Source organism: Paractinoplanes pyxinae (assembly GCF_026626335.1).
GTDB classification, from domain to species: Bacteria; Actinomycetota; Actinomycetes; order Mycobacteriales; family Micromonosporaceae; genus Actinoplanes; species Actinoplanes pyxinae.
Genome location: NZ_JAPNTZ010000016.1, coordinates 114,252 through 170,501, shown reverse-complemented (window position 1 = coordinate 170,501; position 56,250 = coordinate 114,252). Strand labels below are relative to the sequence as shown.

54 protein-coding genes (1 of these 54 cut by a window edge) are annotated in these 56,250 nt (G+C 69.7%); 28 read left to right on the top strand and 26 right to left on the bottom strand.

The window, feature by feature from the left end; all coding sequences use genetic code 11:
• Positions 1-238 precede the first annotated feature (238 nt).
• Positions 239-631 (bottom strand): NB-ARC domain-containing protein, encoded by a 393-nt coding sequence (locus tag OWR29_RS37390; RefSeq protein WP_267568239.1) that lies wholly within the window; start codon positions 629-631, stop codon positions 239-241.
• A gap of 381 nt (positions 632-1,012) precedes the next feature.
• Positions 1,013-1,828: an alpha/beta fold hydrolase gene (locus OWR29_RS37385; protein ID WP_267568238.1), complete on the bottom strand. Its 816-nt coding sequence runs from the start codon at positions 1,826-1,828 to the stop codon at positions 1,013-1,015.
• A gap of 236 nt (positions 1,829-2,064) precedes the next feature.
• Here OWR29_RS37385 and OWR29_RS37380 point away from each other — a divergent pair, with 236 nt between their 5' ends.
• The 5 genes from OWR29_RS37380 to OWR29_RS37360 all read left to right on the top strand — a co-directional run bounded on the left by OWR29_RS37380 (position 2,065) and on the right by OWR29_RS37360 (position 6,252).
• A complete protein-coding gene (locus OWR29_RS37380; protein WP_267568237.1) occupies positions 2,065-2,646 on the top strand; it encodes a hypothetical protein in 582 nt (193 codons plus the stop codon).
• A 253-nt stretch (positions 2,647-2,899) separates the two neighbouring features.
• Entirely contained in the window at positions 2,900-3,952 is a 1,053-nt protein-coding gene (locus OWR29_RS37375; RefSeq protein WP_267568236.1) for a hypothetical protein, read from the top strand.
• Positions 3,949-4,503: a GNAT family N-acetyltransferase gene (locus tag OWR29_RS37370; protein WP_267568235.1), complete on the top strand. Its 555-nt coding sequence runs from the start codon at positions 3,949-3,951 to the stop codon at positions 4,501-4,503. Before OWR29_RS37375 ends, OWR29_RS37370 begins: the two co-directional genes overlap by 4 nt.
• 108 nt (positions 4,504-4,611) lie before the next feature.
• Positions 4,612-5,442, top strand: a complete 831-nt coding sequence (locus OWR29_RS37365; RefSeq protein ID WP_267568234.1) for a hypothetical protein — start codon at positions 4,612-4,614, stop codon at positions 5,440-5,442.
• Between the two features lie 120 nt (positions 5,443-5,562).
• Complete coding sequence (locus OWR29_RS37360) at positions 5,563-6,252, top strand: tetratricopeptide repeat protein (RefSeq protein ID WP_267568233.1); 690 nt, start codon at positions 5,563-5,565, stop codon at positions 6,250-6,252.
• Between the two features lie 23 nt (positions 6,253-6,275).
• On the opposite strand, the gene OWR29_RS37355 is transcribed toward OWR29_RS37360, so the two are convergent.
• The 3 genes from OWR29_RS37355 to OWR29_RS37345 form a co-directional block, all read right to left on the bottom strand.
• Positions 6,276-7,406, bottom strand: a complete 1,131-nt coding sequence (locus tag OWR29_RS37355; protein WP_267568232.1) for a DNA glycosylase AlkZ-like family protein — start codon at positions 7,404-7,406, stop codon at positions 6,276-6,278.
• Positions 7,403-8,152, bottom strand: coding sequence for a class I SAM-dependent methyltransferase (locus tag OWR29_RS37350; RefSeq protein ID WP_267568231.1), 750 nt, complete (start codon positions 8,150-8,152; stop codon positions 7,403-7,405). The genes OWR29_RS37355 and OWR29_RS37350 overlap by 4 nt, the downstream gene beginning before the upstream one ends.
• A 103-nt stretch (positions 8,153-8,255) precedes the next feature.
• Entirely contained in the window at positions 8,256-9,065 is an 810-nt protein-coding gene (locus OWR29_RS37345; RefSeq protein ID WP_267568230.1) for an SDR family oxidoreductase, read from the bottom strand.
• 191 nt (positions 9,066-9,256) lie between these two features.
• Here OWR29_RS37345 and tnpB point away from each other — a divergent pair, with 191 nt between their 5' ends.
• Genes tnpB through OWR29_RS37330 form a run of 3 tightly spaced genes read left to right on the top strand, consistent with a single transcriptional unit; the run spans position 9,257 to position 12,011 of the window.
• The gene (tnpB, locus tag OWR29_RS37340; RefSeq protein WP_267568313.1) at positions 9,257-10,612 is read left to right on the top strand and encodes an IS607 family element RNA-guided endonuclease TnpB; all 1,356 of its coding nucleotides are present in this window, start codon (positions 9,257-9,259) and stop codon (positions 10,610-10,612) included.
• Positions 10,609-11,436: a helix-turn-helix domain-containing protein gene (locus OWR29_RS37335; RefSeq protein ID WP_267568229.1), complete on the top strand. Its 828-nt coding sequence runs from the start codon at positions 10,609-10,611 to the stop codon at positions 11,434-11,436. The genes tnpB and OWR29_RS37335 overlap by 4 nt, the downstream gene beginning before the upstream one ends.
• Positions 11,437-11,495: 59 nt before the next feature.
• Entirely contained in the window at positions 11,496-12,011 is a 516-nt protein-coding gene (locus tag OWR29_RS37330) for a hypothetical protein (protein WP_267568228.1), read from the top strand.
• A 57-nt stretch (positions 12,012-12,068) separates the two neighbouring features.
• Here OWR29_RS37330 and OWR29_RS37325 read toward each other — a convergent pair whose 3' ends face one another.
• From OWR29_RS37325 to OWR29_RS37315, 3 genes are all read right to left on the bottom strand, one after another.
• Entirely contained in the window at positions 12,069-12,296 is a 228-nt protein-coding gene (locus tag OWR29_RS37325; protein ID WP_267568227.1) for an NAD(P)-dependent oxidoreductase, read from the bottom strand.
• A complete protein-coding gene (locus OWR29_RS37320) occupies positions 12,293-12,859 on the bottom strand; it encodes a pyridoxamine 5'-phosphate oxidase family protein (RefSeq protein ID WP_267568226.1) in 567 nt (188 codons plus the stop codon). The genes OWR29_RS37325 and OWR29_RS37320 overlap by 4 nt, the downstream gene beginning before the upstream one ends.
• An 82-nt stretch (positions 12,860-12,941) precedes the next feature.
• Complete coding sequence (locus tag OWR29_RS37315; protein WP_267568225.1) at positions 12,942-14,114, bottom strand: winged helix DNA-binding domain-containing protein; 1,173 nt, start codon at positions 14,112-14,114, stop codon at positions 12,942-12,944.
• A 145-nt stretch (positions 14,115-14,259) separates the two neighbouring features.
• Between OWR29_RS37315 and OWR29_RS37310 the strand changes: the two genes are divergently transcribed.
• On the top strand, positions 14,260-14,808 hold the full coding sequence (locus OWR29_RS37310; RefSeq protein WP_267568224.1) for a TetR/AcrR family transcriptional regulator: 549 nt from the start codon (positions 14,260-14,262) through the stop codon (positions 14,806-14,808).
• Between the two features lie 27 nt (positions 14,809-14,835).
• Positions 14,836-15,255 (top strand): VOC family protein, encoded by a 420-nt coding sequence (locus OWR29_RS37305; RefSeq protein ID WP_267568223.1) that lies wholly within the window; start codon positions 14,836-14,838, stop codon positions 15,253-15,255.
• A gap of 86 nt (positions 15,256-15,341) precedes the next feature.
• Here the strand turns inward: OWR29_RS37305 and OWR29_RS37300 are convergent, their stop codons facing one another.
• Positions 15,342-16,496, bottom strand: coding sequence for an ROK family protein (locus OWR29_RS37300; protein ID WP_267568222.1), 1,155 nt, complete (start codon positions 16,494-16,496; stop codon positions 15,342-15,344).
• Positions 16,497-16,619: 123 nt separating this feature from the next.
• On the opposite strand from OWR29_RS37300, the gene OWR29_RS37295 reads away from it, so the two are divergent.
• From OWR29_RS37295 to OWR29_RS37270, 6 genes are all read left to right on the top strand, one after another.
• Positions 16,620-17,870 carry an ABC transporter substrate-binding protein gene (locus OWR29_RS37295; RefSeq protein ID WP_267568221.1) on the top strand — a complete coding sequence of 417 codons (1,251 nt, stop codon included), beginning with the start codon at positions 16,620-16,622 and terminating at the stop codon, positions 17,868-17,870.
• The gene (locus OWR29_RS37290) at positions 17,867-18,805 is read left to right on the top strand and encodes a carbohydrate ABC transporter permease (RefSeq protein ID WP_267568220.1); all 939 of its coding nucleotides are present in this window, start codon (positions 17,867-17,869) and stop codon (positions 18,803-18,805) included. Before OWR29_RS37295 ends, OWR29_RS37290 begins: the two co-directional genes overlap by 4 nt.
• The gene (locus tag OWR29_RS37285; RefSeq protein WP_267568219.1) at positions 18,805-19,698 is read left to right on the top strand and encodes a carbohydrate ABC transporter permease; all 894 of its coding nucleotides are present in this window, start codon (positions 18,805-18,807) and stop codon (positions 19,696-19,698) included. Before OWR29_RS37290 ends, OWR29_RS37285 begins: the two co-directional genes overlap by 1 nt.
• Positions 19,698-21,782: an alpha-galactosidase gene (locus OWR29_RS37280; RefSeq protein ID WP_267568218.1), complete on the top strand. Its 2,085-nt coding sequence runs from the start codon at positions 19,698-19,700 to the stop codon at positions 21,780-21,782. The genes OWR29_RS37285 and OWR29_RS37280 overlap by 1 nt, the downstream gene beginning before the upstream one ends.
• 138 nt (positions 21,783-21,920) lie before the next feature.
• Positions 21,921-22,592: a DJ-1/PfpI family protein gene (locus OWR29_RS37275; protein WP_267568217.1), complete on the top strand. Its 672-nt coding sequence runs from the start codon at positions 21,921-21,923 to the stop codon at positions 22,590-22,592.
• On the top strand, positions 22,589-22,927 hold the full coding sequence (locus OWR29_RS37270; protein WP_267568216.1) for a hypothetical protein: 339 nt from the start codon (positions 22,589-22,591) through the stop codon (positions 22,925-22,927). The genes OWR29_RS37275 and OWR29_RS37270 overlap by 4 nt, the downstream gene beginning before the upstream one ends.
• Before the next feature lie 446 nt (positions 22,928-23,373).
• Here OWR29_RS37270 and OWR29_RS37265 read toward each other — a convergent pair whose 3' ends face one another.
• The 5 genes from OWR29_RS37265 to OWR29_RS37245 form a co-directional block, all read right to left on the bottom strand.
• Positions 23,374-24,318, bottom strand: a complete 945-nt coding sequence (locus tag OWR29_RS37265; RefSeq protein WP_267568215.1) for a GGDEF domain-containing protein — start codon at positions 24,316-24,318, stop codon at positions 23,374-23,376.
• A 136-nt stretch (positions 24,319-24,454) separates the two neighbouring features.
• Positions 24,455-26,014 carry an FAD-dependent monooxygenase gene (locus OWR29_RS37260; RefSeq protein ID WP_267568214.1) on the bottom strand — a complete coding sequence of 520 codons (1,560 nt, stop codon included), beginning with the start codon at positions 26,012-26,014 and terminating at the stop codon, positions 24,455-24,457.
• Positions 26,014-26,889 (bottom strand): alpha/beta hydrolase, encoded by an 876-nt coding sequence (locus tag OWR29_RS37255; protein WP_267568213.1) that lies wholly within the window; start codon positions 26,887-26,889, stop codon positions 26,014-26,016. The genes OWR29_RS37260 and OWR29_RS37255 overlap by 1 nt, the downstream gene beginning before the upstream one ends.
• Positions 26,890-26,912: 23 nt before the next feature.
• The gene (locus OWR29_RS37250; protein ID WP_267568212.1) at positions 26,913-27,752 is read right to left on the bottom strand and encodes a fumarylacetoacetate hydrolase family protein; all 840 of its coding nucleotides are present in this window, start codon (positions 27,750-27,752) and stop codon (positions 26,913-26,915) included.
• 99 nt (positions 27,753-27,851) lie between these two features.
• Positions 27,852-28,529 carry a GntR family transcriptional regulator gene (locus OWR29_RS37245; RefSeq protein ID WP_267568211.1) on the bottom strand — a complete coding sequence of 226 codons (678 nt, stop codon included), beginning with the start codon at positions 28,527-28,529 and terminating at the stop codon, positions 27,852-27,854.
• Positions 28,530-28,642: 113 nt separating this feature from the next.
• On the opposite strand from OWR29_RS37245, the gene OWR29_RS37240 reads away from it, so the two are divergent.
• From OWR29_RS37240 to OWR29_RS37225, 4 genes are all read left to right on the top strand, one after another.
• A complete protein-coding gene (locus OWR29_RS37240; RefSeq protein WP_267568312.1) occupies positions 28,643-30,931 on the top strand; it encodes a thiamine pyrophosphate-binding protein in 2,289 nt (762 codons plus the stop codon).
• 88 nt (positions 30,932-31,019) lie between these two features.
• Positions 31,020-31,505, top strand: coding sequence for a nuclear transport factor 2 family protein (locus OWR29_RS37235; RefSeq protein ID WP_267568210.1), 486 nt, complete (start codon positions 31,020-31,022; stop codon positions 31,503-31,505).
• Positions 31,502-31,942: an HIT family protein gene (locus OWR29_RS37230; protein ID WP_267568209.1), complete on the top strand. Its 441-nt coding sequence runs from the start codon at positions 31,502-31,504 to the stop codon at positions 31,940-31,942. Before OWR29_RS37235 ends, OWR29_RS37230 begins: the two co-directional genes overlap by 4 nt.
• Entirely contained in the window at positions 31,939-33,051 is a 1,113-nt protein-coding gene (locus OWR29_RS37225; protein WP_267568208.1) for an amidohydrolase family protein, read from the top strand. The genes OWR29_RS37230 and OWR29_RS37225 overlap by 4 nt, the downstream gene beginning before the upstream one ends.
• 68 nt (positions 33,052-33,119) lie before the next feature.
• On the opposite strand, the gene OWR29_RS37220 is transcribed toward OWR29_RS37225, so the two are convergent.
• Entirely contained in the window at positions 33,120-33,632 is a 513-nt protein-coding gene (locus OWR29_RS37220; RefSeq protein ID WP_267568207.1) for a TetR/AcrR family transcriptional regulator, read from the bottom strand.
• A 22-nt stretch (positions 33,633-33,654) separates the two neighbouring features.
• Here OWR29_RS37220 and OWR29_RS37215 point away from each other — a divergent pair, with 22 nt between their 5' ends.
• The gene (locus tag OWR29_RS37215; RefSeq protein ID WP_267568206.1) at positions 33,655-34,509 is read left to right on the top strand and encodes an ABC transporter permease; all 855 of its coding nucleotides are present in this window, start codon (positions 33,655-33,657) and stop codon (positions 34,507-34,509) included.
• Between the two features lie 190 nt (positions 34,510-34,699).
• Here the strand turns inward: OWR29_RS37215 and OWR29_RS37210 are convergent, their stop codons facing one another.
• The 3 genes from OWR29_RS37210 to OWR29_RS37200 form a co-directional block, all read right to left on the bottom strand.
• On the bottom strand, positions 34,700-35,416 hold the full coding sequence (locus tag OWR29_RS37210; protein WP_267568205.1) for a CPBP family intramembrane glutamic endopeptidase: 717 nt from the start codon (positions 35,414-35,416) through the stop codon (positions 34,700-34,702).
• Positions 35,413-36,333: an NAD(P)H-binding protein gene (locus tag OWR29_RS37205; RefSeq protein WP_267568204.1), complete on the bottom strand. Its 921-nt coding sequence runs from the start codon at positions 36,331-36,333 to the stop codon at positions 35,413-35,415. Before OWR29_RS37205 ends, OWR29_RS37210 begins: the two co-directional genes overlap by 4 nt.
• A 70-nt stretch (positions 36,334-36,403) precedes the next feature.
• Positions 36,404-36,880 carry a hypothetical protein gene (locus tag OWR29_RS37200; protein ID WP_267568203.1) on the bottom strand — a complete coding sequence of 159 codons (477 nt, stop codon included), beginning with the start codon at positions 36,878-36,880 and terminating at the stop codon, positions 36,404-36,406.
• Between the two features lie 175 nt (positions 36,881-37,055).
• Here OWR29_RS37200 and OWR29_RS37195 point away from each other — a divergent pair, with 175 nt between their 5' ends.
• Positions 37,056-38,501, top strand: coding sequence for a GGDEF domain-containing protein (locus tag OWR29_RS37195; protein WP_267568202.1), 1,446 nt, complete (start codon positions 37,056-37,058; stop codon positions 38,499-38,501).
• A 39-nt stretch (positions 38,502-38,540) separates the two neighbouring features.
• On the opposite strand, the gene OWR29_RS37190 is transcribed toward OWR29_RS37195, so the two are convergent.
• The 4 genes from OWR29_RS37190 to OWR29_RS37175 all read right to left on the bottom strand — a co-directional run bounded on the left by OWR29_RS37190 (position 38,541) and on the right by OWR29_RS37175 (position 45,792).
• Complete coding sequence (locus OWR29_RS37190) at positions 38,541-40,127, bottom strand: methyl-accepting chemotaxis protein (RefSeq protein ID WP_267568201.1); 1,587 nt, start codon at positions 40,125-40,127, stop codon at positions 38,541-38,543.
• Between the two features lie 237 nt (positions 40,128-40,364).
• Positions 40,365-41,504: an endo-1,4-beta-xylanase gene (locus OWR29_RS37185; RefSeq protein WP_267568200.1), complete on the bottom strand. Its 1,140-nt coding sequence runs from the start codon at positions 41,502-41,504 to the stop codon at positions 40,365-40,367.
• 297 nt (positions 41,505-41,801) lie between these two features.
• On the bottom strand, positions 41,802-45,233 hold the full coding sequence (locus tag OWR29_RS37180) for an AMP-binding protein (RefSeq protein WP_267568199.1): 3,432 nt from the start codon (positions 45,231-45,233) through the stop codon (positions 41,802-41,804).
• Positions 45,234-45,399: 166 nt separating this feature from the next.
• Entirely contained in the window at positions 45,400-45,792 is a 393-nt protein-coding gene (locus OWR29_RS37175; RefSeq protein ID WP_267568198.1) for an ester cyclase, read from the bottom strand.
• Between the two features lie 308 nt (positions 45,793-46,100).
• On the opposite strand from OWR29_RS37175, the gene OWR29_RS37170 reads away from it, so the two are divergent.
• The 4 genes from OWR29_RS37170 to OWR29_RS37155 all read left to right on the top strand — a co-directional run bounded on the left by OWR29_RS37170 (position 46,101) and on the right by OWR29_RS37155 (position 50,259).
• Positions 46,101-48,002, top strand: a complete 1,902-nt coding sequence (locus OWR29_RS37170; RefSeq protein ID WP_267568197.1) for a putative bifunctional diguanylate cyclase/phosphodiesterase — start codon at positions 46,101-46,103, stop codon at positions 48,000-48,002.
• The gene (locus OWR29_RS37165; protein WP_267568196.1) at positions 47,999-48,877 is read left to right on the top strand and encodes an ABC transporter substrate-binding protein; all 879 of its coding nucleotides are present in this window, start codon (positions 47,999-48,001) and stop codon (positions 48,875-48,877) included. Before OWR29_RS37170 ends, OWR29_RS37165 begins: the two co-directional genes overlap by 4 nt.
• A gap of 175 nt (positions 48,878-49,052) precedes the next feature.
• A complete protein-coding gene (locus OWR29_RS37160) occupies positions 49,053-49,706 on the top strand; it encodes a nuclear transport factor 2 family protein (protein WP_267568195.1) in 654 nt (217 codons plus the stop codon).
• A gap of 172 nt (positions 49,707-49,878) precedes the next feature.
• The gene (locus OWR29_RS37155; protein ID WP_267568194.1) at positions 49,879-50,259 is read left to right on the top strand and encodes an MFS transporter; all 381 of its coding nucleotides are present in this window, start codon (positions 49,879-49,881) and stop codon (positions 50,257-50,259) included.
• 69 nt (positions 50,260-50,328) lie between these two features.
• Here the strand turns inward: OWR29_RS37155 and OWR29_RS37150 are convergent, their stop codons facing one another.
• Genes OWR29_RS37150 through OWR29_RS37140 form a run of 3 tightly spaced genes read right to left on the bottom strand, consistent with a single transcriptional unit; the run spans position 50,329 to position 52,064 of the window.
• Positions 50,329-50,637 carry a GNAT family N-acetyltransferase gene (locus OWR29_RS37150; RefSeq protein WP_267568193.1) on the bottom strand — a complete coding sequence of 103 codons (309 nt, stop codon included), beginning with the start codon at positions 50,635-50,637 and terminating at the stop codon, positions 50,329-50,331.
• 39 nt (positions 50,638-50,676) lie between these two features.
• A complete protein-coding gene (locus OWR29_RS37145) occupies positions 50,677-51,864 on the bottom strand; it encodes a low temperature requirement protein A (RefSeq protein ID WP_267568192.1) in 1,188 nt (395 codons plus the stop codon).
• 32 nt (positions 51,865-51,896) lie between these two features.
• Positions 51,897-52,064, bottom strand: a complete 168-nt coding sequence (locus tag OWR29_RS37140; RefSeq protein ID WP_267568191.1) for a hypothetical protein — start codon at positions 52,062-52,064, stop codon at positions 51,897-51,899.
• A gap of 176 nt (positions 52,065-52,240) precedes the next feature.
• Between OWR29_RS37140 and OWR29_RS37135 the strand changes: the two genes are divergently transcribed.
• Positions 52,241-53,053 carry an SAM-dependent methyltransferase gene (locus OWR29_RS37135; protein ID WP_267568190.1) on the top strand — a complete coding sequence of 271 codons (813 nt, stop codon included), beginning with the start codon at positions 52,241-52,243 and terminating at the stop codon, positions 53,051-53,053.
• On the opposite strand, the gene OWR29_RS37130 is transcribed toward OWR29_RS37135, so the two are convergent.
• Positions 53,028-53,396: an STAS domain-containing protein gene (locus OWR29_RS37130; RefSeq protein WP_267568189.1), complete on the bottom strand. Its 369-nt coding sequence runs from the start codon at positions 53,394-53,396 to the stop codon at positions 53,028-53,030. The genes OWR29_RS37135 and OWR29_RS37130 overlap by 26 nt on opposite strands.
• A 248-nt stretch (positions 53,397-53,644) precedes the next feature.
• Here OWR29_RS37130 and OWR29_RS37125 point away from each other — a divergent pair, with 248 nt between their 5' ends.
• Positions 53,645-56,250, top strand: partial view of an alpha/beta hydrolase gene (locus tag OWR29_RS37125; RefSeq protein WP_267568188.1) — the 5' portion only. Its footprint extends 79 nt past the window's final position; only the first 2,606 of its 2,685 coding nucleotides appear in the window; it begins with the start codon at positions 53,645-53,647; the stop codon falls past the right edge of the window.

The window sequence follows — 56,250 nt, the reverse complement described above, 5'->3', positions numbered from 1 at the left end:
GATTAATTCGTCGACGATCGTCGACGCCTGGATCTGGGGCAGGCCGAGTATCGTTTCCACAGCCTCCGCCGCGATGGGCGCCGGTTCCAAGGCGCTGAGCTTTTGTAACCATACAAGGCAGCCGGTGTCAGCGTGCACAGCGATCGCTCAAGGCTAGCCCGTACACTGGTGGTTCCCGCCGTAAGCTGATCGAGCCGATGTCCTCGTCCGCGAGTCTGTCGGCGAAGGCGGTGACGGTCTAGTCCGGTTGGGCGGCGAGCCTGGCACCGGCCAGGCGTACGCCCAGTGGAAGCCGGTCACAGGCGGCGATGATGCGTAGCGCCGCATTCGGTTCGGCGCGGACTCGCTGCCTACCGACGACGACACTCAACAGTTCGACGGCTGCTTGTACCGGCAGTGCTCCTACTTCGGTACGGACGACGTCGGCTAACCCGGTCAGGCGGGAGCGGGAGGTCGCCAGCACCGAGCAGGTGGGTGAGCCAGCCAACAACACCTCGAGCTGCGCTTCGTCGGCGGCGTCGTAGAGGACGAGCAGTAGGCGCCGCCCGGTCGTGAGCGTCCGGAACCGATCGGCCCGATCCTCAGCCTCGGCAGGCATGGTGGCCGGGTCGGTACCGAGCGAGGTGAGCAACCGGCCGAGCACCTCCGTCGCAGTGATCGGCGCCCCGTCGCGACGCCGCAGTCGAGTAAACATTTGGCCGTCGAGAACTCTGCCGCGACCTCGTGCGCCGCGCGGGTCGCTAGCGTCGTTTTGCCGCTTCCCGTGGGTCCGGTGATGATGTTTACCGGCACCGCCGGAATAGTGAGTGTCGTCGTCAGAGCTGATGCGATGGCTGCTAGTTCAGCCCTACGACCGGTGAAGTCCGCCGGGAGAGCGGGAAGCTGGCCGGGTCGCTCCAGCGCGCCCGCCCGTCGTACTGCGAGCGAAGGACCCCCACAACAGCAACGGAACATAGCAGGCACTCACCGCCCAGTGCGCGATGCCCATCACTCTGTCGTGCGGAGTAGTGCCCTAGGTTCGGCTTGCCAGGTGACTAATCTCGCCCACGACTTGCGGCCACAGTTCCGGGGGCAGGTCGTGGCCCATGCCGGGATACGAGATCAGGCGCGCGCCGGGGATGGCCGCCGCGGTGGCGCGGCCGGCCTTGGGATGCATCATGATGTCGTCCTCGCCGTGGATGACGAGCGCCGGTGTGCGCAGAGTGGCCAAAGCCGGGCGGAGGTCTCGTGAGGCGGCGACCGCGGCGCGTTGCCGGCGGCCGCTTTCCGGGTCGCTGGGTCGGCGTTCGTACGATTGCCGGCCGATGTCTGCGATGAGGTCCTCGTCGAGCGGGAAGCCGGGCGAGCCCATCAGCTGGTAGATCGCCACCTCACGACGCGCGGCTTGGTCGGCGTCGGTGACTGGTGCCGACAGGTTGTCCTTCATCGCCCGCAGGACTCTGCGAGGTGGTCGGGCGCCGATGCGGATCGACGGGGTGGACGAGATTGAGGTGAGGCTGCGGATGCGGGCCGGGTGGGTGATCGCCATGGTTTGGGCGATCATGCCGCCCATGGAGGATCCGGCGATATGGGCGGACGGCCGGCCGAGGTGATCGAGGATCGCGATGGCGTCGGCCGCCATGTCGGTCAGTTGGTAGGGCGCGGTTGACGGGCGAAGTGCCGCCTTGAGCGGTCCGGGCGCTCGGACGCCGTCCACGTGTGTCGACAGGCCGGCGTCGCGGTGGTCGAAGCGGGTGACCTGGAAACCGGCTTCCACGAACGCGTGACACAACCTCTCGGGGAACATCAGCATCTGCGTCTCGGTGGCGCCGACGAGCAGCAGCGGCATGCCTTCCGGCGGGCCGAAGGTCTCGTACGCGATGCTGATGTCGCCGTTTTTCGCTGTGGGCACAATCTGCTCCTCGTCCGGGGCCGGGTCGGCCCATCCGCACGACCCCTATGACAGGGCACCTCACGACGACTGACGGTATCCCGGGCTGCGGGCGGCCACCTCCCTCGCTAGAGGCGGCTATCTCCCTCGCCAGAGGGAGGTGACCCGAACAGTCCGTTCCTAAGGTCATCGGCATGACCGACAAACATTCATCGGACGGCATCGCTGCCCCACCGCCGTCTCGAGCAGGGCAGTTGCAGGCTACGTGGCGGACCGCGCACACCCCGGTGGCCGGGGTTCCTCGCTGGGCGCGCATCGCCGCGTACGCGGTGCCTTTCGTCGTTCTGCCGTCGAGTCTCTGGCGGCTCCCGGCCACCTTCCTCCACGGCAGTGGACCCGGTGTGAAGGTGTACGTCGTCTGCCTGTCCATCGTGGCTGAGCTGGTGGCTTTCACCGCCGTCGGCCTGGTCGCCCCGTGGGGAGAACGATTCCCGCGCTGGGTTCCCTGGCTCCGTGGCCGGAGCGTGCCCCCGCTGGTCGTCATCATTCCCGCGACAGCTGCCGCCACGGTATTGACAGTACTGTGGACGACCGCCTTCGTCGCCATCTTCCGGGGAGTCACGGTAGGAGGCACACCGGCTCGCTCGGACTTCCCTACCCAGCAAGGCGTCGGGTCGGCCACAGTTTTCTACATCTGCTACCTCCCTCTGCTGCTGTGGGGACCGCTCCTCGCCGTCGTCACCTACGCCTACCAACGACGACGCCGACAGCGTTGAAGCGCCACGTCCGGTATCACTGTGACGCATATCAGATACGAGTCCAGTCCTGAGTGACCCCTCGGCGGAGGGAGTGATCTCCCTCTACGGAGGGAGCTAAGTACGCCGCGAGCAGTCGAACATAGAGCTCGACCATGGTGATGCGTGACGGTGGCTGACCGGACGGAACGCGCCGACTGATCAAGCCCGTCTCAGTGTTCTGCCGAGCAGAATTCGCATACCTGGGTGGCATCGATCTTCCGGGGGAGAAGGCATGGCGAAACGCGTTTCAAACAATGGTGATTTGTCCTGGCTGCGGCGACGGTCCGGATGGCTCAGCGGGGGCACAGGCCTGGGCACGGAGACTGCCACCAGGCGATCGACGGTCTGGGCTGCGAGGGCGGCCACCGCCTTCACCTTCGTGTTTGGCATTGGCACCGGTATCGGCGCGTTCGCCGGCCACGACGAGTTCGCCGGATTTCCGCACGCAGCGCGGCCCGCTGCCGTGGTGTTGCTGCTGGCGAGCGCCGTGGTGCTCACCCGCCGCCGGCGGGCGATCTTGGCTGTCGCTGTGGTGCTTCTCGCGGGCAGCTGCTGGCTGCTGCTCAACCTGGTCGAACTTACGCTCACTGGCACGGTCACCGACCGGCACGGCGATCCGGCCTGGACCGCGTTCCTGGAGCGCCTCGGGCTGACGGCCGCCGGCGCGCTCTTGGCCGCGGCCACCGTGCGACGGCGTACCGGCGGCGTCCGGCCGCCTGCGCACGCTGCCCCGGCACGGATCCGCTGGATCGCCTACGCCGGCTGTCTGGCGTGGCTGCCGTACGGGAGCGTGCACCTGCTCTCCGCACTTGGGGTGCCCGGCCTTGAGCCCGATGGCTTCCGCCCGAGTCCCACCATGGCTGTAGCGCTGTGCGCCGGTCTCGGTCTGGCCGTGTTTCTGCTGCTCGGGCTGGTCCGGCCGTGGGGCATGGTGTTCCCCCGCTGGACGGTACTGCTGGCCGGCCGGCGGGTGCCCCGCTTCCTGCCGATCGTCCCAGTCTGGCTGATCGCCCCCACGTTCGTGCTGTATGGGCTGGGCGCCGGGGTCTACGTCATTTTCCTGGTGGGCGGTGTGCTGCAGTGGCACGGCCGCACCGGTCTCGATGCGCTTGGCTATATCGGCGTGGCCCAGCCGATATCCTTCGCTGGCTACGGGCTGGCGCTTACCGCCTGCGCGGTCTCGTACCAGCTCAGAACTCGACCGATACCGGTGACACTCCCGCCGACGCCAGGAGTGGACTCATCGCAGCCGCCCGCCGATTCCAGATCGGTGAACCGCCGATGACCTACGTGATACGCCGGATGACCCCCGGCGAGTGGCGGAAGCTGCGTGCGATCAGGCTCGAGGCTGTGCGTGACACTCCCACGGCCTTCAGTTGCTCGTATACAGACTTGGCCAGCCGCACCGAGATCTTCTGGCAGGAGCAGGCGGCCGTGGAGGCAACCTCAGATCAGGGTGCGACCTTCGTCGCATGTGGTGAGAACGACGACTGGGTGGGATCAGCGAGCGTCGAACCCTTGGCGGAGGTACCCGATCATGCGCACATCCACGCCGTCTATCTCCGCGCGGAACACCGAGGGCCGACCGGCCTCGGTGCCCATCTCGTCGAGGCGGCGATACGTTTTGCGGAACAGCACATCGATGTCTCGCGGCTGACGCTCGGAGTCCACGAAAGCAACGTCCGAGCGTTGAATTTCTACCACCGAATCGGATTCCAGATGACGAACAAGGTGATTCCGTATCGACCCAACTCGATTGCACTGTGTCGCATAATGGAATACACCAACTTCAGGCGGCGCAAATCAAGTTCAAATCCGGCGCATCAAGACGCATAATCGTTATTTCTCGAAGCTCTGGCCGTCGCGCCCGAGCAGATTCCGTCCACCCTCGACGCCCAGGCCGCGCTCTATCGCAACAGGCTCGCCGGTCGGCGGATCCTGATCGTGCTGGACAACGCGCGCGATGCCGAACAGGTCAGGCCGTTGCTTCCCGGTAGTGCTACCGCTGCGGTGGTGATCACCAGCCGGAACCAGCTGATTCCGCTGCTGGCCGTCGACGAGGCCCATCCGCTGGTCCTCGATCTGTTCACCCAGGACGAGGCGCGAGCCCTGCTGACCCGCCGGCTGGGCGCCGACCGGACCGGAGCCGAACCCGGCGCGACCGAGCGGATCATCACCGCCTGCGCGCGGTTGACGCTCGCGCTGGGTATCGCTGCCGCCCGCGCTGGCCACAGCGGTTCCCCGCTCGACGGCATCGCCGCCGAGCTGGGCGATGCCACCAGCCGTCTGGAGGCGCTGAACGGCGGCGATGCCGTCAGCGCGGTCCGTGCGGTCTTCTCGTGGTCCTACACCGCGCTGAGTCCGCCCGCCGCGCGCCTTTTCCAGCTCCTGGGCCAGCATGCCGTGCCGGACATCTCCACCGCTGCCGCCGCCAGCCTGGCCGGTCGGCCGATCCGCCAGGTGCGGCAGTCGCTGGAGGAACTGGTCCGCATCAACCTGGTCGTTCAGCACGGGCCCGGCCGGTACATGAGCCACGATTTTCTGCGGGCGTACGCCGCCGACTTCACGGACACCACGAACGGTGACCCGGCAGTGCACACCGATGTGACCCGGTTGATGGATTACTACACCCACAGCGCGCACACCGTCGCCCGGCTTCTGCGCCCGCACCAGGACGCCATCCCGCTTCGGCTCGACCCGGCCTCGGCGGGCACGAACGCCGAACAACCGGCGGACATCGAAGCGGCGATGGCGTGGCTGACGGCTGACGGCTGAGTATCCCGTGATGCTCGCCATCGTGCACCGGTTCGGCGGCCCCGGGTTCGACCGCCGCGCCTGGCAGTTGGCCTGGTGCCTGGACACCTTCCTGACGCGCCAGGGCACTGGCACGATCTCATGGTCACGTGGCGGACGGCCCGCGACATCGCCGCCCGGCTCGGGCATCTGGTGGCGCAGGCTCACGCGTACCGTAATCACGCTCATGCCCAGGCACTGCTCGGCCGGTACGCCGAAGCCCACGCCGACTACGACCGCGCCCTCGAGCTGTACGCCGAGGGGGGAGATCTGGCCGGCCGGGCCCGCACCCACCTTCAGCTCGGCGTGGTGTGGGAGCGGCAGGGACGGCACGACCTCGCCGTCGGGCACGACCAGCAGGCTCTGGCGCTCTACCGGGCCGCCGGCCATCTCCGCGGTGAGGCCGACGCGCTCAACGCCGTCGGCTGGGACTTCGCCCAGCTGGGCGACTACGGTCAGGCCCTCGTGCACTGCGAACAGGCCCTCGACGTGCACCTGCGGACGGGGAACCGGCACGGCGCCGCCCACACCTGGGACAGCGTGGGCTTCGCCTACCTCCATCTGGGTGAACAGGCCCAGGCCGCCGAGTGCTTCCGGCACGCCGCCGACCTGTTCCGCGAGCTTCGTGACCGCTACAACGAAGCGGATGCCACCACCCACCTCGGGGATGCCTGGCACGCCGCCGGTGACCCGGTCGCGGCGAGAACGGCGTGGACGCTGGCCCGGACGATCCTGGACGACCTCGAACACCCGGACGCGGCGCACCTGCGCGAGCGGCTGAGGACCGTCTGATCTGTCCCTCGCCGGATCGCGGTTCATCCCCGCGCGAGCGCTGTCGACGAGCCTGAGGTCGTACGGCCTTGAAGTGAAGCAACGCGGCTGGCCTCGCGCTCGACGGCCGCCGGGGGAGGGCGGTGGCCGCCGAGCCAGCGGACCGCGATCTCGTCGCCCTGGCGGTACCAGGTTCCGCGGACGACGCCGGCGACGATCACCGGGTTGGCCTTGCGGGTCATCAGATCCCGCGCGTCGGGCGGGGTCACGTGGGTGTCCTTGGTGCCGGGTCCCATCACCCACTGATCGTGTCCGGGCAGAAGCCGTACGGCGTCCGAGGGCGACGAGGCCTGCAGCGCGGCGACATCCTCGCGGGCGGCGTAGGCCACGGTTCCTTCGACGTCCACCGCGACCAGGCGGTCACCGAGCCGGTCGACCCAGGAACCGAGCCGCCGGCCGCCCGCGCTCAGGCCGCTGCCGATCCAGTACCTGAGGTTCTCGATCGGCGCCGGTCCATAGGTCCGGAAGTATGCCAGGACGGCCCGCGGTCCGGCCTCGTCGAGAGCAGGGATGCCCTGCCAGCGAGGGTTGTCGTCCAGTCTTCGAACGGTGAGGCTGCCGTCGCGGGACGGACCCAGGCTGAGGTCGCCCTGCCAGGAGAGCGGCTTGATCAGTGTGCCCGCGCCGGCGTCGAAGATCGGCTTCAGGTGGCGGTACTCGCGCCGCTCGCTCAGAACTGCACCCAGCTCGGCGACGGTCAACGGTCCGTCGGACAGGGCCGCGCGGACGGCAGCGCGGAAGTCCGGCCAGTTCTCGGGCTCCAGCCGGTAGTGCTCGACCCAGCTCGGTAGCTCCCACTGCCGGCCGGCGGCACGCAGGGCCAGATAGGCGGCACCCTCCTGCGGGTCGATGTAGTGCATGGACCCGCGGAACACGAACGCCTTGATGACCTCGCCGGCGGCCAGGGCCTCGGCGAGGCCGCCCGGGCTCGGCGACGAACGGCGGACCTGGACCGCCAGATCGGCGAGCGTCTCGTCCATCGAGAGCACCGCGCCGAGCCGCCGGACGACCGCGGCGACCGACTCACTGCCCACCGGCTGCAGCAGATGCCGGTCCAGCCGCCACGCCAGCGCCTGCGCCCACGTCACGGACGCTTCGGTCCTGATGGTGTTCATGGGGCCGGCGTCGCATCCACTCCGGACGAAAGGCGTCCGGTCAACAGCACCATCCCGGTGGTTTCGTAACCTTCGCTGGTCGGCGCGCCGTCGACCCGGTCGACCGTCAGCGAACTGGTCAAGGGCTCGAAGACGGCACGCACGGTGGCGGTGTCGACCGGGTAGCCGGGCCAGGTCGGGCCGTCGCCGATCCGGTAGTTGCCCATGTTCTCCATGAAGGCCGCGACCAGCCGGCCACCCGGCCGGACCGATCGGGCGTACGCCGTGCAAAGCGTCCGGAACTCGTCGAAGTCCTCGGTGGCACTCTCAGCGACGAAGTGCATCGAGGCCAGATCGTAGGTACCCGGCGCCAGGTCAGCGGCGGCCGCGCGTCGCACATGAACCCCGCTGAGAGCGTCGTCCAAAGTCGCGGGCAACTCGGGCTGCAGCTGCCGGCACCGGCGGTAGAAGACCTGCCAGCTGTCCTCGGGCCCCTCGCGCAGTTGCGTTTCCAGGTAGGCAACGCTGGCCGCGCTCGGTTCGACCACCTCGATGTCGCGGCTGACCGCGGCCGCCAGCATCAGCGGATACAGGTTCGGCCCGCCGCCCAGCTCGAGCGACCGGGCGACACTGCCCGGCGGAAGCTGCCGGTAGAACGCGGAATGGTGAACGAGGACCGCGTCGTCGTCCGGGGCGATCGCGCGGTAGACCTCATCCAGGTAGTCGGTCACCGGCCACAGATCCCAATCCACGTCGCCGTTGCGCATGACACCGATCATCGCGCGGATCCGTGGACCCGGCATCCGTAGCAGCCGCGGCGCCCGGTCAGCCAGCCGTCCAGACCGTCGACACCCACTTGCGGCGAATCCGTCATATCGCCTGGTTCGCCAGCGGGCGCCACTCGTCCCAGGTGGCGAGCCGTTCGCGGTAGAGCCTCTCGGCCACGACGTACGGGTACGGGCCGAGGAACAGGCGCAGGGGCGGGCGTTCCGCGTCGACCAGTTGCAGGATGACCGGGGCGGTCACCGCGGGGTCGGCCGGCTTGCGCCCCGACGCTCCGGCCCGGCGTGTTTCGCGTACTGGCTCGTAGGCTTCGATCGGGTCGGTGTGCACGGCCGACCCTCCGGACCAATCGGTGCCGTACGGGCCGGGCTCGACGATCGTCACCCTGGGCCCGAACTGGGCCAGCTCGGCGGCGAGTGCCTCGCTGAGCCCTTCGAGCGCCCACTTCGACGCGTTGTAGAGACCGAGGGTCGGGAAGGCGCCGATGCCGCCGATGCTGGAAACCTGGAGGAGGTGACCGTGGGTCTGGGCCCGCAGCACAGGCAGAACGGCCTGGGTCACCCACAGCGCGCCGAAGAAGTTCGTCTCCATCTGCGCGCGGGCCTGTTCCTCGGTGGTCTCCTCGACCATGCCGAACAATCCGTAGCCGGCGTTGTTGACCACGACGTCCAGGCGGCCGAACGTGTCGACGGCCCGTGACACCGCCGCGAAGACGGCCGGGCGGTCGGTGACGTCCAAGGGCAGCGCAAGGAACCGGTCGCCGTGCGCCTGGGCGAGGTCTTCGAGCGTGCGCGGGTCTCGTGCGGTCCCGGCGACCCGATCTCCGCGGTCGAGCGCCGCCCGCGCCCAGACCCGTCCGAAGCCGCGGGACGCACCGGTGATGAACCATGTCTTCATGACTCGACCGTCCGCCATTGGATGACCGGTAACCAGACCCCTGCCAGGGGTACCTTTGCTAGCTATCAATTGCTCCCTGGCGCTCGATGACGCGCTCTAGCGTTTCGCCGGTCGTCTGGTGACCCGACTTTGTCGTACCCCTGGCCGATACTGCTTCCGAAGCCGGTGAGGGAGTGAGTGGCGTGAAGACGATGCAGGCATATCGGTTCGCGCTCGATCTCACGCCGGCCCAGGAGCGATCTGTGTTCGCGCATGCGGGCGCAGCCCGTAAGGCGCACAACTGGGCGCTGGCCCGAGTGAAGGCAGTGATGGATCAGCGGGCCGCGGAGCGTTCGTATGGCCTACCCGATGATCTTCTCACGCCGTCGCTTGGCTGGTCATTGCCGGCGTTGCGCAAGGCCTGGAACGCCGCGAAGCCACAAGTGGCGCCATGGTGGCCCGAGGTGTCGAAGGAGGCGTTCAACACCGGCCTGGACGCTCTTGCCCGCGGATTGAAGAACTGGGCCGACTCCCGAACAGGGCAGCGCTCTGGCCGCAGAGCCGGTTTCCCGCGGTTCAAGACGAAGCACCGCACGATGCCATCGGTTCGGTTCACGACCGGTGCGATCCGCATCGAACCGGATCGGATGCACGTGGTTCTGCCGCGGCTGGGCCGATTGAAGTTGCACGAGTCCGCACGCAAGTTGACCCGCAGGTGTGAAGCGGGGACGGCGCGGATCATGTCGGCCACGCTCCGACGCGAAGGCAGACGGTGGTTCGTGTCATTCACTGTCGAGGTTCAGCGCGCCGCACTCCATCACGCCCGACCGGAATCGGTTGTCGGGGTGGACGTCGGCATCAAGCACTTGGCCGCGCTGTCCACCGGTGAACTCATCGCCAACCCCAAGCATCTCGACGCCGCTCAGGCTCGGCTGCGGGCTCTGGGCCGTGCGTTGTCACGCAAGCAGGGACCGGACCGGCCCAGCGGGCGGAAGCCGTCGAAGCGATGGCAGCACGCCAGCGCGCGGCTCGGCAGAGCGCATGCACGAGTGGCGAACCTGCGCCGCGACGGCCTGCACAAACTCACGACTCGTCTGGCTCGTGAGCACACAACGATTGTGGTCGAAGATCTCAACGTCACCGGAATACTGCGCAACCGACGTCTCGCTCGCCGGATCGCGGATGCCGGCCTCGGCGAGATCCGTCGCCAGTTGGCGTACAAGACCCAATGGAACGGTGGCCGGCTCCTCGTGGCCGACCGCTGGTATCCATCCAGCAAAACCTGCTCAAGCTGTGGTGCGGTGAAAACCAAACTCCCTCTGCGCGAGCGCATTTACACCTGCACCGATTGCGGCCTGACCCTCGACCGGGACCTGAACGCCGCATGCAACCTCGCCGCCCTCGCGGCAGGGACAACCACCGCCGGGAGTGGCCCGGTGAGAGGACGTGGAGCCATCCACAAGACCCGCCCCGGCGGGCAGGAGGCTGCGAAGCGTCCACCCGGCAGCACGGCGAGAGCCGTGCGTCAGACCGGGACCGTCATGCCGAAAGGCAGGACAGCCGCATGAGCGCCCAAGCGCTCAGTGGCAACGGTAGCCTCGATCAGGTGCACGGCGACAACGAGTTCGGCCATTTCATCCGGGCACGGCGCGGGCGGATCCGGCCGCAGCAGGTGGGCCTGACGCCGTCCGGGCGCAGGCGGGTGCCGGGGCTGCGTCGTGAGGAACTCGCCCGCATCGCCGGGGTGAGCCCGCGCTATCTGACACGGCTCGAGCAGGGACAGGACCGTAACCCCTCGCCGCAGGTGTTGCGCGCGCTGGCCGCCGCGCTTCGGTTGAATGCCGATGAAACGGCGCACCTGTACGCTTTGGCCGCGCCGCCGGCACCGGTCACCGGGCACGACGAGGTATCCGATGTCGTGCAGCGACTGCTCGACGCGTGGACCGACGTCCCGGCGTACGTCCGCAACCGGCGCTTCGACGTGCTGGCAGTCAACAAAAGCGCCATGGCGCTCTCCACGCTTTACACGCCCGGCGAAAACCTGGTCCGGGGCATGTTTCTCGATCCGGCCGTGCGCACACTGTTCCCTGACTGGGCTGAGGTTGCCGCGCAGACCGCTGCCGCCCTGCGCGCCGAGGGCGTCCGGCACGATCCGCGTACGGCCGAACTCATCTCGTTGATGCTGGGCGACAGCGACTTCCGAGCGATGTGGTCGGCCCACGACGTCCGGCCGGTGCGCGACGCGATCAAGCGATTCGACCACCCGATCGCCGGGTCGCTGACGCTGCGGCGCGAGGCTTTGTTGATCGCGGGTAGCCCTGACCAAGTGATCATCACCTACCAGGCCGACCCGGGCACGTCGTCTGTGGACGCGCTGGCCCGCTTACGCTGAGGAGACTTACGGGTATCCACCGATATTCTTCGGTGTGGCGTCGTTCCTAGGCTTCGGCTATGCGACCGACGGCTCTCCTCGCGCCCCTGTTCCTGCTGGCGTACGGCATCGCGCGGTGGATCGACGGCTGGGACGGCGACCGGCACAACGGGCCGGCGTGGGACATCGGCCACGTCGCCTTCTTCATCGGCATGGCCCTGTTCGGCATCCTGGCGGTGCAGCTGCGCGGAATGGTGCCGGCGCGGCGCCGCGGGGTCGCCACGGCGGCGGCCGTCGCAGCAGTTCTCGGTGTGGCGTCTTTTCTCTGGGTGATCGTGGGTGACCTGTACGGCGACTTCCCGCCGCTGGCCGAATGGCTGGAGATGATCGGGCCGGCGCTGTTCGGACTGGGCCTGCTGACCTTGCTGGGCCTGCTCGCGGCGGCCCGGCGGGTGCCGTTGTGGAGCCCGGTGCTGTTTCTGGCCGGCTATGTGTCGATCAGCGTGCGGCTGGACCTGCTGCCGTACGCGGCGGCAGTGATTCTGATGGCCTGTCTGCCGCTGGCTCTGCCATCGCGAGAGCCGGCCCCAGTCTGAAAGGCGCCCCGGCGCGGCCGTTGAGCTGCATCTATTGGTACGACCGCCAATGTCCGCCTAACGGCGGTGCATGGCGGCAAGCACGAGTGCGACGCCGGCGGAGTAGACCTTGACGGGCCGGCGGGTGTAGGCGGCGCCGATGACAGGGATGATCGCGTCGCCGGCGGCGACCGCGGCATCGATGACCGGCGGGTCCGTGGCGTCTCCGGCGATGACGTCGAGCAGACGAAGAGGCTCCCGTGTCGCCTCGTTGCGGGTCTGGTGGGGTGCTGATTCCGGGGTCACAGGTCCACAGTGCGGTTGTCGACCGGGAATTCGTCGGGGTTGTCCCGCTGGATCGCCCGGGCCATTCCGAGCATTTGCTTGACCTTGCTGGTGGCCGCGTCCCAGTATTCCGCGGTGTCGCCGTGCACCTTGATCAGGGTGAGCCCGGGGGTCTGCAGTCCGTCGGGGAACCAGGCTTCCAACGGCTTGGACCACAACTGTTCTGCCTTGGCGGGATCGTGAATGATTTCGGCTCGTCCGGCGATCGACGTCCATTCGCTTTTCTTGTCGTTGGCCAGCGACACGTTGACCCGCGGATCCGCCTGAATCTGCCGGACTTTGTCGGAGTCGCCGTCGGCGAAGAACCACAGGTCACCGTCGAACTCGGCCTCCTGTACCGCCATCGGCCGGCTGACGTGCTCGCCGCCGGCAGTCATCGTCGTCAGCATCGCTGACTGGGCCCGGCCCACCAGCTCGATCACTTTGCTGCGGTCGTTCTTGCTGTCTGCCATGGGTTCCTCCGTCGTCTCGTCTGTGTTGTCGAGAGCGCTTGTGAGGCGGGTACCCGAGGTGATCCGCTCCATGCGTCTCCACACCCGACGTGATCGGGGAAGCCGCTTTTCGCAGGGCGCTGTTCTGCGCTTCGAGGCGCCGGGAGCGCTGGTTTCAGGTGTCGCTGAGGTGGCGTTCGCACGCGGTGCGGGCAGCGGGGACGACCAGCGCGCCGCCGAGGCGTGGGTGCAGGTCGGCGGCGGCGTGTTCGACGGCCGCAACGGCTTCTCGGCCACGATCGGCGAGTATGTGGGTGCGGATGCCGTCTGCCGCCACAGCCCAGGACCCGATGATCTCGCCGTTCCACCAGATGGTGGGGCCGATGTTGCCGGCCCGGTCGTAGATGTGGGCGGGGTCGACCGCGGTGAACCAGTCGCGGTGTCTCCAGCCCATCGGGGTCGGATCAAGGCCGGGCAACAGACTCGCAACCGGTTCGGCAGCTGGTAGGGGTGCGGCGTCCTGCAGGTTGATGCCGGGCGTGCCATGCAGATCGACCTCCTCGACGTCGAGGCGGCCGAGGGCGGCGCGGGTGACGGTTTTGGTCCAGCCGGTCCACCAGAGGAGGTCGTCGAGGGTGGCGGGTCCGAATCGTTGCAGCCATCGCCGGGCCAGTGACGTCTGGGCCTGGGTCGGATCGTTGTGCGGGAGGCCGTCCGGCCACCAGGCCGTTACGTGTTCCCAGCGGTGGTGGCGGGTGGTCCAGGCGCCGGCAGGTGTGCCGCGTACAAGGCGTCCTTCGGCGCTCATGAGGGTCAGCAGCGGTGAGGTCAGCCCTTGCGGTTGTTCGGAGCGGGTGCGGGCCGCGATGACGCCACGCAGACTCGGCTCCGCGGCGCGCAGTTCGGCCCCAGTGGCGCTGTGTCGCCGCAGCGCCAATTCCACTCGCGCCTCGGTCGACCGCAGCCAGCCGGACAGGTCGCCGGTCACCGGCGGCTCGATGCCGTTGCGGTCGATCAGTGAGAGAAGGCGCCGCCGCAGCGTCGCGGCTAAGGGCGTACTCACCGCCGCCTGGATCATGGGAATGTCCTCGCGGGCGAAGACGAACAGGGTGCGCCGCATCGCCATCCAGCGCACCAGGGCACGCTGCCCATACATCGCCTCGTGAACGTCGGCGAGGTTCGTGGTGCGGCTGCGCGCCAGCACGGACAGATAGACCGAGGCCGGGTCGGTGGCGTGCAAGGCGATCAGGGCGTCCACGACGTCTTTCGGCTTCTCGGCGGCGCCGGTGAGGTGGTGGCGGTGGACGAGGGCCGCCCGTCGCTGCTGGACGGTGACTGATCTGATCATCGCGACCTTCCAACTCTGAGACGGCACAGTTTCGATACTTGTTTGATCCGATACGCATGGATATCGTATCAGGGTGGCTGAACAAACCGAGCCGACTGCCGCACCGGGTAGAGGCGGACGTCGGCGAGACCATTCGCGTGACGCGGTGATCCTCGAGGCGGCTCTCGACGTTTTGGCCGAGACCGGTTATGACGGCATGACCGTCGACATGGTGGCGGTGCGTGCCGGCGCTGCCCGAGCCACCGTCTACCGGAGGTGGCCGACGAAGATCGACCTGGTGCTGCACGCGGTCAGACGGCTTGCCCCGGGGCGGGTCGACGTGGACCAGTTACCCGACACCGGCAGTCTGCGCGGCGACTGCATCGCACTCATGCAGCCCGACACCTCCGAGGAGGCCGAGCGTCGCGTCCGGGCCATCTCCGGACTGCAGTCCATCGCCGGCCGGGACGAGCGGATCGCCGCCGTGCTGGCCGACGGCGGCATGCAACCGTGGATCGACGCCAACCGCGTCCTGATCCAGCGCGCGGTCGATCGCAAGGAATACGGCCCGGTCGACGTCGACACACTCGCCCAGATGCTCCCGCTCATGTGCACCTGCAGGGTCGCCGTGCAGCAACTGCCCATCACGCCCGAGTACGCCATCGGCCTCATTGACGCGATCCTGCTGCCCGCGATGCGCGGCGCCCAGCCCTGAACAAGCCCGGCCGACCAAGGAGATTCCATGAGCGTCACCACCACGGCCCACATCAACTCCCGCGGCCAGGCCCGCGAGATGCTCCACTTCTACGCCCAGGCCTTCCGCGGCGAGGTCACCATCGCCACCTACACCGACATCCACGCCGTCGAAGACCCCGGTCAGGCCGACCAGGTGGCTTGGGGTCAGGTCGTTGCCTCCAACGGCTTCCGCGTCATGGCCTACGACGTACAGCCCTCAAAGCCTTTCGACGCGGGCGAGAACGCCTACTACCTCGCCCTGCGCGGCGACGACGCCACCGAAATCCGGCGCATGTGGGACGGTCTCGCCGATGGCGCCACCGTCCTCACCTCCCTCGGACCGGCGCCGTTCGCCCCGCTCTACGGCATGCTCACCGACCGCTTCGGCGTCACCTGGATCGTCGACGTCACTCCGCCGCAACACTGAGTCCGGGGCGGACGTCGGGTGGACCAAGGCGGTGAGGTGCCAGACTGGTGAGGTGAGCCGATCACGGTGCGGTAGTTTCGTCGGCTTCAGGGGGCGCCCAGAACGCTCTGGATGCCGGCGACGGCGGCGCCTTGGGCCCAGTCCTCGAACGTGAGGGGCGCGACGCTGATGTCGAGGGTGCAGCGTTGCGTTTCCTGGGGGCCGGGGCGCAGGCGGTCGGTGATGACCTCGTTCATGGCGGGGGAGCCGGCGATCGCTGCAATGTCTTCGCCGGCCAGGACGATGCGGTCGGTCTGGAGGGCGCCGGCGAAGGTGGCGGCCAGGTGCCCGAGGGCGCGGGCGGCCTCGTCGAGCAGGGTGGTGGCCCGTTCGTCGCCGGCGGTCCGGCGGCGGGTCAGGTCGTCGAGGGTGGTGGCGGCGCGGCGTTCGATGTCGGTGCGGTTGAGGTAGGCCGCCACGCAGCCCGGGTGGCCCAGCTGGCAGCGGGGACCGCGGGGGTCGACGGGGGAGTGGGCGAGCAGATGGCCGTTGTCGATCAGCTGGTCGACCACGACGCCCTCGCGGACGACGCCGAAGCCGAGGCCCGCGCCCACGGTGATGATGCCGAACGTCGTGTGGGTGCGCCCGGCGCCGAACCAGAGCTGTTCGCGGGCGAGCGCGGTGACGTCGTTGGTGACGACGACGGGCACGCCCGTGCGTTCACTGAGGTGGCCGGCCAGGTCGACGTCGCGCCACCCGAGGAACGTGCCTTCGTGGACGACTGATCCGTCCAGGACGACGCCGCCGAGCGAGACGCCGATACCGTCGAGCGAGGGCACCTTGCGGCGCAGCCGGGTCACCAGCTGCGTCAGCACCTTGACGGTCGCCGCGACGGGAACCTCTGCGCCGGCGGGATGGTCGGGCAGCGCCACGGTCGCCGAGGTCTTGATCTCGCCGAGCATGTTGCAGACCACGCCGTACGCCTTGTCCTCGGTCAGTTTGCAGCCGATGACGTGGCGCGCGCCGGGGACGACCGACAGCACCTGGCGGGGGCGGCCGACGCCGGGTTCCGGGGTGGTCCGCTCGGTCACGATCCCTTCCTCGACCAGGGCGCGGGCCAGGCGGGACATCGAGGCGGCCGACAGCTGCAGGTGGTCGCCGAGGTCGCCGCGGGTGGCGGGGCCGTGGACCAGCAGGTGCCGGGTGACCGCCAGCGCGCCGGTGGACAGGCGGCCGACCGTCGTCGTGCCGGTGGAGGTCATCAACCAAGGTTACGAAACGACTCTTGCCTATGGCTCAGTCGGTCGTTAGTTTCAACCTGAATGAAATTAACAAAGCTGTAATGATGTTGGAGGGTCGTCGTGCCACCACGTCCACCAACGGCCTTGCGAAGCCGTTCCCTCTTCACGATCGTCGTCCTGTTGGCCGGCCTGGTGCTAACCGGATGCTCCGCGGACAGCCGCACCACCATCACGTTCTTCCAGTTCAAGCCGGAGGCGCAGCAGTACTTCCAGCAGCTGGCGGCCCAGTTCGAGCAGGCCAACCCGGACATCCGGGTGGTCGTCGACAACCCGGCCGACCCGGAGACCGCGTTGCGGACCCGGTTGGTCAAGAACGACGTCCCGGACGTCATGACGCTCAACGCCAACGGCACCTTCGGCGAGTTCGCGAGTGCCCGGATCTTCCGCGACTTCCGCGACGATCCGGTGCTCGGCAACGTCAACCCGGCCTACCTGTCGGTCATCGGCAACCTCGGCGCCGGCTCGAAGGGCGAGGTCAACGGCGTGCCGTTCGCCGCCAACGCCAGTGGGCTGCTCTACAACGAGGAGTTGTTCAAGCAGAACGGCGTCGAGGTTCCCACCACCTTCGACGAGCTGATCGCGGCGGCCGAGAAGTTCAAGGCGGCCGGCATCACCCCGTTCTACGGCATGCTCGCCGACGCCTGGACCGCCCAGTCGCCGCTCGCCCCTCTCTCGGCCCAGCTGCAGCCGGCCGATTTCTTCCAGCAGCGCTTCGAGGGTGCGACGACCTTCGCGGACGGGTGGCGCTCGACCGCCGACGAACTGGCCCAGCTGTACAAGTACACCCAGCCCGACCCCCTGTCGAAGGGCTACGAGGACGGCACCGCCGCCTTCGCCCGCGGAGAGTCGGCGATGCTGCTGCTGGGCAGCTACGCCGTACCGCAGATCCGCAACGGCAAACCCGGGTTCACGATCGGCAGCATGGCCCTGCCGGCCACCAACGACCCGGCCAAGACCACCTTGGTCAGCGGCGTCGACGTGGTCATCACCGCCTCCCGTGACGGCGCCCATCCCGCCGAGTCGGGCAAATTCATCGACTTCCTCATGGGCGAGAAGGTGATGCAGGACTACTGCAAGGCACAGGTCGCCATCCCCACCCTCAAGGGCCTCAGCAACGACGACCCGGCTCTGTCGGGCGTGCAGAGCTTCATCGAATCGGGCCGCATCGTCGGCTTCACCGACCACCAGTTCATCCAGGCCATTCCGCTCAGCGCGCTGCTGCAGGAGTTCCTGATCGGCGGCGGCGAGGACACCTTCCTGCGCAAACTCGACTCCGACTGGGACAAGGTGGCCAAGCGGCGCACCTGGGGCCTGGGGGCGGTGATCGCGTCATGACCACTCAGACCGAACGCACCGAGAGCGCGGCCAAGGGACGCGCCGGTCACGCCGAAGCACCGTCCAAGCGAGGAGTGCGACTGGCCGGCGCCTTCTACATCATGGTGCTGCCGGCGTTCCTGCTGTTCTTCATCTTCCACACGATTCCGGTGCTGCAGGGCGTCTACTACAGCTTCACCGACTCGCCCGGCTACGGCCCGGCGAACTTCGTCGGCCTGCGCAACTACATCGCCTTGTTCACCGACCCGCGCGTACTGCACGCGTACTGGTTCACGTTCCTCATCGCCGCGGTGGCCACGATTCTGGTGAACATCGTGTCGCTCGCCATCGCCATCGGGCTCAACGGCCGGATCAAGTTCAAGAACGGCCTGCGCGGCATCTATTTCATCCCGAACGTGCTGGCCATCCTGGTCGTCGGCTACATCTTCAACTACCTGTTCTCGAACTCGCTGCCCGCGCTGGGCGAGAAGCTCGGCATCGACGCGCTGTCGACCTCGCTGCTGACCAAGGCGAGCACGGCCTGGATCGCCATCGTGATCCTGGCCGTATGGCAGTCCGCCGCCTTCAACATCATCATCTACCTGGCCGGCCTGCAGACCGTTCCGACCGAGATGTACGAGGCAGCCAACCTCGACGGCGCGTCGGCCTGGCGGCAGTTCCGCAGCATCACGTTCCCGATGATCGCGGGCTTCTTCACCATCAACATGGTGCTGTCGCTCAAGGGCTTCCTGCAGATCTTCGACCACATCGTCGCGCTCACCGGCGGCGGCCCGGGCACGGACACCGAATCGGTCGCGCTGCTCATCTACAAGGGCGGCTTCCAGGGCGGCGAGTACGGCTACCAGAGCGCCAACTCGGTCATCTTCTTCATCGTCATCGTCGGGTTCTCCATCGTGCAGCTGCGGGTGCTGCGGCGCCGGGAGGTAGAGGTCTGATGTCCACTGCAGCCAGTGAAACCGGAACCCTGGCCGGGCGCGCCGCGGAGCGCCGGCCCCGTCGGCAGCGCCGCACCGGCCCCGGCGTCAACTGGTGGCTCACCGCGCTGCTCATCGTGCTCGCGCTGACCATCGCCATCCCGTTGTACTTCGCCGTCGTCACCGCGCTCAAGACCACGGACCAATTGGGCGGTACAGGATTCGGCCTGCCCGGCGAGGTCCGGTGGAGCAATTTCGCCGACGCGTGGCGGCTGACCGACTTCCCCACGACCGCCCTCAACAGCGCCGTCATCACGGTCGGGGCGGTCGTGCTGACCCTGCTGACCAACTCGATGGTCGCGTACGCCATCGCCCGCAACATGAAGCGGCGCCTGTTCAAAGGCCTCTACTTCTATTTCGTCTCGGCCCTGTTCGTGCCGTTCCCCATCATCATGCTGCCGGTGGCCAAGGAGACGGCCATTCTCAACCTGGACAACCGGGTCGGCTTGATTCTGCTGTACGTGGTGTACGGGCTCGCCTTCAACATCTTCATCTTCACGGCGTACATCAACAGCATTCCGCAAGCGCTGGAGGAAGCCGCCGCTATCGACGGCGCGTCCACCTGGGCGATCTTCTGGCGGGTCATCTTCCCGTTGCTGGCCCCGATGAACGCCACCGTCGGCATCCTGACCTGCCTGTGGGCGTGGAACGACTTCCTGCTGCCGCTGGTCATTCTCTCCGACCCCGGATCGGCGACCCTGCCCCTGGTGCAATACGTGTTCCAGAGCCAGTTCCAGACCAATTATCCGGCCGCTTTCGCCAGCTACCTCATGGCCATGGCGCCACTGCTCATTGTGTACGTTTTCGCGCAGCGCTGGGTCATCTCCGGTGTCACCCGGGGTGCGGTGAAGTGATGGGCGCACATCTGATCGGGGTGCCCGGCGGCACCGGCCTCGTGCTGGTCGAGCGCCCCGACCGGTTGCCGGCCGTGGTGTGGTGCGGCGTGGTCGGCCCGGCGACCGTCGCGGCCGACCACGCCGCCCTGCAGCCGGACGGCGTACCGCTGCTGCCCGAGAGCTCCCGCACCTGGTACGGGCGCCCGGGTCTGACCGGCCATCGCGGCGCCGGCGAACCCGGCGCGTGGTCACCGCAATTCGTGCCGACGGCGATCTCAGCCACCCCGCAGCGGGCCACGGTCGATGCCGCCGACAAGCAGGCCGAGCTGACGCTGCGGACCGACATCGAGGCGGTGCCCGGCGGCCTGCTTCGCCTGCGGCACACGCTGACCAACGAAGGGACGACCGGCTATCAGCTCGAGGCGCTCGACATCGTCGTGCCCGTGCCCGACCGGGCCGTCGAATCGCTCGACTTCACCGGGCGATGGGCCCGCGAACGAACCCCGCAGCGCCGGGTTGTCACCGACGGGCTCTGGCTGCGCGAGAACCGTCGCGGCAAGACCGGCTTCGACGCGGCCACTGTGCTCACCGCCGGGACGCCCGGCTTCGGATTCGCGTACGGGGAAATCTGGGGTGTCCACGTCGGATGGAGCGGCAATCACGTACACCGGCTCGAACGCATTCCGCTCGGTAAGAACAGCCCCACGGTCACCTCGCTGGGCGGGGGAGAGCTGCTGCTGCCGGGCGAGATCACGCTCGCGCCGGGCACCGGCTACACCACCCCCTGGGTGTACGTCGGCGCGACCGGCGACGGTCTCGACGGGCTCGCCGCCCGTTTCCACGAATACCTGCGCTCGGTGCCCGCGCACCCGGCAACCCCGCGGCCGGTGACCCTGAACGTCTGGGAGGCGGTGTACTTCGACCATCGCCTGCCCGTGCTGCAAGAGCTGGCCGATCGGGCGGCGCGCATCGGCGTGGAGCGCTTCGTGCTCGACGACGGCTGGTTCGGCGGCCGCCGTCACGACCGGGCGGGGCTCGGCGACTGGATCGTCGCGCCGCAGATCTGGCCGGACGGCCTGAGGCCGATCGCCGAGCACGTGCACGGTCGGGGAATGCAGTTCGGCTTGTGGTTCGAGCCGGAGATGGTCAACCCCGACTCCGACCTGTTCCGCGCGCACCCGGACTGGATCCTGGCCTCCGCCGGCCGGACCCCGCCCGAGGAACGGCACCAGCAGATCCTCGACCTGGCCCAGCCCGGCGCCTACGCGCATGTCCTCGAGCAGATGAGCGCCGTCCTGCGCGATGCCGCGGTCGACTACGTGAAATGGGACCACAACCGTGACGCCGTCGACGGCGGCTCCGGAGTGGTCGACGGCCGGCCCGGCATTCACGCCCAGACCAAGGCGTTCTACCGGCTCCTGGACGAGCTGCGATCCCGCTTCCCGCACGTCGAATGGGAGAGCTGCGCTTCCGGCGGCGGGCGCATCGACCTCGAGGTGCTGCAAAGGGCCGAGCGGGTGTGGACCTCCGACCAGAACGACGCGCTGGCCCGCCAGGCCATCCAGCGGTGGACCACCCAGCTGGTGCCGCCTGAATACCTCGGAGCGCACGTCAGCTCACCCCGCTCACACCAGACCCGGCGAACCCTGCCGCTGGACTTCCGCGCCGCCACCGCCCTGTTCGGCCACTTCGGCATCGAATGGGACCTCACCGCCGCCACCGACGACGACCTGACCACCCTCGCCCGCTGGATCGACGTCTACCGGATCCATCGCGCGCTCCTGCACGCCGGTCGGACGGTGCGGCTCGACACTGCCGTCGAAGACGCTTGGGTGTACGGGGTGGTAGCGCACGATCGGTCGTCCGCCATCATGGCCTACGCCCAGCTCGACGAGCTGGCGCACGAGCCGCCCCGGTTCCGCCTGCCCGGGCTCTCTCGCCCGGCTCGCTACACGATCCGGCGGATCGACCCGGCCGGCTGGCCCGATTACGACGTTCCCACTGTGCCTTTGAGCGGGGAAGTCCTGGGCGACACGGGATTGACCGGCCCGCCGCCGGCGCCTCTGTCGGTCGTGGTCGTGCTCGCAACTGCGGAACATTGACCGCCGCCCTTCGCCATCGCCCACGACGAGTGCGCCGGTGCTGACGCGGCGGCCGGCGGCACCGGCTTGGCGAGATTCCGGCGTCACTTGGCTTTTCTGCCACGGCACCGGTCCAGGAATGCCTCGTAGGTTCAAGAGGTGATCAACGAATCGCCCCTGGTGGTACAAATCGTCTTGTTCGACGGGTTCGATCCCTTGGATGTCGTCGCCCCGTTCGAGGTGTTCGCGGCCGGCGGCGACGCCACCGGCGGACAGCTTTCGGTGCGGCTGGTTTCGGCCGAAGGGGCCCGCCGGGTTGTCGGAGGCACCCACGGTCTTGCCTTGGAGGCCTCGGCCCGGCTCGATCCGGCGTTGCCCGGGTTCATCGTTGTGCCCGGGGCGTCCGGCCCGATCGCCGGCGATCCCGACGTGGTCGACACCATTCCCGTGCTGCTGGCCCGGGTGGGCGAGACCGGGCTGCCCGGCCTGATCGCCGCCGCCTTGCAGGCGGACGGCGTCACGGTGGCCACCGTCTGCGGCGGCTCCCTGGCCTTGGCGATGGCCGGGATCCTCGAGGGCCGGACAGCCGTCACCCACGTTCAGGGGATGGACGTGCTCGACGCCACCGGAGTGCACACGGTTGATGCCCGGGTTGTCGACGATGGCAACCTGGTCAGCGCGGGCGGCGTCACGTCCGGGCTCGACCTTGGCCTGTACCTGCTCGAGCGCAGCTTCGGCCCGCGGATCGCGCATGCCGTCGAGCGACTGTTCGAGTACGAGCGCCGCGGCGTGGTCTGGCGGTCGACCGGATTGGTTCCGGTGCCCGCATGACGACCGTTCCGCAGCAGGTGCTCGGCGCCTGGGCCCTGACGATCTCGACGCCGATCGGGAAGATGGCCGTCACCCTCGACCTGACCGAGCAGGACGGCGTACTGACCGGCACGGCGCAGGATCGCCATGCGACAGTGCCTTTACTCGGCATCACAACCGAACCTGGTCCACAGGCGTCGAGCACCCGGCTCACCTGGCAGCAGGCGATCGTCAAGCCGATGCGGCTGAACCTGCAGTTCGACGTGGTGGTCGCCGGTGACACGATGGCCGGGTTCTCCAGGGCGGGACGGCTGCCCCGGTCGGCGGTGCACGGTGAGCGCCGGGCCGCGTCGTGAGGGTTCTTGTTGTCCGGACGCCGTCATCAACACCGTCGGCGGCAGGACGTCGCCGCCGTCCTTCGGGTCGCCGGCGGGCAGTGGGAGGGTCGCGACGTGCCGGTGGTCCCGGAAGATCTCGGCGGTGCTCTTCCGGGCGGCCATCTGTGCGTGCACCGGCCGTCCCGGCACGATCGGATCGCTCAGCGCCACCTCGCTGAGCACTCGCCGGTCGGACTGCCGGTCGGCCGCGAGGGTCATGGACGTGGAGCAGACCCGCAGGACGTACCCGCCGTGCTCGCCCGTCCAGAAGAACCAGAGGGCGGCGCAACTGCCGGGGCACCAGGTCGCTCGGCCGAGGTCGCCGTCGGGGCCGGACGTCGTCGGTCCACAGCGTGCTGGGGGAGTATCCGGCCGCAGTGGAGAACGCCCTCGACCAGCTGTTGCAGCGCCGGTGTCCGAGAGCGTCAACGCCGGGCAGCGGGGCGGCTGCGCTTGGCCGCGTACAACGCCATATCGGCGTCGTTGTAGAGGTCACGAGCGGTCTGGGACCGGGGCGACGCGTGCGCCGCACCGGCGCTGATGGAGAGCGGAACGACGCGCCCGTCGGCCAGTACGAGCGGAGCGTCTCGGACGGCCGCGGCCAGCTCGGCTGCCCGGTCGGCCGCGGTGCCGAAGGTGCAGCCGGGCATCAGCACGGCCAGTTCGTCGCCGCCGAGCCGGGCGACCACGTCGGCGTCGCGGCAGCATTCGGTCAGGGTGGCCGCGATATGGGCGAGCGCGTCGTCGCCGACGGCGTGTCCGTACGTGTCGTTGATCTGTTTGAACAGGTCGACGTCGATGAGGATCAGGGCCGTTCCGAAGCCGGCGCCGCCGGTGACGGCCCGCTGCGCCGCCTCGTCGAAGACGCGGCGGGTCACCAGACCGGTGAGCGGATCGACCTCGGCCTGGCGCCGTAGCTGTGCGGTCAGCCGGTCCTGGGCGGCGCCGGCGCGGGTCAGAGCCCCGGCCATCAGCACCAGGATGCTGCCGACGAAGGCGAAGTCGAGCAGCGCATCGAGCGGTGGCAGCAGAAGCGTGACCACCAGGGCCTCACAGACCAGCGCAGTGGCCGTCAAAGCGATCACGCCGGGCACCCGAAAGTGAACCGCGACAAACAGCACTGGCAGACAGAAGTACATCTGACCGGTCACGCTCGCGTTGCCCGAACCGAGGTCCAGCATGACGATCGAGACGCAGCCGACTATCACCGCGGCCAGACGGAGCAGCGGCTCGGCCCGGCGGCCCGGCGCCACGATCAGCATCGCGCAGACGACGGCCAGTACGACACCGGCCGTCGTGCGGACCGGCTCGAGCGGGCGTGAGCCGAGGAACGCCTCGCCGATGAAGATGAGCGACGGCGTGGCGGCCATGACGGCCGTCGTGATGTTACGGTCCGGGCCCCGGTCACGGGGACCTGCGGCTCTGACGGCACGTTGCAACCACGACGATCCCAACGCCTCGGCTCTCCCCGGTCGGCAACCTGTCGTCTGGCCTATCGGCAGCCTCTCACGCGTGTTGAGCGACGCCGCGAAGCCGGTCGAGCAAAGCCGGGACGTCCGGTGGCAGCGTGTTGCCGCGCCAGGCGATGTGCTGGTCGGGGCGGACGAGGACGAGGTCCGCCCCGTATCGCGGCCGGATCGCTCGATCCCGCAGATCACAAACCTTGGCCGGTATGCCCCGGCGATGAGCTGCCGTCAGGAGCACCTTCCCGGGTGTGCCGTCGCCGCCGAGGATCAGCAGGGCGAATCCCGGGCCGAGCTCGTCGTAGAGCGAACGGCCGGGGCCGAGCCACAGGTGCGGCACGCGGCGGCCGCCGCCCTCGGCCACGGCCGGGCCGGTGAGCTCGATGTCGAGCACCAGATCCAGCGCGTGGAACTCGGCCGTCTTGGTCTGCTGAATGCGCCGGTGTGCGGCCTGCCGGGCCTGCTCGCCGGCGGCGTCGCCGTCGTCGAGGTTGTCGGCGAGCAGCTCGGTGGAGAGCACTGCCATGTTCGCCGTCGCCTCACGGATGACCCGCTCCTGCACCGGCCGGCGTTCGGCCTCGTAGCTGTCCAGCAGCCCCGGGTCGGCCCAGCCGTCCAGGACGGCGGCGAGTTTCCAGCCCAGGTCCACGGCGTCGCCGATACCGGTGTTGAGACCGTGGCCGCCGAACGGTGGGTTGAGGTGCGCTGCGTCGCCGGCCAGAAATACGCGCCCGTCGCGCATCCGGTCGACGATCTGCATACGGGCCGTCCACGGATCCGTGGACAGCACCGTCGCGTCCACCGGCGTACCGGCGGCGGCGTCGATGAGGCGCCGGGCATCGCGTTCGCCGGTGTTTCGGTCGACACCGAAGGCGATCATCCACCACGTCCGGGTGCGGTCGATGGGTCCCATCAGCGCGGGCGCTCCCGCGTTGACGATCCAGTACTGCACGGCGGGCCCGTGCCGCAGGTGACGCCACAGCTCGGGGGCGTCGAAGACCAGGCCGAAGTTGGGTCGCAGGGCCTGACCGCCGTGATAGTCCGCGCCCATCGCCGCCCGCACGGCGCTGCGCGGCCCGTCGGCGCCGATCAGGTAGTCGGCTGTGACGGTGGACGGCGTGCCGTCCGGACCGGTGACCGTCACCCGTACGCCGGTCTCGTCCTGCTCGAAGCCGACGACCCGGTGGTCGGTGGCCAGAGTGCAGGCCGGGATCTCGGCCACGGCCTCCCGGAGCACCTCCTCCAGCAGATACTGCGGCGCTTGCTGCCCGGTCTCGGCGCAGCGGTCGCCCTCAACGGTCAGTCCGAGCACGCCGGTGAAGCGGGACAACTCGCGGCCGGCGAGCGAGGTGCAGAACACCACGTCCTGTGACCATTGCACCGGCAGCGGTGCACGAGCTCGCAGGCGGTCGGCCAGACCCCAGCGGCGCAGGTGCTCCATCGACCGGACGCTGACCGTCTTGCAGCGGGGACGGGCGTGCGAAACGGTGGCCCGTGGCTCGACCACAAGGCAGCCGATGCCGCGCCGGCCGAGCTCGACGGCGGCGGCCAACCCGACCGGGCCGCCGCCGGCAACCAGGACCGGTACCCGTGCCGGTAGCACTACTGGCGCTCCGCCCAGGCTGCGCACTCCTCGGCGAAGGCCAGCTGGCGCAGGTGCAGGGCGTGCCCGAGCCGGTGATGGTCGATGCTGTGCCCGGTGCCTCGGGCCACCGACGCCTCGACGAAGGGCGCGGCGGTCAGCATCGCGGCGAACCGGTCCACATTCTCCGGGGCGCTGTCCCACAGCAGGTCGAACTCGGCCAGAGCGTTGTGCACCGGCACCTTGACCATCGGCGCGAGTCCGGGGAGCCGCTCGACCGGCCAGCGCGGCGCCTGAATCAGCTCGCGGACCGGAACAGGGGCGTACGACTCGTGCGCAGCCGCCACGGCGTCGGCGTCGAACGTGCCCTGGGGCCCGAACATCACCTTGTCGCGTTCCTCGTACGGCAGGTCGACGGTGGCGTCGGCCGGCAGCGTGGCGAGCGCTTCGGCGGCGCCGTTGCTGTTGATGACGGCGCCCATCCCGGTGACCGACAGGCCGATGAGCGGGAAGCGCGGGCCGGCCGCGGCGATCATCATGGCGATCATGCCGCCGATGGAGTGCCCGATCAGGAAGACCCGGTGGGCGCCGAGCAGCTCGGCGGCCGCGGCGATCGCGGCGTCGAGCAACTCGGCGTGCCGGTCGAAGGTGTTGTCGTCCGGGTCGAGGGGGGTGCTGCCGCCGTAGCCGGGCCGGTCGAAGCTGACCGTCTGATAGCCGGCGTCGGCGGCGGTCTTCAGGAACGAGCCGTTGCTCGACCCGGGCACACCGAAGTACTTGCCGTTGTACGTGCCGCCGGGGAGCGCGGCGATGAGTGGCCGGCCGGTGGGGACGGTGGGACCGGCGGTCAGGGCGGTGATGGTCGAACCGTCGATGTCGAGTTCGAGGACGGTCATCGGAGCGGCTCCTCTCAGACGAATCAGATGAAGGTGTGGCGCATGGTTCCGATCGTGTCGATGCGGGTGACGAGCTCGTCGCCGGCGTGCAGCAGGCGCCGGGGTGTGCGGGCCCAGCCGATGCCGGCGGGCGTGCCGGTGAAGAGGAGATCGCCGGGCAGCAGCGGGACGATCGCCGACAGGTACTCCACCAGCCGCGGCACCCCGAAGATGAGGTCGGCGGTGGTGCCGTCCTGCATCTTCTCGCCGTTGATCTCGCAGCCGAGGGGGACGTCCTCGCGGTCGGTGAACTCGTCGACGGTCACCAGCGCCGGCCCGATCGGGGCGAAACCGGTGAACGACTTGCCCAGGCTGAACTGCTGGGGCGGGGAGCCGGCGAACTGGAGCTCCCGCTCGGAGAGGTCCTGGCCGGCGGTGAATCCGGCGACATGTTCCCAGGCCCGGGCGGCCGGGACGCGTTCGGCCCGTACGCCGATCACCACGACCAGCTCGGTCTCGAAGTCGACGGAGCCGGGCGGAAGCGTGATCGTCCCGTACGGCCCGGTGATCGAGGCGGGGAACTTGGTGAAGACCATCGGCCGGTCGGGAACGGCCAGTCCGGCCTCGTCGGCGTGGTCGCGGTAGTTGAGCCCGATGCCGAAGATCTGCGGCGGGCGGGGGACCGGCGGGCCGAGGCGGTGCTCGTCGACTGACTGGTCGGCCGGGCCGTCGTACGTCCGGGCCCAGCCGATGAACTCGGCCCAGCGGTCATAGACCGCCTGCACCTCAGGGCCGAAGCGGCCTTCGCTGGCCGTGGCGACGTCGGCGGCGCCGCCCGAGGGCAGGCCGAGGGCGAGCCGTCCGTCGAGGTTGTAGATGCGCATGGTGAGGGACCTCCGCGGCGTAGGCGAGCCAGGCTGGAGGAACCGTATTACGTATATGTGATAACAGCAATGGCCGAGTGGGAACCGGATGCCGCGAGGTCAGGAGCGCAGTGCGAGCAGGGCGATCTGCTCGTTGTGGGCCAGGTGCTGGTGCACCGCGGCCGCCACCACCTCGGGATCGCGTTGCCGGAACGCGTCGAGCAGCTCCTGATGCGCCTGCTCACGCCGCCAATGCTCGTCGGGGTCCGGGTCGAGGCGGCCGAAGCCGATCCGGATGTACCGCTCGGCGGCCCGCCACAGCGTGATGAGGATGCGCAGATCCCACGCGGTCGCGGCGGGGGAGAGAAGAGCCAGGTGGAAGGCGTGGTGCGCCTCGTAGATCTCGTGGATCGTGCGGTGCTCGTCGCCGAACTCGGTGGCGTCGTGCCGGAGGCGGTCGAGGTCGGCGTCCGACAGCAGCCGGCAGGAGCGCTGTGCGATCTCCGGCTCGAGCCGGCGGCGCAACCGGTAGATGCCGCGCAACTCGTCGAGGTCGAGCGGGGCGACCACGGCGCTGCGGCCGGGACGCATGTGCACCAGGCCCTGGCTTTCCAGGCTGCGCAGCGCCTCCCGCACCGGGATGATGCTGACCTGCAACATCTCGGCCACCTCGCGCAGGGAGAACTCGCGGCCGGGGGCGAGGTCGCCGGCCAGGATGGAGCGGCGCAGCTCGGACATCACCTGGTCGGCGACCGACCGGGACTCGATGGGCCGGACAGCCGCGGTAGCGCGCTCCACTGACGTCCTGCCTTCCGATGAGCCGTGTCGACGGCATGAACTATATCGGCGTACCCCTTCATCGTCGGACAGGCCTTGTCCCGGATCGCAATATATGTGATAACAGCGTGGTGATGGAGCCTCAAGTTGATGTCGACCATTGGACAACGCTGCGCGACGTTGAGCAGCGCGTCCTCTGGCTCTCGACCGCGATGATCGACCACGCGAACCGGGTCCGGCCCAATCCGGGCGGCCTCAAGGTCGGCGGCCACCAGGCGTCCAGCGCCTCGATGGCGACGATCATGACGGCGCTCTGGTTCGACCGGCTCACCGCGGACGACCGCGTCTCGGTGAAACCGCACGCCTCACCGGTCCTGCACGCCATCAACTACCTGCTCGGCGGCCTCGACGAGCGCTATCTGAGCACGTTGCGCTCGTTCGGCGGCCTGCAGAGCTATCCCAGCCGGGTCAAGGATCCGGACACCGTCGACTACTCGACCGGCTCGGTCGGCATCGGCGCCACCGCCCCGATCTGGGGCGCCATCGCCAAGCGGTACGCGGGCGGCCCCGGCGCCGGCCGGCAGTACTCGCTGGTCGGCGACGCGGAGCTCGACGAGGGCGCCTGCTGGGAAGCGATCCTCGATCCGATGGTGGCCGGGCTCGGCGAGGTGTGCTGGATCGTCGATCTCAACCGGCAGTCGCTCGACCGGGTCGTCCCGCACGTGTCCGCCGGCCGGTTGCGCGACATGTTCTCCGCGGCCGGCTGGCAGGTGCTGACGGCCAAGTACGGGCGGCTGCTGAACGAGCTGTTCGCCCGGCCCGGCGGTGACCGGCTGCGGCGCCGGCTCGACGAGATGCCCAACGCCGAGTACCAGCGGCTGCTGCGCTGCCCGCCCGGCCAGCTGCGCGAGCGCCTGCCCGGTGACAGCGCGGCGGTGCGGTCGTTGCTCGGCGATCTCGACGACGCGACCCTGACGGCGGCGTTCCGCGACCTCGGCGGCCACGACCTGCGGACGATGAGCGAGACCCTGGCCGCCATCGACGACGACCGCCCGACGGTGATCTTCGCCTACACCGTCAAGGGATACGGGCTGGCTACCGAGGGCCACCCGCAGAACCACTCCTCCATGCTCACCGAGGCCCAGATGCGCGTGCTCGCCGAAGGCTGCGGCATGTCGCTCGACGCGCCCTGGCAGCGCTTCGCCGGCGACTCGGCGGCCGGGCGGCTGTGCGCGGGGGTGGCGGGTCGGCTGCGCCGTGACCCGGTGACGCCGTCGCCCTCCATCGAGGTGCCCGTCGACCTGGGGCGCACCGCGGCCGGCACCGCTTCCACCCAGGCCGGGCTCGGTCGTGCGCTGCTGGATCTGACCAGGCAGGCGCCGCAGGTGGCACGGCGGGTGGTGACCGCCGCGCCCGACGTCGCCTCCTCGACCAACCTGGGCGGCTGGATCAACAAGGTCGGCGTCTGGTCGGCGGGAGACCGCCGCGACTGGTTCGACGACGATCCGGAGACCATTCTGCACTGGCGGGAACGTCCCGACGGGCAGCACATCGAGCTCGGCATCGCCGAAGTCAACCTGGTCGGGCTGCTCGGCGAGCTCGGCGCCACCTGGAGCCGCTGGGGCGAGCCGTTGCTGCCGATCGGAGTGCTCTACGACCCGTTCGTCGAGCGGGCCCTGGAGCCGTGGTCGTTCGGTATCTACGCGGGCGGGCAGTCCATCCTGGTCGGCACCCCGGCCGGCGTCACGCTGGCCGCCGAGGGCGGCGCGCACCAGTCCATCAAGACCCCGTCGATCGGCCTGGAACAGCCCGGCTGCGACGGCTACGAGCCCGGGTTCGTCCTCGACCTGGAATGGACACTGCTGGCCGCCCTGGGCCGGCTCGGCCGGACCGGCGGCCGCTCGGCCTACCTGCGGCTGTCGTCACGCCCGGTCGACCAGGCCCTCGCGGCGGTTCCGGCCGACCCGGCGGCCCGGGAACGACGGCGCCGGCAGGTCGTTGCCGGTGGCTACCTGCTGCGCCGCGCCGAGCGACCGCCCGCCCTGACGATCGCGGCGATGGGCGCACTGCTGCCCGAGGCGCTGGCCGCGGCCGACCGTCTCGGAACGCTCGGCATCGCCGCCGACGTGGTCTGTGTGACCAGTCCCGGCCTGCTGTTCCAGGCCCTGCGGGCGCGTGACGGGCAGGGCCACGGCGAGCCCTGGATCCTTGGCGCCGCATTCCCGCCGGAGCGGGCCGCGCCGCTGCTCACCGTCCTGGACGGGCACCCGCACACGCTGGCCTTCCTGGCCGGGGTGCACCGGATGCCCGCGCGTCACCTCGGAGTGTCCGGGTTCGGGCAGAGCGGCGACCTGCCGTCGGTGTACCGCTACCACGCCATTGACACCGACAGTCTCGTCGCAACCGCTCTCGATCTTATTTGATCATTGTTGTTATCACATATATCTGCTAAGTTCCTCGCACTTCTCCTCTTGGTGTGGCCACCGCGCCGTCAGATCGGAGCAGCACCTCATGACCTCTTCGAGCGAACTCACCCGCGACGAGCTCATCGCCCGCAACCTCGCCGCCGTCGAGTCCCATTTCCACAACGAGACCCCCGAGACCATCGACCTGGCGATCGCCGGGTACACGGACGACATCGTCTGGGAGGTGCCGGCCCGCGGCCTCGTGCTGCGTGACCGGGAGGACGTCAAGCAGGAGTACCTGCGCATCTTCGGCTCGATGACGATCCACAAGATCACCAACCTGTACCGGTTCGCCACCGAGGAGTGGGTCTTCGACGACAGCATCTTCGAGTGGACGATCACCGACGACGGCTTCCGCAACTGCCCGTACCCGGTCGGCACCCGGGTCAGCATCCGTCTGCTGCACGCGTTCCAGTGCCGCGACGGCAAGATCTGCCGGGAGAACGGCTACGAGATCTGGCGGCGGGCCGACGACAAGGACCGTGTCAACGACGACGTCCCGGCCGGCGCGCACGTCGAGATCTTCTCTTGACCGGCACCGACTGCCTCATGTGCGACCTCGAGCACGGCGACGGTGACGCCACCGTGTTCCGTGACGAGCATTGGGCGGCCCAGATCGTCGCCGGCTACGACGTGCCCGGCTGGTTCATCCTGCGCGCCCGGCGGCACGCCGAACGGATCACCGGGCTCGCCCCGGCCGAGCTGGCCTCGTTCGGGCAGCGCGCCCAGGACCTCGTCGCGGCGGTCACCGAGGTCACCGCCGCCCCGGCCACCTACCTCATGGTCTTCGGCGAGAACTATCCGCACTTCCACGCGCTGATCGCTGCCCGTGGCGCCGACGTCCCGGCCGAGCTGCGCGGCGGCAACATCCTCGCGCTGCGCGAGGGCCACCGGGACTACGCCGCCGCGGCGGCGCTTCTGCCCGAGGTCCGGGCGGCGTACGAGCAGCGCTCCCGGGCCGTCGCATGAGCCACCCCGTCGTCCTCCGCGACGTCCGCGTCCTCGACGGTGACACGACCGGCCCGGCGACCAGCGTCGTCGTGCGGGACGGCCGGATAGCCGACGGCCCCCTTCCCGACGACGCGGACATCGTCGAGGGGGGCGGCGGGGTCCTTCTTCCCGGCCTGATCGACACGCATGCCCACGTCAGCCGGCGCGCGCACCTGGACGCGATGGTCGAGTGGGGCGTCACCACGGTGCTGGACATGGGCGCGCCCCACTACGACGCCACCATGGCGCTCAAGGATCAGCCCGGGTTGCCCACCCTCCGGTCGGCGGGACGGCCGGCCAGCGGGCCGGGCTCGATGTTCGTCACGAAGATGGGCCACCCGGCCTCTTCGGCGGTGTCCGGCCCGGACGACGCTGCCCGCTTCGTCGCCGACCGGGTCGCCGAGAGTGCCGACTACATCAAAATCATCATCGAGGACCCCCGGTTTCCCGGTACGAAACCCCTCGAGCCGGCGACCATCGCGGCGATCGCGGTGGCCGCCCGTGCGGCCGGCCTGCTCACCGTCGCGCACGTGGTCAGTCCGGCCACCCTGCGCACCGCCGTCGCCGCGGGCGTCGACGTGGTCACCCACACCGCCCTGACCAAGGGTCTCGGCGACGACGAGATCACCGGGACGGTCAGCCTGATCCCGACCCTCGGCATGATGGACGGCGTGGCGCGATCGATCGGCCGGCGGCTGCCCGTCCGTGCGCTGTCACTGCTGGTGCCCGCATTGCGGATGGACTACCGGCACGCGGTGGCCACCGTGGCCGCATTCCGCCGCGCCGGCCAGGTCGTTCTGGCCGGCACCGACGCCAACGACGAGCCAGGGGCGCCGTGCCGCGTCCCGTACGGCATCTCGCTGCACGATGAGCTGGAACGACTCGTCTCGGCCGGGTTGACCGCGACCGAGGCGCTGCGCGCGGCGACCGTACAGCCGGCCGAGACCTTCGGTCTGCACGACCGGGGTGTCATCGCCGCCGGCCGCCGGGCCGATCTCGTGCTTGTCGACGGCGATCCGACCCGGGACATCACCGCCACCCGGGCCATCCGGGGCGTCTGGATCGGTGGCGCCCGCGTCCGGGCGTGACGGTGGCTTCGGCGTCGACCGGCCCCGCCCGCCCGTACTGTGTCGGGCGGCCGCGCCCCGAGCCGGGCTCAGGGCCTTGCGGCCAGTAGCGCCTTGACGCCGGCGAGGTAGTCATCGGTATCCGTGCCGTTGATCAGCAGGCGCTGCACGATGAAACCCTGCATCACGCCGAGCATGGCCGCGCCGACCTGTTCCGGCACGGCGCGGGCGTCGAGTTGACCGGTGGCCTGCCACCGGCGGGCAACCTCGGCGAAGTAGTCCCGCAGCCGGCGGTAGACGTCATCGGCCCGAGCGGCCAGTTGGGGGCTGCGGAGGGCTTCTGCCCACACCTGCACGCCGACCCGGGTCACGTCGACCCCCAGAGCCGGGTGGTTGGCCATCTGGTCACCGATGACGTGCAACATCGCCGCCATGGCCTGCTCGGGTGAGGGCGTGGCGCCGTCGGCGAGCAAGGCGCCGAAAGCCTCGTCGGCTGATGTCAGAGCCGTCCCCGCGACGGCCGAGATCAAGTCGTCCTTGCTGCGGAAGTAGCGGTACACCGCCCCCGCGGAGAGCCCCGACTCGCTGATGATGTCGGCCATCGAGGTGGAGTGGAATCCGTTCGTGGCGAAGAGCCGGGCCGCCGCCGCCATGATCTCGGCTCGGCGGTCGGCCCGGTACTGCTCGGAGACGCGGGGCAGCGACCGCGACGTCTACGGGGCGATCGACCTCAGCGCAGGCGCGCCTCAGGTACTCACCGCCTCCGCGGGCAGCGCCACGATCGCGCAGACCCTGCAGGGCGTGGCCACTTCGCTCAGCCAGGCGCAGACGCAGGGCGCCGCTCCGGCCGTCGCCGTCCGTGACGTCGTCGCGTTGCCCGTCGAGGACCGGCGCGGCGCCGGCCTCACCGCCGCGGCGTTCCCGCTGATCCTGGGCGGCATGCTGGCCGCGGTGCTGCTCATCAACCTGGTCCGCGGCCGGGTCCGCCGGACCGCCGGCGCGTTCGCTTTCGCCGTCACCGGCGGCCTGGCCATGGCCGCGATCCTGCAGTTCTGGCTCGGCTCGCTGGACGGCGCCTACCTCGCCAACGCCGGCGCCATCGCCCTGACCGTGGCTGCCTCGTCCATGACCATCATGGGGCTGGAATCGCTGCTCGGGTACGCGGGCTTCGGCATCGGCTCGGTCATCATGATGCTCGTGGGCAACCCGCTGTCGGGTATCTCCACCGCGCCCGAGTTGCTGCCGGGCTGGTCCGGCCCGCTCGGCCAATTGCTGCCGCCCGGCGCCGGCGGGCATCTGCTGCGATCCACGGCCTACTTCGGTGGTCACGGCGAGGCCCAGCCGATCATCGTCCTGGTCGCCTGGCTCGCCTTGGGCGCGATGCTGAGCCTTCTCGGACACCATCGCTCCCGCCGCGCTGCGGCCGGGGCGCCCGCCGACGAGACGACGGCGCGGCCCGCGCCGTACGCCACGGTCTGAGCCCGAGCGACAACGTGGGCCGGGAACGCCCCGGCGGACCGCGAAACGGAATCCGTGAACTGCTGCTGGTCGTGGTCCTCTTCCTCGGATACCGGGCGGGCGCCTGCTCACCTCGGGTCACGTAGGCGAGGCCACGGCCAACGCCGCAACGATCTGGCGGCTGGAGCGGTGGCTGCTCCTGCCGGACGAATCATCGGCCGATGAGCGCGGGCAGCACGAACACCATCGTGGTCGACCAGGTGATGTGGGTCAGGATCGGGGCGAGGACGCCGCCCGACGCCCGCCGCTGCAGTCCCAGGACCAGCCCGAGCAGGAAAGCGGCGAAGACGAGCATCAGGTTGCCGGTGGCGACGGTCGCCGCCGCGTAGACCACCGTGGAGATGAGGACGGCGTGGCGCCGGCCGATCGCCGCGAACAGGGCGCCGCGGAAGAACACCTCCTCGGCCACGCCGTTGAGCAGGGTCACCGCCACGATCGGCACGACCGCGCCGTACCGGGCGTGGGCCAGGACGGTGTTGACCAGGTCGCGCAGCGGCTCCAGTTCGCGTACGACAAGCGCGCCGGCCACGAAGACGCCGCCGAGCACGAGCCCGGTCACGATCGGGGTGGCGACCGGGCGGCGCAGCCGGTCACGGAACGGGATGTGTCCCAGGTGCAGCGGCCCGGACAGCAGCGCCCCGCCGATCCAGGTGAGCGCGACCAGCACGGTCATCAGGTAGAACAGATTGTCGCCGGGGCGGACGGCCAGCGAGAATCCGAGCAGGACGGCCCCGGCCACCAGCGTGACGGCGACGACGACGCGGCGCTTGCGGAAATCGCGGTCGGGCTGCTGGTGGTCGCGCTCGACCCGGTCGATCAGCGACGGGGCCACGGCCCGCCGGGCGCGTTCGAGCCAGGCCGAGGTCACCGCGGCACCCGCGTCCGGTCGTCGTGGGCCGCCCGCTGCCGGTCGGCCAGCGCCTGCCGTACGGCGTCGTCGTAGCCGACCGGATCGCCCGGCACGACCCGGGTGATCGCGTTGTCGTGCACGACAACCTCGTTGGTCATCGAGTCGATCAGGTTGCGGGCGGTGGCCGAGTCGACGTCGGTGACGAACCGCAGCCACGCCGACGACAATCGCGGGGTCAGCAGCGGGACGGTGACGTTGGGCAGCCGGCGGCCCTCGATCCGGGCGACGCGCTGCAGCATGTCGAGGTAGCGCAGCACCTCGGGGCCGCCAATTTCGTACGTCTGCCCGCGCGCCTCGACCGGCTCGAGCACCCCGGTCAGATAGCGAACGGCGTCGGCCAGGGCGATCGGCTGGGTCCGGGTGCGCACCCAGCGCGGAGTCACCATCAGCGGCAGCCGGTGGGCGAGCTGCCGGGTCATCTCCCACGAGATGCCGCCGTGGCCGATCACCACCGCGGCCCGCAGCACGGTCACCGGCACCGGCCCGGACTGCAGGATCTGCTCGACCTCGCGGCGCGACCGCAGGTGCGGCGACAGCGCGTCGCCGTCCGCCCCGAGACCGCCGAGGTAGATGATCCGCTCGACGCGGGCCGCGGCCGCCGCTTCGGCGAAGTTGCGCGCCGCGCCGGCGTCGCGCTGCTCGAAGTCACCCGACCCGAGCGAGTGCACGAGGTAGTAGGCCACGTCGACGCCGGCGAAGGCCGCGGCCAGGCTGCCGGGGTCGGACACGTCGGCCTCAACCGGCTCGCCCGCACCGCGGTAGTCGCGCGGGCGCCGGGTCATGGCCCGGACCCGGTAGCCCTGCTCGGCCAGGCGGGCCGCCACATGGGAGCCGATGAAACCGGACGCGCCGCTCACCAGAACTGTCTTGGTCACACCGTCCCACTACCCCGAAAGGCAGGAGCCTCCCGAATCCCGTCCTCGTCAGTGAAGTTCAGTCGGCTGGTCATACCGGGTAGACGCGGTACTGCAGCTTCTCGTCGTACCGGACCCCGGTGACTGCCGTGACGATCGACCAGAGGAAGTCCTCATCCGGGCCCCAGGACGGCCGGGCGATCTCGGCCTCGACCGGCAGTGGCGTCCCGTCGTCCTCGATGACCACACCATCGGCGTAGACGTAGTGCCGGCTGCGTTCGCCGTTCGTGAACAGCGTGAAGCCGTAGGTGCTCGAGACGCTGCTGAAGAACACCACCAGAGCGGTCGCCGGATCGGTCGGTTCCCAGCTCATGACCACATCCATCATCGGGTTCCAGACCTGTGCCCAGCCACCCGACTCGGCGGCGTAGAGGGCGTCGGGCTTCAGAGCGCTCGTGGCCTGGTCGGCGCCGACCAGTTCACCACTGAATTCGGTGATGGCGAGGTCGTCCACCGCCTCGTCCGCGGTCACGTCCTGACGGAAGAGCACCGAGGTGTTCCAACCCATGATCAAAACCTTTCCTGGTACGCGGAGATCGCCGCCCATTGTTCAGGTCGGCACCGGCAGGACGCCGTCTGCCCTCGCCATCTGTCCCGCGGGCCCGCTGGAGCACGCGGGACCGGCCCGTGATCGCGCGCGGCCGCTCGCAGCACACATGCCGCGAAGCCCTCAAGGACGGCAGGTGATCGCCGATGCGGAGCACATGTTGTTGCGCTGGTACGCCGTCGTTGCCGGAGGCCTGGTGGCGACCTACCTGGCGTGGCCCTACGACCTGCGGCAGTGGCCGTTCCTGGCGGTGACCCTGGGCGTCGCCGTTCCGGCCGTGGTGTCGGCCCTGCGCCGGACACCCGGTGCGGCGCGGGCGCCGTGGTGGCTGATGTTGGCCTCCCTGGGGCTCTACAACGTCGGCAACGTCGTCTGGATTCTCATCGCGACGACGGGTGGCCGGGTCACCGGGGACGGCAGCGTCGCCGACCTCTTCTATTCAGCCGGCGGCGTGCTGCTCCTCGCCGCCTCGATCGCCGTCGTCCGGCGTCAGGGTCGTGGCGACGTCGGCGGCGTCCTCGACTCGATGATCACAGCAGTGGCCCTCGGCGGCGTGCTGTGGGACGCAGTGCTGTTGCCCGCGCTCACCCGGCAGGACGCCTCCGTGGGCCGGCAGGTGTCGCTTTTCGTCACGGTCATCGTGATCGTCGGCACGCTCGGCGCGATGCTGCGGATCTCCTTGGTGTCTCCGGCCGGGCGCACCGCCTCGGTCCGGCTGTTCACGGCCGGTGTGGCACTGGCCCTCGCGGGCAACGTGGCCGCGGCGCTGACCATCGACGCCAACGGGGTACGCCCCGACTGGACCAACAACGTGTTCCTGGCCGCGTACGCCATCCTCGGCGCGGCCGCCGTCCATCCGTCGGTGGCCATGGTGAACCGGCTCGGCCGCGCACCGAAGGATGACCTGACGCGCGGCCGTCTGACCTTCCTGGGCGTCATGCTGGTCCTCACCCCGTTGATCGGGGGAGGCCGCGCCATTCTGGGCCTGCCCACGGATGGCGTGCTCATCGCGCTGTCCTCGGCCGCCCTGGTGCCGTTGGTCATGGTCCGGGTGGCCCGGTTGGCCGCTCAGCGCCGGGCCGCAGAGCAGGCCCTGCACCGGCTGGCCACTCGGGACGGGCTGACCGGGCTGGCCAATCGGGGCGCCTGTCTGGACCATCTGTCGGCCGCCCTCGACGAGGATTCGCACGATCTGACGGTGCTGTTCTGCGACCTCGACGGCTTCAAGCCGGTCAACGATCGCCTGGGTCATGCCGCCGGTGACGAACTGCTGGTCGCGGTGGCCGACCGTCTGCGCACTTGCGTCCGCGGCGACGACCTGGTCAGCCGGTTCGGCGGCGACGAGTTCGTCCTCATCTGCCGGGGCCCCGAGGCGGTCGACGTGGTGGCCGCACGGATCGCCGAACTGACCGGACGTCCTTTCACCGCGGCCGGCGAGCAGGTGCACATCGGCATCAGCGTCGGCGCGGCCCGGGCCCGGCCCGCGGACACCATCGACGCCCTGCTCAACCGGGCCGACATGGCCATGTACGAGGCCAAGAAGTCCAAGTCGGTGGGCGCCCTGAGCCTGATCGTCGTCTGAGGCCGGGCCGGACCCCACCCCCTTCGCGGTGCCCGGCGACTACGTCGTGAAGTGGCCCACCGCCGTCCGTAGACGGCCGGCCAGGATGGTGACGGCGCCGGCGGCCTCAGCGGCCTCGGTCACCGCGTCCCGGGAGGAAGCTGTGCTCCGAGCCACGCCTGAGATGCCCTGGGCGATGGTGGTGGCTCCCTCCGCGGCCTCGCTCACTCCTCGGTTCATCTCGGCCGTGGTGGCGCTCTGTTCCTCCACCGCGGAGGCGATGGTGGTCTGGTAGTCGCTGATCTGCTGGATGATCTGGCTGATGCCGTCGATGGCAGCCACCGCCTCGCCGGTGTCCGACTGGATGGCGGTGATGCGCTGCGAGATCTCCTCCGTGGCGCGCGCGGTCTCCTGCGCCAGGTCCTTCACTTCGGAAGCCACGACTGCGAAACCCTTGCCGAGCTCGCCGGCGCGGGCGGCCTCGATGGTGGCGTTCAGGGCCAGCAGGTTGGTCTGGGCGGCGATGGCCTGGATGGTGCCGATGACGCTACCGATCTCGGCCGACGACTCGCCCAGCCGGTTGATGGTGGCGCTGGTGTCTCGAGCGGCAGCGACCGCGGATGTGGCCACCCCGGCCGCGTCGGCGGCGTTGCGGGAGATCTCGGAGATGGAGGCGCCCATCTGCTCCGACCCGGCGGCGACTGTCTGCACGTTGCCGCTGACGCCGCCGGCCGTGCCGGCAACATGTTCGGCCTGCTCGTAGGCGTTCTGCACGGCGCCGTCGATCCGGCCGCTGACCCGGGAGAGTGTGTCGGCGGCGGCTGCCAGCTCTCGCGCGTCGTCACTTATGCCGGTCACGGTCCGTCGGAGGGCCTCGGCGGCCGCGTCCGTGGCCCGCGCCATGTCGCCCACCTCGTCGCCGGCCCGGTCGCCCACCCGTACGGAAAGGTCGCCGTCGGCGAGACGCCGCAGAGCGCCCACTCCGTCTGCCAAGGGCTTGACGACGCTGCGGGTCACCAGCAGCACCAGCAGCACGGCGGCCATGACGGCCAGCAGGAAGCCGACAACCATCGTGGTTCGTGCCGTGGCGGCAGTGCTCCGCGCATCGGTCGCCGTGGCGCCGGCACGGACGGTCACCGACTTCACGAGCTTGTCGGTGAGCTCGGTGATCTGGAAGAAGATCTCGTAGCCGGGACCCAGAATCACCTTGTTGCCGGCCTCGATGTCCTTCTTGGCAAAGGCGGACACGACCCGGTCGTCAGCCTTGAAATAGTCGGTCCAGGCGGCCAGGAGCTGGTCGAAGACCTGCTTCTCGCTCGAGGTCATGACGTCGATGCGGGTCGCGTCGAGCAGGGCCTCGAGTTTGTCCTTGTCGGCGAGGAAGCCCGCGCGGTTGTCCGAGGTCGGCTGCACGGCGCGCACCGGACCCAGCCGGTAGGCATCCCACGCGTACGCGACCTGCCAGCCCGAGATGTCGCCGTCGTAGAACTTCTGTTCGGCCACCTGGTTCGCCAGCAGCTGAAGGTCGCGCATCTTTCCGGCTGCGTCGGACTGCCGCCCGAGCGCGACCACCCCGATCACGATGACCACGCCGAGCAGCACCATCACCAGTGTGAAGCAGGCGGCCAGCCTGCCACGCAAGCGCATCCGACGCACTAATGTCACTGAAGTCCGTTCGGCAGGCAGCCCCGACGCCTGAGGCCGTTGACGCGGCGGCACCGGCAACCCGCGCACGCTGGTGATGGAGGCGCGGCGCCGCGGCGATCACGCGTACCGGTCGGGGGCGTCCGATGGGCCACGGAGAACGGGGCCTGGGCGTCATCCGGGTGGGCTGAGGAAATCCGGCGCCGCGCCGCCGGCTGTGCGCCGGCAGCGCGGCGGGGGTCAGCGGCGCGGGGCGCCTGCGGCCAGTGCCAGGTCCTGCTGCAGTACGTCGTACTGGCCCTTGGGGTTGAGCTGCTCGTCGTAGATCAGGGCGGCGCCCTCCTGCGGGTCGGTGAACCAGCCGGGCACCCACGAGTAGGCGTCGCCGAAGCCCCACGGGGTGAACGAGACGCAGGCGCGGACCGCCAGGCAAGCCTGGAGTGTGCGGGACCAATAGCTTTCCTGGGCGTACGGGGCGAGCGCGTTCACCGGTTCGTTGACGGCGTCCGGCTTGGTCTGCGTGCGCACGTCCACTTCGGTGAGGGCGACCTTCAGCTTGAGGGCGGCGAATCGTTCCAGGTTGTTCGTGAGGTCGGGATAGCCGTACTGGGTGGAGAGATGTCCCTGGAGGCCGACGCCGTGAATCGGTACGCGCTGCGCCTGGAGCGAGCGCACCATCGCGTACACGGCGTCGCTCTTCACCCCGGTGAACTCGAGGTTGTAGTCGTTGTAGAACAGCAGAGCCTTGGGGTCGGCCTGGTGGGCCCACCGGAACGCGTCGGCGATGTAGCCGGTGCCGCCCCAGGCCTTGTACCAGATCGACTGGCGGGGCTGGCCGTTGTCGTCAAAGGCCTCGTTGACCACGTCCCACTGCCAGATGTCGCCCTTGAAGTGGCGGACCTGGTCGAAGATGTGCTTCTTCAGGACCGCCTTCACCTCGTCGTTCGACAGGGTGGTCGTGGTGCCGTCGGAGGACAGCCAGGCGGGCAGCTGGTTGTGCCAGACGAGCGTGTGGCCGCGTACCAGCTGCTTGTTCTGCTTCGCGAAGGCGACGATCTGGTCGGCCTTCTGCCAGGTGTAGGCGCCGCGGACGGCCTCCACTTCGGCCCACTTCATCGCGTTCTCCGGGGTGACCGAGGAGAACTGCTCCGCGGTGATCTGCGTGTACTTCTCGTTGGTGCCGAGCAGGTCGGGATTCACGGCCGTGCCGACGCGCAGGCCCACGCGAGCGGCGAGCGTGCGCAACGAATCGGCGGGGTAGGCCGGGGGTCTCGCGGCGGCCGGGGTGGCACCGGCCGGGGCCGAGCCGATGAAGGTCAGCTGTCCGCCCAGCACCACGGCGGCGCTGACGACGGAGAGGGCAAGCCGAGAACGAGGCACCGGAACTCCTTGCGACGAGAACGAGGGAAGGGAGCATCCGAAACTTACGGAAACATTCCGGAAGTAGTTACCGGAATCTATGCGCAACCTCGACCGCGGTCAAGTCTTCTTGGCCCAGCCTGATCCAGAGGACGGTCGAGGTCAGCCGCCCGCCGGGCGGACGCGCGGCTCCGGCCGATCGAGTGTGGCGGGTGGCGCTTCGACCAAGAGTTTCGCCTCGATGGACGTGCCGTCCCCGGCAGACTGCTCATCCGGAACCAGGGTCGCTTCGCAGGGCCTGGTCGGCGAATTCGGTGTCTATCGCGACGTCTGACGGACCGGGAAGTCCGTGCCACTTCGGACCAGGTGGTGGAGCTCGTCCCGGAACCGGGTCATCCACTGGTCGATCTCGGCTCCGGTCCACCACAGCCGCCGGGGCGAGTATTCCCAGACGATGCGGGTCGTGCCGCCGACGACCGCGCATTCGACGTGGAGCGGCGGTTGCCGTACGCCGGCCCCAGGATCGCGCACCTCACCGATGGCGGCCGCGCTCAGGGAGAAGAGGCCGCTGCGGGTCCGCGCCGGCATCTCGCCCTGGAAGGTGAACGAGAGCGTCGGAGCCGGGGCTTGTCGCAGGTCCGAGTCGTCGCTCAGGTACTTGAGACCTTCGAACGACAGACCCGCGGACGGTACAGCGGCCAGCCGTTCGCCCACCGCGGTCAGCGTCTCGGCCGGGTCCTGGGACCGGCTGTCCTCGAAGGCGAGCGGGAAAGCGCAGTGCAGGCTGCCGACTGTCCGTGAGAGATCCAGGCCGTGCACCGCTGTCTGCCTGCCCGTGCCGGTGAGCTCGACGACGAGACGCCCGCAGCTCCACTGGCGCTGAGCGGTTCGCACCAGCGCTGTGAGCACGGTGGTGGCGAGCGGCGCGCGGCCGGCGTCCGGCCCTTTCGTCCGTACGTTGCTGAGCGCGCGCGTCTCTTCGGGCGGCAGGCGGAGGCGGGCGGTGGTCAGCTCCTCCGCCTGCACGGCGGGATGCGCGAGCGGGTCGTAGGTGGCCGGTGGTGGCGCTGCGAGCTGATGACGCCAGAAGTCCAGGTCCGCCTGGGCGGCCCGGCGGGCGAAGTCGTTCATCCACCCGGTGAACACCTCGAAGCGCGCCGATGTCCGGGCCGTTCGCAAAGGCTCGTCCTGTTCGTCCAGCCGGCAGAGCTGGTCCAGGTCATCCAGCAGGATGCGCAACGTGACCGCGTCCATGACGAGGTGGCTGACCGCGATGAACAGACGTTGCCGGGAGCCGGCCTCGACCAGAAGGAGACGCATCAGCGGGCCGTGTTCGACGCTGATGCGGCGATGCTGCTCGCTGAGGAGCGCCGGGAGCGCGTCGGACCGGTCCAGCGTGACTGACTCGACGGCGAAACTGCCCTCGATGTCGCCGTAGCGCTGCGCGAATCGGCCGTCGTCCCGGCGGAGCCGCAGACGCAGAGCCTCGTGCCGGGCGACCAGGGCTGACGCGGCCCGGCGGAGGCGGTCCGGGGTGAGCCGCTGCTGGACGTCTAGCATGACCGTACGGGTTCCCCCATCCCAGTGGCCCAGCTCCAGGGTGTGACGCTGCGCGGCGCTGAACGGGACGTCACCGACGTACGGAGCCTCGCCCGGTTCGGGGCGCGCCGGCTCGAAGTGCCGTACCAGCGAGTTCGCGATCGCCCGCAGGGTCGAGTGGTTGCCGAAGCTCGCCGGCGGCAGGCGCGTTCCGGTCCGATCCTCGACGCGCTGGGCCAGATGGATCAACCCGAGCGAGTCGAGGCCGACGTCGAGGAGCGGCCGATCCACCGGCACGTGGTTCGAGTCGGTCAGGTGCAGCACCTCCGCGACTTCGGTCTGCAGCAATCGGAGCACGTACTCCGGCTCGCCGGCCGGGCCCGCCCGGGGCAACGTCTCCCACGTCGATCCGCGTTGTCCCGGGATCGCCGACGAGCGCAGCGAGCCGACCGTCCACTGCTGCTTGCACTGTGCGCGCCGCAGCTTGCCGCTGGTGGTCTTCGGAATGCTGTCCGGGCTCAGCAACAGGACCTCGTGACACTGCACCCCACAGTGCGAGGTCACCGCGGCCCGGATCGCCGAGGCCGCGCGGTCCAGCGGGATCGGCTCCCTGTTCCGCAGGACCTTCTTGCGCAGTTCGGCCGCCACCACGACCCGCTCGACCCCGTCGACCCGTACCCCGAAGGCGACCGCGTTGCCCGGCCGCAGAATCGGATCGGCCGCGACCACCGCTGCTTCCAGGTCCTGCGGATGAATGTTGCGGCCGCCGACGATGATGAGGTCTTTGAGGCGGCCACAGAGAAACACCTCGCCGTCTTCCCCGATGACTCCGAGATCCCCGGTACGCAGGAAACGTCGCCCGTCGTCCGGACCGGTGGCCGGGCGCGCGGCGAAGACGGCCGCGTTCTCCGCCTCAGTTCGTCCCCAGTAACCGCTGGACACGCTGGGGCTGGAGATCCACAGCTCGCCGACGGCGTAGGGTGGCCGCGGCCGCCGGGTCACGGGGTCGACGGCGATCACCGAGACGCCCCACTCCGCGTCCGGCACGCCGCTGCCCACGAGCGTCACCACGGGTGCGCCCGGGGCCGGCGCGACGATCACGCCGTCGCGATCCAGCCGGGCCCGATCCCCGTGCAGCAGCGTCGGCCTCCGGCCGGCCCGCCCGCACACGAACAGCACGGCCTCGGCCATGCCGTAGACGTTGACGAACGACGCCGGATCGAAGCCCGTGCGGCTGAGCGCGGCTTCGACCCGGTCCATCGTGGCGACCAGCATCGGCTCACCGCCCTGCAGGGTCGAGCGGACCGATGAGAGGTCGAACGAGTCGCCGTCGCGCAGACCGCGCAACACGTAGTCGTAGCCGAAGTTGGGCCCGGCGATGTGCGTGCCGCGGTAGCGGTCGATCGCCTCGAGCCAGAGACGTGGGGCGGCCAGGAACGTCGTCGAGGAGAAGGCGATGCAGCGCGCCCCGGTGTGCATGGCGTTGAGGATCCCGCCGGCCAGCCCCATGTCGTGGAACAACGGCACCCAGCCGACGAGCACCGACTCGCTGTCGACCCGGGTGTTGCGTGCGATCAGCTCGAGATTGTGCGTCAGATTCCGGTGCCGTACGACGACGCCCCTGGGCTCCGAGGTCGAGCCCGAGGTGTACTGCAGGTACACGATGTCGTCCGGGCCGAACCGGGCGGCTGCCCGGGCCAGCCGGGCCGAGGCCGCCTCCGGGCCGGCGCGTTTGACGCGATCGGACACCAGCCAGGCGACTTCGGGCCAGCTCGACGTCTCGCGGCCGCGCCAGCGGCCCGACACGCCGTCGCGTACCGACGCCAACGTGATGAGCGCGCGGTACCTCGCGTGGGTGAGGGCGAAGCGTGCGCCGCTGTCCTCGGCGATGTGCCGGAGCTTGGGCAGCTCGCGATCGAGATGCCGCGGGTCGGGGCTGGCCACCGGGACCGCGATCGCTCCGAGCAGCATGCACCCGAAGAAGCCCGCGACGAACTCCAGACCGTCGGGCGGGAAGATCAGCAGCACACGGTCGCCGGGCGCGACCCCGGCCGCTTGAAGGAAGTCGGCGACGCCGGCCGCCCGCCGCACGATTTCCTGGCGGTCAGCCGCGTCTGTCTCCTTCCCCTGGCGATCGAGAAACGTATAGAGAGCCGCCCCGGGAGCGGCGTCGAGGCGGTCGGCCATGGTGGTCAGCAGGCTCGCGGACATCCGGGGCTCCGATGGATGGAGGAGTGACTCGTTCGGACGTTACACCCGTCATCATGAAGCGGACCGGTCCTGCTGTGCACTGCGTCCTATGGTCCCGTCATTGCGACGAGCCGATGCCTGGCAGCGGGCAGCCCTGATCGGAATTCGCCGAAGGCGACAAAAGCCATCAGGCTGCCAGCTGCTTCCGGATCGCCGGAAAGTCCAAGACGTACCACATATGGTCGAAACGGCCGTCGCGGAATTGGTAGAAGGAGCACTCGGTAAAGGTGACGTCCCGGCCGGTCGGCTGAAGTCCCAGCCACTCCTTCACGGGGGTTCCCGTCACGGTGAGCCGGGCCGCGACCCGGCCGTCCTCGATAATCAAGTCATCAAGGTGCCAGAAGTAATTCTGTACCGAATCCACCGCTTGCCGCATTGCGGCTACGTATTCGTCGCGAGTGATGATCTCGCCGTTGAAACTGATCGTGTCATGGACGAATTCGGTCATGCGGTCGAACTCGCGGGCATTGGCCGCCTCGAGGTAGGCGGAGTAGATCTGACGCAATCCAGCAATAGTCATCGGTATCCCTTTCAGCGCGGTGGCTGCGTGGCCGGGCCGCCGGCCTCGATCACCGGCTACGCGCCGATGCCGGCGTTGGCGCCCGTGATCGCGACGACGGTGTTGTCCAGGGAACGGGTGGAGGCGTGGGGCATGGGGGCTCCCGGTGGATGTCATGATCTTGTGCGGACTGCGCATACCCAGCCTCGGCCGAAGTACCGCTGCGGCCGGTCCTGAACCTGATTTCTCAACTGAACGGCAACCGAGCCGAATATCCGGCCGTGTGGTCACGCAGAGGCAAGCGGCGAGCGGCGCGATCCGGTTCACGGTTGTTCGCGACGTATCTGGGCGCCAGTCTGCTGCCGATCGGGGCGCTGGCCACGGTGTTGCTCGACGGCGTGCAGGAAGACGCGGCCAAGCAGGGCCGGGATCAGGGCGTCGCGCAGGCGGCCGTGATCGCCGAGATGGCTGTGGCGCCGGCCCTCGACGCCGCCGACCTGAGCCGGGGACTGACCGAGAGCGAGCGCGAGTCGCTGGCCAAGGCGACCGATCTGGCGCTCTTCCACGGTTCGGTCCTGCGGATGAGGCTGCGCACCTTCGCCGGCCAGGTCGTCTATTCCGACGACGGGTCCACCTCGGGTGGCGTGCCGGTCTCCGACCCGGCATTTCAGTCGGCGACGGTGGGGGTGGCCGGGGCCACCATGATCGTGGACGCCACCGAAGCCGGTGGCAAAGTCATCCGGGTGCTGCAACCGGTGTTCGCCCGGGCATCCGGTGAGGCGATCGGGGTGCTCGAGCTCTACCTGCCGTACGACAAGATCGACCAGCGGCTGCACGAGCAGATGGCGGTCACCTATTGGCGGCTCGGCGGTGGCCTCGGCGTGCTCTACCTGGCGCTGGGCCTGATCTCATGGTCGACGACCCGGTCATTGCGGCGTTACGCCGCCCGGCAGGAGTACGAGGCTCTGCACGACGGGCTGACCGGGTTGCCCAACCGGGAGGCGTTCCGGCAGCGGGCCACCGCCGCTCTCCGCGACGAGAACGGGGGCGCCGTGGTCGTCGTGGATCTCAACCGCTTCAAGGAGGTCAACGACACGCTCGGCCATCACGCCGGCGACGAGCTGCTCAAGGTGATCACCGCGCGGTTGCGCAGCGGCGTGCGGCAGCAGGACACGGTGGCCCGGCTGGGCGGCGACGAGTTCGCTCTCATCGTGCCGGGGGTCGGCGCCGATGAGGTACAGGTGATGCTCGAGTCGCTGCGGACAGCGCTCACCAGCGAAGTCGTCCTGGACGGCGTGCCGCTGACGATCGAGGCGAGTTTCGGGATCGCCCTCTACCCCGCGCACGGCGCCGAGGTCGAGGAGTTGCTGCGGCACGCCGACGCGGCCATGTATCAGGGCAAGCGGGGAACGGCCGACATCGTCGTCTGGGCCGGCGAGCGGACCAGCCATCCCACCCAGTGGCTGGTGGTGCAGGCGGAGCTGCGGCACGCCCTGGACCGCGACGAGCTGGTGCTGTTCTACCAGCCGAAGGTGAGCCTGGCCGACGGCACGATCTGCGGGGTGGAGGCGCTGGTGCGCTGGCAGCACCCGGAGCGCGGTCTGCTGCCGCCGTCGGAGTTCCTTCCGGCGGCCGAGCAGTCCGGTCTGATCGAGCCGCTGACCGCGTGGGTGCTCCGGCGGGCGCTGGCCGACCAGGCGGCGTGGGTCGCAGCCGGCCGTGACTGGACGGTCTCGGTGAACGTCTCGGCCCGTAACCTCGAGGCGGCCGACTTCGCCGGGATGGTGGAGGCGTTGCTGGCCGAGTTCGGCACCGCGCCCGACCACTTGGTCATCGAGGTCACCGAGACGGCGATGGTCGACGACCGGGCGACCTCGATGGCGGCGATCCACCGGCTCGCCGGCCGGGGGATCGGATTCTCGATGGACGACTTCGGCACCGGCTACACCAGCCTGGAACGGCTGCGCGGGATGCCGCTGGCCGAGCTCAAGATCGACCGGACCTTCGTGGCGACGGTGCTCGAGGAGAAGGAGAACCAGGCGATCGTCCACGCGGTCATCGCCCTGTCGCGGGGGCTGGGCTGCCGGGTCACCGCCGAGGGCGTGGAGACGGCCGAGGTCGCCGACTGGCTTGCCGCGGCCGGCTGCGACGAGGCGCAGGGCTATCACTACTCGCGGCCGATGCCGTGGGCGCAGATTTCCGCACCGGTACCGGAGGAAGCAATCCGATGAAGAAGCTGCTGATCTCAACGCTCGCGCTCGCGCTCCTGACGGGATGCGCCGATCAGCCCGGCGAGACAGCCGGGCAGAGCGCCGTGCAGTTCGACCAGGCGCTGCACGATTCGCTGCCGCAGGCGGTGCGCGACCGTGGCTACATCCGCTTCGTGACCGACGCCAGTTACGCGCCGATGGAGTCGTTCGCGGCGGACGGCCGTACGATCGTGGGGTTCGAACCGGATCTCGCCGACGCCATCGGTCAAGTTCTGGGCATCAAGATCCAGATCGTGACCGGTCCGTTCCAGACCGCTCTGGACAAGGTGGCCGACGGCACGTACGAGGGCGTCCTGTCGGCGATGACCGACACCGCCGAGCGGGAGAAGAAGGCGGACTTCGTCGACTATCTCTCGGCGGGCTCGTCGATCATCGTGCAGCGCGGCAATCCGCACCGGATCACCGCTCTGACCGGCCTGTGCGGCAACGTCGTCGCCATCGAGAAGGGCACCATCCAGGCCGACCTGCTGCACCGCTCGCAGAGCGAGTGCGATGCCCGGCCGATGAAGATCAACGAATACCGTACGAACGCCGACGCGCTGCTGCAGCTGCGGACCGGGCGCGCGGTCGCGGTGCTCAACGACTTCCCGGCGGCGACCTACCTGGCCACCGACTCGCGCACCAAGGACTACTACGAGCTGGCGTCGAACGAGCAGTACGACCCGGGCCTTATCGGCATCCCGTTCGCCAAGGACAACAGTCAGCTCCGCGACGCCGTGAAGGGCGCGCTGGACCGCCTGGTCGCCGCCGGCACGTACGCCGATCTGCTGCAGCGCTGGAATCTCAGCAGCGGCGCGGTCAAGGCTGTATCGATCAACAGCGCCACGCAGGACTAGAGGCCGCGGACCAACAGCGACGGCGGTCCGGACGGGTGGCCGCCCTGGCGCCGGTGGCCAGGTTCCACCAGAGTGGAGGCATGGCAGTCACGATTCGAGCACTACCCGCGCGATCGACCGTCGCCGGCTCGCGGACGACCGCAGTCAGCGACCGCCTCATGATGCGGGCCGCTCGGTGATCGCCCGTGTCTGGCGCGGGGTGGTGCGCGCCGACGCCGTTGCCGCCTATGCGCGGTACGTCGACGAGACCGGCGTCGCGGAGTACGCGCGTACCCCCGGCAATCGCAGCGCCCAGGTGTTCACCCGCGATCTGGGTGACGGCACCGCGGAGATCCTCGCGCTGAGCACCTGGACCGGCTGGGACGCTCTGCGCCGCTTCACCGGCGACGACGTGGACGCCATGGTGCTCTATCCGGAGGATGAGAAGTACCTGGTGGAACCGCCGCAGCTGAACCACTACGACGTTCGCTCGCACCCGGGCGTTGCACGCGAGGTGGCGGAGGCGTTCTCCGCCCACCGGTTCGCCGACGCCTACCCGTTCCTGTCCTCCGACGTCACCTGGGTCGTCCGGGGCGGCGAGACCCGGCAGGGCAGCGACGCGGTGCGAGCGGTGTGCGAGCAGACGCTGGCCGATCTCGTCGGCACGCGTACCGACTTCCTGAAGTTCGACACGATCGCCGACGGCGACCGCGCCGCCGTGGACACCCTGGCCCGCTACACCGACCCCGACGGCGGAGTGACCGTGGTCGCGTCGTGCGACCTGTACGAGTTCCGCGACGGAGCCTTGGCCACGATCACGTCCTATTACGCCGAGTGCCCGGACGACTGACCCCGGCGGGTCGGCTTGTCCCTCCAAGGTCACGGTCAGATCGGACATCGAGCTGCGAGCCGCGTCTCACTCCCAGCTCAGCGGCCATGCGAGGCGGCAGATCTCATGAGGCTGCCAGGTGCGGCGTGCGCGGGGCTTCCCGGCCGACTCCGCGTACCGAAGGGACCACATCATGTCCGCTGAAGCAGACGCGTCAGGCATACGGCTGGAGCACACGCCGCTGTCCAGCCTGGCGCTGGTGGGCGTGCCTACGCACGACGCCGGTGCGGCGAGCGCGACGCTGAACGCCACCCAGCAGGTCGGCGGCTCCCTCGGCACGGCGCTGCTGAACACGATCGCCACCAGCGCCATCACCGCGTACATCGCAAGTCACCTCACCGCCGGCCGGCCGCCGTCGCAGCAGGTGCAGCTGGAGGCGCAGGTCGACGGTTACGCCGACGCGTTCATCTGGGCCGCGGGCCTGATCCTCCTGGTCGCCGTCATCACTGCGGTCCTCATCAAGGTCCGCAAGGACGAGCTGCCGAGCGGCGAGGCCGCCGTCCACGTCGGCTGAGTGAGCCGTCCCTGCCGGATCCACAGATAGGGCAGCCCGCGCCGCCCGGCCGGGCGCATCCGTCCCGATTCAGTCGTGGACTTTGCTCCGGGATTGGTAAAGCAGATCCTGGTATTCCGGGTGGCGGGCGATCCACCCTGCGTAGAACGGGCAGATCGCCAGCACCCGGAGGTTCGCGCTGCGCGCCTCGTCGAGAGAGGCCCGCGCCAGCGCCGCCCCTACTCCCTGACCCTCGTACCTCGAAGGAACCTCGGTGTGCACAAAGGCGATGAGCTCCGCCGTGCGGATGTACTCGGCGATGCCGGCGATCTCGGACCCACCTTCCAGCCGGGCCTCGTACCGTCTGGCCTTGGGAACGTCTTTCACTTCAACTGTCATGTGTCCTCCATTTGTGTGTCTCTTCCGCCACTGACCGGCTCACGCGTTGGTCGATGCGCGGTCTTGTGGCGTGTTGGTCAGGGGCTTCTGCCAGATCAGGGCGGCCACCACACCGGTGAGGATCACGGCGGTGAGGGCGAACGGAATCGGGATGAGCGGGTCGACCAGGACCAGGACCGCGCCGAGCGGGACGATGACGTTGATCTGGCGCCCGGCGCTGCGGCGCAGCACGAGCAGCCAGATCCCGAGGATGAAGACGGCGATCGGAACGGTGTAGGCGAAGGACGCGACCACCGGATCGAGCTCGCTGTGGCCGGTGATCACGTCGACCTCGGCTTCGATTCCGGCCGACAGGGCGCCGGCCGCGGCGAAGACGAAGTAGTGACCGTAGCCGTAACCGAGCGAGAGACCCAGGCCGTCGATGGCGGGGTGGTGCGGCGCCCAGAAGTACACCCACCACAACGCGGCCGTGACGACGAGGGTCAGCACGGCCACCCTGATCAGCGGCCCGGGCCTGTCTCCCTCGTGCAGGGCCTCGATGATCGCGTTCGCCGAGGCCAGCAGGCTTTCGCCCAGCAGGATGAGGGTGAACAGGCCGAACCGTTCGGCCAGGTGGTGCGGATGCCACGGGGTCCGGGCCCGTCGTTCCGCGGCGATCGGCACCGCGAGCTCGGCTCCGACCAGGGCGATCACGGCAGCCCAGAACGCGGCGGCCGGCAGCAGCAGGGAGGCCAGCCAGAACACCTGAACGACGGCGATCCCGACGGCGTACGTGGTGGTGGACCGGCGGGTGTCCCCGGCCGAGCGCGACGCACGCATCCACTGCGCGACGAGCGCGATGCGCATCACGACGTAGGCCAGCACGATCACGGCATAGTCCTGGTCCTCGAACGCCGCCTGGATACCGGAGGCGAGCACGAGCACGCCGCCCATCTGCACGATGGTCAGCAGCCGGTAGAGCCAGTCGTCGGTGTCGAACGAGGTGGCGGACCAGGTGAAGTTCATCCACGCCCACCAGATCCCGAAGAACACCAGGGCGTAGTTGACGATGCCTTGGAACAGATGCGCTTCGTTGAGCTGGTGGTGCAGCTGGACGGAGGCGATGCTGACCGCGACCACGAAGACCAGGTCGAAGAAGAGCTCCAGGGACGACGCGGTCCGGCCGGCCTCGTCCGGGTCTCGTGGCCACATCGGCACGAGCCGGAAGCGAGACGTGGGTTCATTCATGGGTGGCTCACTCAGCTCTACTCATCGGGCTGTCAGTGAAAACCGTGTTCCTGCAACAGGGTCAACCGGTGCTGCTCGTGCCGGCCGACCAGCTCGACGCCTTCGTCGACGGGCTCGCGCGAGACATCGCCGCCCTTCCCGACGGCGTCGTCGCGGCGGCCAAGCGCGCCATGGTGCCGGCCGAGCCACCTCGTGGACACCGTCGCGTTGGGGCGTCCGTCTCGTCGGAGTCTCGGTCGGTCTGGCCGGCGTGGGTCTGGTCGTCGAGGCGATCGACGGCATCTTCAAGGACGTGCTGTACTACGTGCTCACCGACTTCGTCGCGGGCCTGCTCGGGCGTATGTCCTCAGTGCACGGACGAGCCTAGGATGCGGTCATGGAGCTGCACACCGATCGGCCGCATCCGGCTCGGGTCTACAACTTCCTCCTCGGCGGTGACGTCTTCTTCGAAGCCGACCGGATAGCTGCCGAGCAGGGAATGAAGTCCAATCCGGCCAGCCGTGTGCCGCCCCGGGAGAATCGGGCGTTTCTTCGCCGAGCCGTCCGGTATCTCGCCGCCGAGCAGGGGATCGACCAATTCCTCGACATCGGGACCGGCATTCCGAGTGCGCCCAACGTCCATCACGTCGCCGAGGCCGTGCATCCGGCGGCGCGGGTGGTCTACGTCGACCACGACCCGATCGTGCTGGCCCACGCGCAAGGTCTGCTGGACGGGGACCCGGCCGGCGTGACCGACTTCGTTCAGGCCGACCTGCTTCGTCCCGCGGCGATCCTGGCCGCCCCGCAAGTCCGAGCGGTTCTCGACTTCGACCGTCCGATCGGGCTTCTGCTCGTCGCGGTCCTGCACTTCGTCGGTGACGATCAGGACCCGTACGGGATCGTCCGTGCCCTGACCGATGCCCTGCCACCGGGTAGTTTTGTCGCTTTGTCCCACCTGACCGGCGATTTCGCCCCCGAGTCGTGGGCGGCGGTGACCGAGATCTACCGGCGGCAGAGCGTGACCATGCGGGTGCGGTCCCGGGCGCAGATCGAGGGCTTCTTCGACGGCCTCGAACTGGTCGATCCGGGACTGCGGGTGCTCACCCGGTGGCGTCCTGAACCCGGTGAGCCCAGCGAAGAGCCGGATGCCGCCGTCTCGGTCTACGGCGGGGTGGCCCGCATTGTCAGCGCGGGCCGGACGCCGCGGTGATGGCCTGAGGCACGGTGTCGAAGACCCGGAAAGCCGTCTGCAGGCGACGGGCCGTCAGGACGCCCCGGATGAACTGGTTGGAAGCGACCAGTACCAGGTCGCCGCCGCGGCGGCGGGTGGCGTCGCGGGCGCCGGTGAGCACGGCCAGACCGAGCGAGTCGACGGTGCCGGCCGAGACGAGGTCGACGATGACCACGGGACGCAGGGCCACCGCGTTGTCGAGCACGTCGCGCAGCGCGCCGATCACGTCGAGGTCGATATCGCCGGTCACCCGGACCAGTGCTGCCTTCGGAGTCACCGCCGTCGAGAATCCGGCGCCGTGAACACTGGGAACAACGGTCACGTCGTCACCTCCGCTATGTCGTCTGTCGTTGCCGCCGTACGCCGCCAGTCTGTCTCCGCATTACGACGGTTCCATGACAGAGCGCCGCTCGGTCGTCGCCCGGTGCGAGAAGGGCCGCTCGCGCAGGCGTGCGCGATGCTGGGAACCGGTGGCCGGCCGGTTCCTGGTCGCAACCGGACACCGGAGGCGTTCGGATCGGTTGCTCCCGTCGACTAGACACGGTGATGTCGATCGATGGGGAGGCGCTGATGCGCAGAGTGATCGCAGCCGTGGCGATGACCGCGGCGATGGTGCTGGGAACAGCCGTCCAGGCGTCGGCGGGACCGCCCGACCCGTTACCCGGCTCCGGATGGCGGGTGAGCGACGGGCACACACTGACCTGGACCGCGCCGCAGCTGATGGCCGGCGACGCGGTCGTCGAGTTCTACGCCGGCGACAGGGTGCTGGGCCGGCCGAAGACAACCGACCACCGTACGTTCCGGCTCGAGGTGGACCGGCTGCCCAAGCCGACCGAGCTGCAGGTCCGCGCGGGTGGCCGGCGTATCGACGGGCCGCCGCCGCAGGCGCAGCGCCGGTCCGCGGGCGCTGTGAAGCCGCCGGCGCTCGGCCGGGCCGGCGCGTTCGACCCCGGGCGGCCGGGGCCGTACACGACAGTGACCGGGGAGTACACGCTGCCCGGCGTCACGCTGCCGGGCTATCCGGCGGCTATCGAGATGGAGGCCGTGGTCGTCGCGCCGCAGGGCGCTGAAGGCCCGCGGCCGCTGGCCCTGTTCCTGCACGGGCGGCACTTCACCTGCTTCGCCGGTGATGATCCGGAGCAGATCAGCCTGGAATGGCCCTGCCCGGAAGGCAAGACGGCGGTCCCGAGCCACCGTGGCTACCTCGAGGCGCAGCGGCTGCTCGCCTCGCAGGGTTACGTCACGGTGTCGATCTCGGCCAACGGCGTCAACGCGCAGGACAACGACGTCGAGGATCTCGGCGCCCAGGCGCGATCGTCGCTGGTCCGGTTGCACCTGGCCCGCTGGGCGGACTGGTCCGGCAGCGGCCGGGCGTCGGCCCCGGCCGCGGTCCGGGCGGCGCCGCGCGCTGATCTGGCCCGGGTGTTCCTGATCGGACACTCGCGGGGCGGCGAGGGCGTGAGCCGGGCCGCGATGGACAGCCTGACCCCGCCGCCGGCGGACCAGGACGGATACCACGGCCAGGTCCGCTGGACCATCCGCGGCCTGCTGCTGATCGGTCCGACGATCTTCGGGCAGAACGTCGTTCCGGACGTCCCGTCGGCCACCGTCCTGCCCAGCTGCGACGGCGACGTCGCCGACCTGCAGGGCCAGGTGTTCGTGGACGGCACGATCGGCGTCAGTCGCGGGCGGGCGCTGCACAGCGCCCTGTTCATGGTCGGCGCGAACCACAACTACTTCAACACCGAGTGGACGCCCGGGCAGGCGGTGGCGCCGGCGTTCGACGACTTCCCGGACGACATCGAGGATGCGGTGTGCTCGCCCGGCACGCCGACCCGGATCACTGCGGCCCAGCAGCAGCGGGCCGGGGCGACGTACATCGCGGCGGCCGCGCGGCTGTTCGTCGGGGGCGACGACCGGGTGCGCCCGCTGCTCGACGGCACCGGTGTACGGGCGCCGTCCGCCGATCCGGTCCGGGTGCTGAGCCACGCGGTCGGCGGCGCGCGGACACCGCTGATCGATCCCGACCGGAAGGTCCGGGTGAGCGGCGCCGGCGAGCTGTGCGCCGAGGTCACCCGCGACAACGACCGTACGTGCCTGCCTCTCTCGGAGATCGGGCTGCCCCAGTCGCCGCACTTCGCCGACATGCGGGGAGTGCCGGAGGAGGCGGGCCGGTACTCGGTGAAGATGAACTGGTCGCGGGCGGGTCAGAAGGTGTCGTTCGACCCGCCGAGCGCGGTGCCGGTGGCGGACGCCCTGGCGCTGCGGATCGCCGTGCCGCCCAACACGACTGACAACCGGTTCGGCGTCGTGGTGACCGACGACCGGGGGCAGCGTACCGACCTGGGTGAGGTGCGTCTGGACGGGCTGCCGAGCACCGAGCTCCTGCCGCGCTACTGGGCGCAGGAGGTCCGCGTACCGGTGAAGCGGCCGCAGCGGGTCACCCGGCTCGACCTCGTCCCGCGCAGTGCCGCCGGGCAGGCCTGGCTGGTCGACGCGTGGGGCTGGCGGCCGGGAACCCCGGCGCCCCGTCCGGTCGAGCTCCCGCGCGTCGACGTGGGCACACTCTTGGCCGAACCGGTGACGGAGGGGGACACGGGTGTGCAGACCTTCTGGATGCCGGTGCGGGTCAGCGGCGACGGCGGCGGGCAGATTCGCATCTTCGTGACGGACAGCGGCACCGGCGACACCCGCTCCTGGGTGGCGTCGGTACGGCCGGGCGACCGTTCGGTCCGGGTACCGGTCCGGGTGCCGGGCGACACCGTCTACACCGGCGACCGAACGTACGACGTCGGCGTGAAGGCGGTGCGGGGCATGGTGGTCGGCGACTATCTGGGCGAGCTGCTGGTGACCGAGGACGATCCGGCGCCGGCCGTGACCATCACCCCGGTCGCCGACCGGGTGACCGAAGGCGGCACGCTGACCTGGCGGGCCACGATCGACCGGCCCGCCGGTGTGGAGCTTGTCGTGTACGGCCGGCCGACGCCACCCGGCGGCCCGGAGTTGTCCAGCACGGACGTCGATCCGCAGTGGTTCACCGACGCGACGGGGGAGGACCCGGAACCGTCAAGGCCGTTGTCCGAGACCTTCGCGGGTCCGTTCGTCGTGATCCTGCCCGGTGAGACGAGCGCCGATCTGACCATCCCCACCGTCACCGACTCGCTGGACGAGCCGGA

Coding starts and splice junctions, on each gene's coding strand:
- OWR29_RS37180 (WP_267568199.1), bottom strand. CDS start 45,233: ATGTCCGCGAGCCTGCTGACCACCATGGCCGACCGCCTCGACGCCGCT.
- OWR29_RS37330 (WP_267568228.1), top strand. CDS start 11,496: ATGCGACCGACGGCTCTCCTCGCGCCCCTGTTCCTGCTGGCGTACGGC.
- OWR29_RS37360 (WP_267568233.1), top strand. CDS start 5,563: ATGGTCACGTGGCGGACGGCCCGCGACATCGCCGCCCGGCTCGGGCAT.
- OWR29_RS37250 (WP_267568212.1), bottom strand. CDS start 27,752: ATGCGCATCTACAACCTCGACGGACGGCTCGCCCTCGGCCTGCCCTCG.
- OWR29_RS37200 (WP_267568203.1), bottom strand. CDS start 36,880: ATGGGTTGGAACACCTCGGTGCTCTTCCGTCAGGACGTGACCGCGGAC.
- OWR29_RS37265 (WP_267568215.1), bottom strand. CDS start 24,318: ATGGCCGCCACGCCGTCGCTCATCTTCATCGGCGAGGCGTTCCTCGGC.
- OWR29_RS37290 (WP_267568220.1), top strand. CDS start 17,867: ATGACCACTCAGACCGAACGCACCGAGAGCGCGGCCAAGGGACGCGCC.
- OWR29_RS37305 (WP_267568223.1), top strand. CDS start 14,836: ATGAGCGTCACCACCACGGCCCACATCAACTCCCGCGGCCAGGCCCGC.
- OWR29_RS37370 (WP_267568235.1), top strand. CDS start 3,949: ATGACCTACGTGATACGCCGGATGACCCCCGGCGAGTGGCGGAAGCTG.
- OWR29_RS37220 (WP_267568207.1), bottom strand. CDS start 33,632: ATGGCCGACATCATCAGCGAGTCGGGGCTCTCCGCGGGGGCGGTGTAC.
- OWR29_RS37280 (WP_267568218.1), top strand. CDS start 19,698: ATGGGCGCACATCTGATCGGGGTGCCCGGCGGCACCGGCCTCGTGCTG.
- OWR29_RS37355 (WP_267568232.1), bottom strand. CDS start 7,406: ATGAACACCATCAGGACCGAAGCGTCCGTGACGTGGGCGCAGGCGCTG.
- OWR29_RS37300 (WP_267568222.1), bottom strand. CDS start 16,496: ATGACCTCCACCGGCACGACGACGGTCGGCCGCCTGTCCACCGGCGCG.
- OWR29_RS37375 (WP_267568236.1), top strand. CDS start 2,900: ATGGCGAAACGCGTTTCAAACAATGGTGATTTGTCCTGGCTGCGGCGA.
- OWR29_RS37155 (WP_267568194.1), top strand. CDS start 49,879: ATGTCCGCTGAAGCAGACGCGTCAGGCATACGGCTGGAGCACACGCCG.
- OWR29_RS37225 (WP_267568208.1), top strand. CDS start 31,939: ATGAGCCACCCCGTCGTCCTCCGCGACGTCCGCGTCCTCGACGGTGAC.
- OWR29_RS37150 (WP_267568193.1), bottom strand. CDS start 50,637: ATGACAGTTGAAGTGAAAGACGTTCCCAAGGCCAGACGGTACGAGGCC.
- OWR29_RS37190 (WP_267568201.1), bottom strand. CDS start 40,127: ATGCGCTTGCGTGGCAGGCTGGCCGCCTGCTTCACACTGGTGATGGTG.
- OWR29_RS37315 (WP_267568225.1), bottom strand. CDS start 14,114: ATGATCAGATCAGTCACCGTCCAGCAGCGACGGGCGGCCCTCGTCCAC.
- OWR29_RS37345 (WP_267568230.1), bottom strand. CDS start 9,065: ATGAAGACATGGTTCATCACCGGTGCGTCCCGCGGCTTCGGACGGGTC.
- OWR29_RS37235 (WP_267568210.1), top strand. CDS start 31,020: ATGACCTCTTCGAGCGAACTCACCCGCGACGAGCTCATCGCCCGCAAC.
- OWR29_RS37335 (WP_267568229.1), top strand. CDS start 10,609: ATGAGCGCCCAAGCGCTCAGTGGCAACGGTAGCCTCGATCAGGTGCAC.
- OWR29_RS37350 (WP_267568231.1), bottom strand. CDS start 8,152: ATGCGCAACGGCGACGTGGATTGGGATCTGTGGCCGGTGACCGACTAC.
- OWR29_RS37380 (WP_267568237.1), top strand. CDS start 2,065: ATGACCGACAAACATTCATCGGACGGCATCGCTGCCCCACCGCCGTCT.
- OWR29_RS37285 (WP_267568219.1), top strand. CDS start 18,805: ATGTCCACTGCAGCCAGTGAAACCGGAACCCTGGCCGGGCGCGCCGCG.
- OWR29_RS37240 (WP_267568312.1), top strand. CDS start 28,643: ATGGAGCCTCAAGTTGATGTCGACCATTGGACAACGCTGCGCGACGTT.
- OWR29_RS37135 (WP_267568190.1), top strand. CDS start 52,241: ATGGAGCTGCACACCGATCGGCCGCATCCGGCTCGGGTCTACAACTTC.
- OWR29_RS37175 (WP_267568198.1), bottom strand. CDS start 45,792: ATGACTATTGCTGGATTGCGTCAGATCTACTCCGCCTACCTCGAGGCG.
- OWR29_RS37165 (WP_267568196.1), top strand. CDS start 47,999: ATGAAGAAGCTGCTGATCTCAACGCTCGCGCTCGCGCTCCTGACGGGA.
- tnpB (WP_267568313.1), top strand. CDS start 9,257: ATGCAGGCATATCGGTTCGCGCTCGATCTCACGCCGGCCCAGGAGCGA.
- OWR29_RS37145 (WP_267568192.1), bottom strand. CDS start 51,864: ATGAATGAACCCACGTCTCGCTTCCGGCTCGTGCCGATGTGGCCACGA.
- OWR29_RS37270 (WP_267568216.1), top strand. CDS start 22,589: ATGACGACCGTTCCGCAGCAGGTGCTCGGCGCCTGGGCCCTGACGATC.
- OWR29_RS37255 (WP_267568213.1), bottom strand. CDS start 26,889: ATGACCGTCCTCGAACTCGACATCGACGGTTCGACCATCACCGCCCTG.
- OWR29_RS37385 (WP_267568238.1), bottom strand. CDS start 1,828: ATGCCGCTGCTGCTCGTCGGCGCCACCGAGACGCAGATGCTGATGTTC.
- OWR29_RS37320 (WP_267568226.1), bottom strand. CDS start 12,859: ATGGAGCGGATCACCTCGGGTACCCGCCTCACAAGCGCTCTCGACAAC.